Origin of the sequence: Lichenihabitans sp. Uapishka_5 (genome assembly GCF_033947565.1) — a bacterium.
GTDB lineage: Bacteria > Pseudomonadota > Alphaproteobacteria > Rhizobiales > Beijerinckiaceae > Lichenihabitans.
Genome location: NZ_JARPVX010000008.1, coordinates 5,978 through 62,817, shown reverse-complemented (window position 1 = coordinate 62,817; position 56,840 = coordinate 5,978). Strand labels below are relative to the sequence as shown.

Here is a 56,840-nt window from a genome sequence, read left to right as displayed (position 1 = left end):
AAGGCGCCGACCGGGGAAGAGCTCGCCCATGATGTGTTGTGGCGGGTGCATCGTGCGGCCCCGGCGCGCGGTGTCATCGGGGTGTTCAACCGTTCGCATTACGAGGATGTGCTGGTGTCCCGCGTGCATCCCGACCTGTTGGCGCAACAATCTTTATCGCCGTCCGTGGCTGACGATCCTGCCTTCTGGGACGCCCGGTTCGCCGACATCCGCGCCTTCGAGCGCCTGCTGGCCCGGCAGGGTACGCGCATCGTCAAGGTGTTCCTGCATCTCGGTCGGGATGAACAAAAGAAGCGCCTCCAGGCTCGCCTCGACGACCCGGCCAAGTTGTGGAAGGTCTATGTGGGCGACCTCCGCGAGCGGGCGCGGTGGGACGACTACAAGCACGCCTATGCGGCCGCCATAGCGGCGACCAGTCGCGCCGAAGCGCCCTGGTTCGTGGTGCCGGCCGATCAGAAATGGTTTGCCAGGCTGATCGTGGCCGAGATCGTGCTCGACGCCCTCCAGAACCTCGACCTTCGCGCTCCGACGCCGACTGCCGAGCAGACGGCGCAGATCGCAGAAGTGCGGCGGCAACTCGCGTGACGCGCCCCTCGCCGGCGCCCGAGCTCCGCGCATCGGCGGATGGCTCTTCCGTGTCACCCAGCCTTTATGACCTGCCGGCGCCCGAATGTGCCGCCGCGTTGATCGGCGTCGGCTTGTTCGTCGAGGGGGTCGGCGGCACCATCGTCGAAACGGAAGCCTACCGGCCGGACGATCCGGCTTCGCATAGCTTCGCCGGCCGCACGGCCCGCAACGGAGCGATGTTCGGGCCGGTCGGTTGCGCCTACGTATACCGGTCCTATGGCCTGCACTGGTGCTTCAACATCGTTTGCGGCGACCCCGGCAGTGCCGTGTTGATCCGCGCCCTCGCGCCGGAAGCGGGGCTCGAGGCCATGCGGGTGCGGCGTCGCATGGAGGGGCTGAAGGATCTGTGCCGGGGGCCGGGTCGCCTTTGCCAAGCGCTCGGCCTCGAGGCGCGACATGATGGCGCCCACCTGTCCCAACCGCCCTTCCGGCTGGTCGCGTCCAAGACCTGCCCCGACCTCGTCACGGGCCCGAGGATTGGCATCAGCAGGGGCGTCGATACGCCCTGGCGCTTCGGACTGCGCGGCTCCGCTTTCCTTAGTCGCGCATTCCGTCCATGATCGGCCCGGCGCCGCTCAACGCAAACGACAGGCCCTCCCTTGCCGGAAGGGATGCGGCAACCGACATCACCGCTGTGCCCAACCGCGAGGATTTCCTTGTCTGACGACGACGAATGGAGCGTTCCGCCCGAAGCCAGGCCGCGGCCGCGGGATTATGACTTCGACCTCGACGAGGCGCTGACCTCCGTCGTGGCGCTCGAGGCCGAGATCCCGGAGGACGCCTTCACGGCCGGCATGCTCGGGACCGAGCGCGCCGGTAGCGGTGTGCTGATCAAGGACACCGGCATCGTGGTGACGATCGGCTACCTGATCACCGAGGCCCGCGAGGTCACGCTGATGACCGGCAAGGGCCAGATCGTGGCCGGCCATGTGCTGGGCATCGATCAGGCGACCGGGCTCGGCCTCGTCCAGGCCCTCGAGCCGCTCGACATTCCGGCGATCGCGATCGGCGATTCCCGCCATGTCGCGGCAGGCGACAAGGTCGTTGTGGCGGGCGCCAGCGGACGCCGCCGCTCGCTGGCGGCGCAGGTCGTGGCGAGGCAGGAATTCGCCGGCTACTGGGAATACCTCATCGAGGAAGCCATCTTCACGGCGCCGGCCCACCCGAATTGGGGCGGCACCGCGCTGATCGGGCCGGATGGCAAGCTGGTCGGGGTGGGGTCGCTGCAATTGCAGCACCAGTCCCGTGGCGGCGCCGTCCAGCCGCTCAACATGATGGTGCCGACCGAGTTGCTGCTGCCCGCCTATGACGCGCTGCTGACGGGTCGGCCGCCCAAGCCTGCGCGTCCATGGCTTGGCGTCTTCGCCCAGGAGCACGACAACGCCGTGATGATCCTCGACGTCACCGACGGCGGGCCAGCCAAACGGGCCGGGCTGAAGCGGGGCGACCTGATCCGCAAGGCGGGCGATATGGAGCTCACCAATCTGGCCGACTTCTACCGGAGTGTCTGGGCCGTCGGACCGGCCGGCGTGGATGTGGCCTTGACGATCGAGCGCGATGGCGACGCCTTCGACCTCCGGGTGACCTCGGCCAACCGCCAAAGCTTGTTGAAGCGCCCCACGACGCATTGAACCCTTGGCGTCGGGCTGCTGCCCGGCGACGCGCGGTCCACCGCCGTTCGGACGTGCTGGGCATGCGCGCAAGCTCAAAGAGGCCCGACCCTTAGGCTTCCGAGCGCCCTGGTGCCGCTGCGGCGGGATGCTATAAGGCCGCCATCACGAGGCTGCCATGACCGCAACGAACCCAGGCCCCAACGCTACCGTCACGATCGGCTCTGCCGTTTTCGGCAATGCTCTGCCCTTGGCCATCATCGCCGGGCCGTGCCAGATGGAAAGCCGCGACCACGCGCTCGAGGTCGCGCAGGCGCTGAGCGAGATCGCGGCACGGCGCAAGGTGGGGCTCGTCTTCAAGGCGTCCTTCGACAAGGCGAACCGCACCAGTCTGCATGGCGCCCGGGGCCTGGGCGTCGAGGCGGCGCTGCCGGTGTTCGCCGAGATCCGCGAGCGCTTCGGCCTGCCGGTGCTGACCGACGTCCATGAGGCGGCGCAATGCGCCCCCGTGGCGGCCGTGGTGGATGTGCTGCAGATCCCCGCCTTCCTGTGCCGGCAAACGGACCTGCTGATCGCGGCAGCCCGCACCGGTCGGGCCGTCAATGTCAAGAAAGGCCAGTTCCTGGCGCCGTGGGACATGGCCAATGTCGTCGACAAGCTGACCGGCACCGGCAATGCCGACATCCTGGTGACCGAGCGGGGGTCGAGCTTCGGCTACAACGCCCTGGTGGTCGACATGCGGTCGCTGCCCATCATGGCCCGCACGGGCGCGCCGGTGATCTTCGATGCCACCCATGCGGTGCAGGAGCCCGGTGGGCTCGGTGGCACCAGTGGCGGCAAGCGTGAATTCGTGCCCGTCCTGGCCCGCGCCGCGGTGGCGGCCGGCGTGGCGGGCGTCTTCATCGAGACCCATCCCGACCCCGACAAGGCGCCGTCCGACGGGCCTAACATGGTGCCTTTGCATCGCTTCGAGGCCCTGGTGGCCGAGTTGCAGGCCTTCGATGCGGTCGCGAAGGCCCACCGGGCCGCCGAGCTGTCCTGAAGCCATTCCGGCGCACATCCGACACGGAGGTCACGGGTTTGGTTGAAGCGAGTGCCTGGGCCGAGCCGGCGGCGACGGGATCGCCCAAGGCGCAAACCGAAGCCGCGGTGATCAGCGCCCTGCGGGCCCTCGAGGTCGAGCAGCGCGGGCTCAGCACCCTGCGCGATGCCGTCGCCGGGGACCTCGGTCGCGCCCTGGCGGCGGTGGTCGAGATCATCCTCAAGGCCCGCGGTCGCGTGGTCGTGACCGGGATCGGGAAGAGCGGCCACGTGGCCCGCAAGATCGCCGCCACTTTTGCATCCACCGGCACCGCCTCGATGTTCATCCATCCGGCCGAGGCGAGCCACGGCGACCTCGGCATGGTGACCCGGGACGACGTGGTGCTGGCCTTGTCCTGGTCGGGCGAGACGGTCGAACTGCGCGACATCATCCATTACGCCGGCCGCTACGGCATTCCGCTCATCGCCATGACGGCGGCGCCCGCCAGCGCCCTGGCACGTGCCGCCGGGGCATCAATGATCCTGCCCAAGGTGGACGAAGCCTGCCCGCATAATCTGGCACCCACGACCTCGACCCTGATGCAACTGGCGCTCGGCGATGCGCTTGCGGTGGCGCTGCTCGAACGCCGCGGCTTCACGGCGAGCCACTTCCAGCAATTCCATCCGGGCGGCAAGCTTGGGGCCGCCTTGCTGAAGGTCGCGGCCGTGATGCGGGCCGATGACCTGCCCGTCGTGACCCCTGCGGCCGGCATGAAGGACGTCCTGGTGGCCATGTCGGCGGGTCGCCTCGGCTGCGCCCTCGTGGTGCACGACGGCCGGCTCGAAGGCATCATCACGGACGGGGACCTGCGTCGCTACATCGACGACGACCTGCTGCAACGGCGTCCCCGGGAGATCATGACGGCGGCCTTGCGCCACGTCGGCCCCGATGTGCTGGCGAGTGCGGCGCTCGACCTGATGAATGCCGGGCCGCGGCCGGTGTCCGTGATGCCGGTGCTCCACCACGACCGGGTGGTGGGTATCCTACACCTGCACCATCTGGTGGCGGCCGGCCTGTCCTGAGGCTCAGAGCAGGCCGAAGCGCGTCAACCGGCGGGTGTAGAGTTGCGCCTCGGGGCCGTTGTCCCGGCACAGGCCTTCCGGCCGCTGGGCTTCGAACGACTCGATCAGTTGGCCCTGGAGGGTTGCGAGGTCGGATTCCGAGACGCGGCCCGACGTTGTCAGGGCTTCGCGCCGCTGACCCATGATGTCTTCCTGTTCGTCGCTGAGCGGAAAACCGCAGACGGCGTGGTCCGCCTCGATGGCGGCGAGATCATAAGCGTCGTCCCCGCCGCCAGCCGGTTGTGCGCCAGCCAGCGCCGGCCAAGCGAGGCAAGCCGCGATCGCGACCGCAAGGCGCCGGCCCGTCATCGCCGTACCGCCGTGGCGTTTGTCGGCGCGGCTTCGGCCTCGGCCCCGAGCAGGGCGAGCGCCTGATCGCCCAAGGCCGTGACCTCCTGCCGAAGCCGCGCGGCATCGTCCTGGTCCGGCGCTGCCGCAAGCGCGGCCGCAAGATTATCGAAGCGGCTTTGCAGGGCCTGAAGTTTGATATCCTTGTGCTTCATCGCGTCATCCTGTTCGCGCAGCCGGGCTTCGGCGGCCAGCAGGGCCGTGGCGCGCGCGGCGAGCCGCGTTTCGCGCTCGGCCGCACGCTCTTTTTCGGTGGCCAGTTCGGCCTGGGTCGCCGCAAGCTGTTGCAGCGTCGCGCCATGCCGGACGCCCAGCGCCTCGTGCTCGGCCGCCACTGTGGCGCGTGCCTGCGTGACCTGGGCCAAGGCTGCGTCGAGGCGTACCAGCGCGTCCCCTTTGTCTTCGAGCGTCGCCAGAAGGCCGGCGACTCGCGTTTCCAAGGCCGCGATCGAGCCCCTTCGTTCTTCGGCGAGGTCGCCCAACTGGTCCAGTCGCCGCATCTGAGCCGATGCCGCGACAGCGTCGCTTTCGATGCGGCGATCGGCGTCGTGCAAGGCTTTCTCGGTTGCGAAGCGCTGGCCGTCGGCGTCGCGCAAGGCGCGCGCGTGCGTATCGATGTCGCCGATCAGCACCGTCCGCTCTTGGCGCGCCGCTTCCAGCGCCGCCTCGCTCCGCACCAACTGCACGGTCTGCTGGCCCAACGCCACGGCGCGGGCCGCCGCGGTGGCGCGGCTGCGCTCCACCTGCTGTTCGAGCCGACGCGCTTCGACGGCGGCCTGGGCCCGCAGCCCGTCACGCTCGGCGTCGATCTCTCCCTTCGACCAGGGCACCAGCAGGGCGAGGCGCTGCCGCGTCAGTCGCAACGCTCGCGCCCACAGCAACGGCAGGCAGGCGAGGGCCAGAACGACGGCCGCGCAAAAGCCGAGCAGCGCGAAAAGCGCGTCTTCGATCACCGGACGGGTCCGTGGGGCGGTGGTGCTGCGGTCAGAAGGGGTTCCATGTCGAGTGAGGCGTGAATTTCAGATACGACAGCGAAACCCCGAGTCGGGCCCCGACGCCGGCACGAATCGGCACCAGGATGACATTGTCGTCGGTCAGTGCCGTGAAGCCGAAGCCGCCCACCAGATAAGCGGAACCGTCCGCGCCGCCAAAGCGCCGGAAGATGCCCTGAGTCGAGGGCAGGTTATACACCAGCATCATGGTGCGATCGCCGTCGGCACCGGCATCGAAGCCGATCGACGGACCTTGCCAATACACATGGGTGTCGCCCGCGTTGCGGGTGTAGAGCACGCCTTCGCCATAGCGCAGGCCGCCCACGAAGGCGCCCGACGCCTCCTGGCCGAGCACATAGCCGTTCGGCAGGCCCCATCGGCGCACGGCCTCCTGCACCACCTGGGCGAGACCGCGCGACATCGATCCGAAAAATCGGTGGCCGTTGTCGACCAGCTCCTCGGCCCGGAACTGCCGTGGGCGTTCTTCGACGGCAAAGGCCGAGGCGGCCGGCAGCAAAACCGTCGTCGCCACAAACCCGCCAGCCCTGACAAATCCGCGCCGTGTGATCTCAACCATCGAAAAGGCCCCTGACCGAACAGCCGCGCTCATCCGGCAACACTGTGGCGGCGACATGATGAACGCTTTATGAAGCCGGGGTGCGCCCGGGCGCCTCCGACGCGAACCGGCGGGCGTCGCTTTCGCGCCCCCAGGCCAGGAACCCGCCATTGCGGAAATCGTCGTGCTTCTTGCCGTAGCGCAGCGCCGCGCCGTCGAGGCTTAGCACGATGCCTCCGGCGGCGCGCAGCACCGCATCGCCGGCCGCGGTGTCCCATTCCATCGTGGGGCCGAAGCGAGGGTAGAGGTCGGCCTCGCCGGCCGCGATCGCGCAGAATTTCAACGAGGAACCGGCGCTGCGGCGCTCCGCGACGGGCAGCGCCGCCAGATAATCCTCCGTGGCCGCATCGGCATGCGACCGGCTCGCCATGACGACGAGGCCTGCCGGCAGGGCGGCGCGACTATGCAGCTGGTGCCAGCCTTCCGCTTGTTCGAGCGCGGCGCCCGGGGCCACCTGGCAGGTGTGGGCGTCCTCGCCCGCGAACCAGAGCCGCCCCAGCGCCGGTGCATAGACGGCTCCGGCGCGCGCGACGCCATGCTCGATCAGCGCGATGTTGACGGTGAATTCCCCGTTGCGGTTGAGGAACTCCTTGGTGCCGTCGACGGGGTCGACCAGGATGAAGCGCCCGTCGAGCAACGGCCGGTCTCCGCGGGCCGCCGCTTCCTCGGCCAGCACCGGAATGCCGGGCGCCACCCGGCGCAGCGCCGTCAGGATCAACGCTTCCGCGAGTTCATCCGCCTCGCAGACGGGGCTCGCATCCGCTTTGAAGCGAGCCGTCGCGCCAGCCTCGTAGATCCGCATCACGACGGCGCCGGCCTCGACGGCGATGCGGGCGAATTGCAACGCGAGGTCGTTGCGCTCGCCGGCGTGAACCGGCAGGTCGGGGACGTGAACAGGGAGGGTCATGGGGCAGGGGCGCGCCGCGGCGGCCGCTTTCGGGTTCGATGAGGGTGGCTCACTGCAGATAAGGCCTGCAGTTTCCAATTGCTTTGCCGATGGGTTATCAAATTCGCGCGATGCGGCAAACCCACGATTCGGTGCCCGCGATCAACATGCCGGCACCCGGACGGCCAGACCGGCGGCCGGCCCAGGCGATTGGACCCGGCATGGACATCTTCCTCGAACCCCTCGACCTTGCGGCGCTGTTGTGTTCGCGCGTTTGCCACGACGTGATCAGCCCGGTCGGGGCGATCATCAACGGCCTCGAAATTCTCGAGGACGAGAAGGATCCGGAAACGCGCGTCATCGCGATCGAACTGATCAAGAAAAGCGCCACCACGGCGTCGGCCAAGCTGCAGTTCTGCCGTCTCGCCTTCGGAGCGGCGGGCTCGGCCGGTGCCTCGATCGACACCGGCGACGCGGAGAACGTGACGCGCGGCCTTCTGCCCGAAGGGAAGATGACACTGCGCTGGGAAGCGCCGCGGGTGCTGATGCCGAAGAACCAGGTCAAGCTGATCCTCAACATGTGCCTGATCGCCATTGCGTCGATCCCGCGTGGGGGCGTGCTGACCGTGCAGACGGGCCGCGAGGGCGATCCCGTCCTGGTTCACATCGAGGCGACCGGCACCCATATCCGCGTGGCGCACGGGGTCGCCAACCTGTTGAGCGGCCAGGCCGAGGGCGGCGCCCCGGACGCCCATGCGATCCAGCCTTATTTCACCTATCTGGTGGCCGAGGCGGCCGCGCTCGACCTCAGCCTCCGTCAGGACAGCGACAAGGTGGTGATCGAGGCCCGGCACAAGGCGGCGGCCATCGAGCCCGAAAGTCTGTCGCACGAAGCCGAAGAGCCGGACCATGCGGGGCTCGACGCTGAGGCCGGCGGGGTTGCTGCCGAGCCGGTCGAAGAGCCCGCGGCCTCCACTCAAGGGCTCCGCCGGCGCTTCGCTCCCGGCGAGTTCTGACACTGCACGACTGCGGGGATCAGGCCTCGAGGGCTGGCGCACCGGTCATCGACTTGCCGGCGCGGCTCCTGGCCTCCCCGGCGGTCTTGGCCCGATGGGCGGGGCGGTTGACGGCCTGCAGGTTGGGCCAGCCCCAATAGCTGAGCAGTTCCGGCCAGGGGCGGTCGCGCTCCTGCCGCCACACCCGGAATAACGGCACGCGGTGGTCGGCCTCGGCATCGCGAAGCAGTCGCTGGCCGGTGACGGCGCAGCGTCGCGCCTGCAGCCGGCTCAATATCTTGATCTGCGTGTTGGGGGCGAGCCAGAACTTCCAGGCCGCCACGCAGGCGGCGTGCCAACGGGCCCGCGGGTTGGGTCGGCCGGTGGCCCACAGGTCCTCGTGCCAGCCGAAGCGGAACACCGGCTGGCCACAGATGCAGCAGTGTCCCGGGCCTCGTCCGTGACCCGGGTCCCGATAGGGCGCCGGCGGCATGCGGAAGCTGCGGGGCTGGTCGGTATCCGCCTCTGAATCGAGCGTCCAGCGCCAACCGTCGGGCGCCCCGGAGCGGGCCGCGAGAGCCCGCGCCAGACGGTCGGCCCGGGCCGGGTGGCCGCGCCAATAGCTTTCCATCGCGAGGCGGGGCAGGTTTGGCACCCAGGTCTGGCCGCGCGCATGGGCCAGCACGGCACCCGGAAAGAGCGGCGGCAGCGCCGCTTCGAGCCGGGCGCGGGCGACCGCGTTGCGCTCCGTCCGCCCGCTCACCCGCCCGCCTTGGCGGAGGCCTCGGCCGGTCCAGGGTCGGCCGGCTCTGCTGCCTGGGGGGTGCCCTGCGGCGGTACGGCCACGCGGGCGCCCAGCAGACCACGCGGGCGCAGCACCAGCACGATGCACAAAACAACGCCGATCGCCACGCCCTGCAGCGCCGCGGCGCGCGCCTGCATCTCGGCCGGCACCAGCATCGTGAGGGTGGCGCCGGTGCCGCTCCACAGCGCCCAGATCAGCACCGCGCCCAGGATGGCACCGGCGTTGCTGCCGGCGCCGCCGACGATCAGCATGGTCCAGACCTCGAAGGTCAGGGTCGGCAGGTAGTTATCGGGCGCGATGAAGCCGATCGCATGGGCCTGCAACGCGCCGCCAAGCCCGATCAGCGCGCCGCCGAGCGCGAAGGCCTGCAGCCGATAGGCGGCCGAACTCTTGCCGAGCGCTGCCGCGGCGCCCTCATCCTCGCGGATGGCCCGCAGCACCCGCCCCCACGGGCTGCGGGCCAGGCGCTCCAATCCGAGGAACAACAGCGTCGTCAGAACCGTCATGGCGCCGAAGGCCACAAAGGAAAACAGGCTGGGGCGGTCGGCCAGCGCCGCGAAGGGCCGAGGAATGAAGCCGATGCCGAAAGGGCCGCCGGTGACGCTCCGCAGGTTGAGGCAAGCCAGCTGCACCACCGAGCCGAGCCCGAAGGTGGTGATCGCCAGGTAGTCGGAGCGCAGCCGCAGCGTCAGGGCGCCCACAAAGGCCGAGGCGCCGGCCGATGCCACCATGGCGGCCAGGAGACCGACCGCGATCGGCAGGCCGGCGCCGCCCCAATGGCCGGCATCGGCCGGCGTCGTGGCAAGGGCCGTCGCATAGGCCCCGATGGCTGCGAAGCCCGCGACCCCGACGTTGAACAATCCCGTCTGGCCCCATTGCAGGTTGAGGCCGAGGCAGATGACCGCATAGGTCAAGGCCGTGGTGCCGAAGAAGGCCGCGTAGCCGAGGATGTCGAGCATCAGGCCGGGCGTCCGAACAGGCCGGTCGGGCGCAGCAGCAGCACGCCGATCAACACCGCGAAGGCGACGGCGCCGCGCCATTGCGCCCCCGCGAAGGCCACCGCCGCGGCTTCCGCGAACCCCACCGTGAAACCGCCCAGGACGGCGCCGGGCACCGAGCCGATGCCGCCCAGGATGGCGGCCGCGAAGAGCGGCAGCAGCAGGTCGAACCCCATGCCGGGGCGGATCTGCACCAGCAGGCCCACCACCGTGCCGGCGGCGCCGGCCAGCGCCCCGCCGAGCAGCCAGGTAAGCCTGATGGTGCGCCCCACGTCGAGCCCCGCCACCCGGGCCAGCCCTGGGTTCTCGCTGACGGCCCGCATGGCGCGCCCCGTGGCGGTGCGGGTCATCAATCCGTGCAGCAGCACCATCAGCAGAAGCGCGAGGCCGAACAGCGCGAGCTGGTTCGGCGTCGCCTTCAGGCCGAAGCCGATCGGCCGGGCGATCTGAAGCATGCGGGTGAAATAGGCCGGGCGCGACGTGAACACGGCCTCGAACAGGCTGCGCAGCGCCATGGAGGCGCCGAAGCTCGCCATGATGGCCACCACGGCCTCGCCCCGGTCGCGCAGCCGACGGAACAACACGGCATCGAGCGCCAGCGCGAGGGCGCCCGTCACGCCCATGGCCAGCACCGCCGCCACCAGCGTCACGGCCGAGAACGAAAACGGGCCGAGCGGGGGCGACGCGGCGCCGAGCCCGACCCCGATGGCGCCGCCGATCGCCAAGGTCGCATAGGCGCCGGCCGCGATGAACTCGCCATGGGCGAAATTGGCGAAACGCAGGATCGAATAGGTCAGCGTGACTCCTACGGCGCCAAGCCCCGTGACGGCACCCGCCACGGCGCCGTCCACCACGAATTGCAGGCTCATGCGGGGCTTCCCGAGCTGTGCGGCGCGCCGCCGAGGTAGAGCGCCGCTATCGCGGGATCGTCGGCCAGGGTCTTGGCCGGGCCTTCATGTCGGTTGCGGCCTTCCACCAGCACCAGGGCACGGTCGGCGACCTTCAGAGCGGCGCGCACGTTCTGCTCGACCAGCACGATCGCGACGCCCGTATCCCGGATGGTTCGCAGGCGGGCGAAGACGTCGCTGACGAACAAGGGCGACAGGCCGGCCGAGGGCTCGTCGAGCATCAGCACGCGGGGGCTGGCCACCAGGGCCCGGGCCACGGCCAGCATCTGCCGCTGGCCGCCCGACAGGCGCCCGGCCAGCAGCGTGCGGGCGCGGGCGAGGTCGGGGAAAAGGTCGAGCAGTTCCGCCGTGCGGGCACGGCCTCGCGGGCGATCCGGCATCACGTCGCAGGCGATGCGCAGGTTGTCGGCCACGCTCAGGCTGGCGAAGATGTTTTCGGTCTGTGGCACGAAGGCGAGGCCCGCGCGGGGCCTCAGGTGAGCCGGCAGGCCCGTGATGTCGCGGCCGTCGAGCCGCACGGTGCCGCGGCTCACCGGCACCAGGCCCGCAAGCGCCTTCACCAGGGTCGACTTGCCGGCCCCGTTCGGGCCCAGCACGGCCAGGATTTCGCCGGCCGCGACCGCAAGGCTGGCACCGTGTACGATCGGCAGGCCGGGCTCGTAGCCCGCCACCACGGCCTCGGCGGCCAGCAGCGGACGCGCGTCGCTGGTCCCGCTCACGCCGCCCCGGTCCCGAGATAGGCCTCGATGACGCGCGGGTCGCGCACCACGACGGCGGGTGCGCCCTCGCACAGCAGCCGGCCCTCGGCCATGACGAAGACATGGCCGCAGAGGCGGCTGACCAGATCCATGTTGTGCTCGATCAGAAACACCGTGACGCCACGCGCCGCGATGGCGGCGACCTTTTCCATGATGGTTTCGAGCAGGCTCGGATTGACGCCTGCGGCGGGCTCGTCGAGCAGCAGCAAGCGAGGCTGGCCCATCATGACGCGCGCCAGTTCCAGCAGCTTGCGCTGGCCGCCCGACAGCACGCGGGCCGGCGACCCGGCCAGATGGCCAAGCGACACGAAAGCCAGCAACTCGTCCGCGTCGCGGCGCGCCGCCCGTTCGGCTTCGACGACGCGGGCGGGCTGCAGGAAGTTCGGCAGCAATCGCTCACCCGGATGATGTTGCCGGCCCAGCATGACGTTGTCGCGGACCGACAGGGCGCCGAACGGGCGCGGGATCTGAAAGGTGCGGCCGATGCCGAGGGCGGCGCGGCGGTGCGCGGGCCGTCGCTCGATGGATTGGCCTTCGTAGAGGATGCGTCCCTGCGTCGGCGATTGCCGACCGGCCAGCAGGTCGAACAGGGTGGATTTGCCGGCGCCATTCGGGCCGATCAGCCCGGCGATGAGCCCGGGCGGCACGCTCAGCGACAGCTGGTCGACGGCGGCATGGCCGCCGAAGCGCTTGGTCACGGCTTCGACCGCGAGGATCGGGGTGGGGCGCGATGCGGGACGCGGCGCATCGGCGAACAACGTCATGTCTTGACCTTCCTCGGATGGGCGGACCTTATGCGAACTTCCCCGGCAGGCAAGGACATCGCGGCGGATGGAGGACGGTTTCGAGCTGTTCGACCTCAGGGTCGAGGTGATCCTGCCCGACGGAGCGCCGATCTATTGCGGCGCCAGGCCCGGCGATTATTTCGAGCTGAAGGGCGAGATGCTGACGCTGCCGCCGGGGCAGGGGATGTCGATCTATTCGCTCGCGGCCGTGCTGCCGCTCCTGGCCGCCAAGCAGCGCCCGACGCTGCGCGCCGATTGGATGACCAGCGACGCCGAGGTCGCTTGCCCGGACCCCCATTGCGGCAGCCGCCTGCGTATCATCCGCACCGGCACGCGCCGGTTCCGCCATGCCGACACCACCGCCGTGCCGTTGCCGGCCGCCGAGGAGCCTTGATGGACACCACCGACCTGCGCCCCGGCACGACCATCTCCCGGGTGATCCGCGGCAACTGGCAGCTCGCGGGCGGCCATGGCGCCATCGACCGGGCGACCGCGCTCGACGACCTGCTGGCGGCCTTTGATTCGGGTGTCACCACCTTTGATTGCGCCGACATCTACACGGGCGTCGAAGTTTTGCTGGGAGAGTTCCGGCGTCACCTCGCGGCCAAGCGCGGCCGGGAGGCTGCCGATCGCCTGCGGGTGCATACCAAGCTCGTGCCCGACCTCGACCTGCTGCCGCGCCTGAAGCCCGCCGACCTCGAAGCCATCGTCGACCAGTCGCGGCGCCGGCTCGGGGTGGAGCGCCTCGACCTCGTGCAGTTCCATTGGTGGGACATGGCCGTTCCGGGCGCCGTCGAGGCGATGCTGGCGCTCGATGGTTTGCGCCGGGCCGGCAAGCTCAGCCTCGTCGGCGCCACCAACTTCGACACGCCGCAGACCCGGGCCATCCTCGAGGCGGGGGTGCCGCTCGTCAGCATGCAGACCCAATATTCGTTGCTCGACGCCCGGCCCGAGCATGGCCTCGCGGCGCTTTGCCAAAGCCGCGACGTGGCGCTGTTGTGCTACGGCACGGTGGCGGGCGGCTTCCTGAGCGATGCCTGGCTGGGGCGGGCCGAACCCGGCGAGCCGCTCGAGAACCGCTCGCTGACCAAGTACAAGCTGATTATCGAGGATTTCGGGGGCTGGGCCCTGTTCCAGGCGCTGTTGCGCGCCTGCCGAACCATTGCCGACCGGCACGGCAGCGACATCGCCACGGTGGCGAGCCGGGCCGTGCTCGACCGGCCAGGGGTCGCGGCCGTGATCGTGGGCGGCCGCAACGGCGCCCATGTGGCGGCCAATGCGGCGATCGGCGACCTGCGGCTGAGTGCGGAGGATCACGCCGCGCTCGAGGCCGTGCTGGCGCGGCGTACCGGGCCGCTTGGCGACACCTATGCGCTCGAACGCGACCGCACCGGCCGTCACGGCCGCGTCATGAAGTACAATCTCAACAGCGCCGCCTGAAGTGCGTCGGGGTGGAATGCGGCCGTCCGCACGGCGCCTTGCGGCCACATTGCGGCCGTTCTAAACACGCGGCTTCCAGGTTGTCGCACGCGCGATGTGCGACGACGCGTTTCCGGGAACAGCACATGCCCGCCAAGGCCGGACCCTGCGACGCGACGGGTGGACCCGTTCCGTGATCCCGCACGACCCGATCAGGCCAGGCGACCGCCTGCCGCATGCCCGCATCCTGATGTACAGCCACGATACGTTCGGGCTCGGCCATCTGCGGCGCTGTCGTGCCATCGCGCATGCGCTGGTCGAGCGGTTCAAGGGCGTCCACGTTTTGATCGTTTCGGGCTCGTCGATCGCGGGGGCCTTCGAGTTCCGCACTCGTGTCGACTTCCTCAAGGTGCCGAGCATCATCAAGCTGATGAACGGCGAATACACGCCGCTGGCCGACCACACCGACCTGCAGGGGACGCTGGACCTGCGGCGCTCGCTCATTCTCGGAGCGGCCGAATCGTTTCAGCCGGACCTCTTCATCGTCGACAAAGAGCCCCTGGGGCTGCGGGGCGAGCTGGAACCCACCCTGCAGATGCTGCGGGACGCCGGCACGACCCTCGTGCTCGGGCTGCGCGACGTGATGGATTCGCCGCGTTTGCTGGCGGCCGAATGGTCCGGCGCCGATGTGCTGGGCAAGATGGAGGCGCTGTACCATCAGATCTGGGTTTACGGGCCTGAGGATTTCTACGATCCCCTGCAGGGGCTCGACGTATCGGCCGCCCTGCGGGCCCGCCTGCGCTGGACGGGCTTTCTGAAGCGCGAGCTTCCGGCCCCAACGCCCCAGCACGGCATCCTGCCGGCCGATGCCTTGTTGCTGACCACCGGCGGTGGCGGCGACGGCGCCGCGCTGGTGCGCCAAGTGATCGATGCCTACGCGTTGGACGCAAGCCTCACCTGGCCGGTGCTGCTGGTCCTCGGGCCGTTTATGCGGACGGAAGACCGCGAGGAGATCCGCCGCCGCGCCACCAACCTCGCGGCCTTCACGATCATCGATTTCGACAATCGGATGGAAGCCCTGATGGATGCCGCCGCCGGCGTGGTGAGCATGGGCGGCTACAACACCTTCTGCGAGATCCTGTCGTTCGATCGTCGCGCTCTGATCGTGCCGCGCACGCAGCCGCGCGAAGAGCAGCTGCTCCGCGCCCGTCGGGCGGCCGCCCTCGGGCTCGTCGAAATGATCCTGCCCGAGGAAGCCGCCGACCCCGCCAAGATGGCGGCGGCCCTGAAGCGGCTCGCGGTGGCACCGCGACCCTCCGAAACCCGCTACGGCAGTCGCCCGCTCGGCGGCCTGCCGGCCATCTGCGACCTCGTGCAGGATCTGATGGCCGCGCGGCTCGCCGGCCAGCCGGCCGCCGCGCGCTGAACCGCGATGACGGCTCCGATCGTCTTTGTGCTGAAGGGCTATCCGCGCCTGAGCGAAACCTTCATTGCCGAGGAGATCGCCAACCTCGAAGCGGCCGGGATGCCGATCCACATCGTGTCGCTTCGGCACCCGACCGATCGTAAGCGCCACCCCGTACATGCCGCCATCCGGGCGCCCGTCACCTATCTGCCCGAATACCTCCACCATGAACCGCTGCGGGTGTTGCGTGCCGCCTGGCGGCTGCGCGGTGCGCGGACCCTCGGGGCGGTGCTGCGCGGCTTCGGCCGCGATCTCGCCCGTGACCCGACCCGCAACCGGGTGCGGCGGCTCGGCCAGGCGATGGTGCTGGCCGCGGAAGTGCCGGCCCGGCATCTGCACGCGCATTTCATCCATACCCCGGCCAGCGTCGCCGCCTATGCGGCCGCGCTGACGGGCCTGCGCTGGTCGTGCTCGGCCCATGCCAAGGACATCTGGACCACCGCCGAGCGCGAGTTGCGGCACAAGTTGCGGGCCGCGATCTTCACGGTCACCTGCACGGCCGCCGGGCAGGCCCGCCTGCAGGCCTTGGCGCCACCCGGCAAGCCCGTGCGGCTCAGCTACCATGGCCTGAGGCTCGACCGTTTCAGGCCTCTGGCCCTGCCGCGGCCGGATCGGGATGGCACGGATAGCGAAGCGCCCGTGCGGCTGCTCAGCGTCGGCCGCGCCGTCCCGAAGAAAGGCTTCGACCTTCTGCTCGAGGCCCTGGCCCGCCTGCCGCCCGAACGCGCCTGGACCTGGACCCACATCGGCGGCGGGCCCGAGCTCGCGACGCTGCAGCGGCAGGCCGAGACACTCGGCCTCGCGGCACGCCTCCGCTGGCAGGGCCCGCAAGCCCAGGAAGCCGTGCTCGACGCTTATCGGGATGCGGACCTCTTCGTGCTGCCGTGCCGGATCGCGGCCGACGGCGACCGCGATGGCCTGCCGAACGTCCTGGTGGAGGCGCAAAGCCAGGGTCTCGCCTGTGTGTCGACGACCGTGTCGGGCGTGGTCGAGCTGATCGAGGACGATCGCAACGGCCTGCTGGTGCCGCCCGATGCGCCCGAGAGCTTGGCGGTGGCCCTCGCGGCGCTGATCGCCGATCCGCAGCGTCGCAAGCGCCTGGGCCAGGCCGGGCAGCGTCGGGTCGCGGCCGAATTCGATGCTCGATCTGCAACGGCGCGATTGATGGACCTGTTCGCGCCGGTCCTCGGTGATCCGCATGGCTGAGCGGCCGCTGCGGGCGAGCCTTTATGTGCAGCATCTGCTTGGCATCGGCCATCTGGCGCGGACCTTCCGCATCGCGGATGCCCTGGTGGTGGACGGCTGGGACGTCGAGGTGCTGGTCGGCGGCGCTTTGCCGGCCGGTTTTGCGACCGGCCGGGCGCGGATCGTGGCGCTGCCGCCGGTGCGCGCCGCGGCGGGCGGCTTGTCCCGCCTCGTGCATCCCGATGGGCGCCCCTTCGAGGCCGCCGACCAGGCGGCGCGGCGGGATGCATTGCTGGCCCATGTGGTGCGGCATCGGCCGGACGCCTTGCTGATCGAGGCCTTTCCGTTCGGCCGACGGCAGATGCGCTTCGAGCTCATCCCCCTGCTCGAAGCCGTGCGGGCCTGGGCCGTGCCGCCGCGTGTCGCGGCCTCGGTGCGGGACATCCTGCAGGAGAACCACCGGCCCGAGCGGGTGTCCGAAACGGTGGCCACGATCGCGCGCTTCGTTGATTCCGTGCTGGTGCATGGTGATCCGGCCTTGGCGCGGCTCGGCGACAGCTTTCCCGGCGCCGACGCCTTTGCGGACAAGATCGCCTATACGGGCCTCGTGGCGCCGCCGCGGCCTACTCCGGTGCCCATGGCTGACCGCTACGACGTTGTTGTCTCTGTGGGCGGGGGGGCTGTCGGGGCGTCGGTGCTGCGCACCGCGATCGAGGCCCGTGCCCGCAGTGCCGCCGCAGACGCGCGCTGGCTGGTGCTGGCGGGACCGAACGCGTCTTCCGACACCACCGAACTGGCTGGCCCTGGTGTGACAGTGGCCCGCATGGTGCCGGACTTGGCGGCGATGCTGGCAACGGCCCGCCTCTCGATCTCGCAGGCCGGCTACAACACGGTGGCCGACATCCTGGTGGCGGGCTGTCGCGCCGTGCTGGTGCCTTACGCGGAAGATGGCGAAACCGAACAAACCGTCCGGGCGACCATGATGGCGCGGCACGGCCGAGCCATCATGGTGCCGGAGCGGGACCTCGGCGCGGAGACGCTCGCGACCGCCATCGATGCGGCGCTCGAGGCTGCGACTCCGGCATTGAACGCCGACCTCGCGGGCGCCCCAGCCACGGCAAGCCTGCTGCGCCGCATGGTCCGGCCGCAGGGCTGATCGCGACGGCGGCGGCCGTTCCCATCGCGCTCGGCTGCCTATATGGTTCCTCATGCGGCGCTTTGGTGCGCCCAAGAACGGACGCACCATGGAAGCGAGCCTGTTTCGCTACATCTGGCAGCAAACGCGGCGCGAGCAGGCCTGGATCCTGTTCGTCATCCTGGCCTCGATGCCGTTCAACTATCTGATGTTGGACCTGCCCAAATATATCGTGAACGGGCCGATCCAGGCGAAGGGCTTCGAGCGCGCAACCGACACTCAGCATTATTTCCAGGTGCGCGTGCCGGTGCCGCCGGCCATTAACCAGCAGGGTTTCCTCGAACTGCTGCATGGGTTCGACCTGAACCGGATGTCGTCGTTGATCGTGTTGAGCGCGGCCTTCCTGCTGCTCGTCATCGTCAACGGCCTCTTCAAGTTCTACATCAATACCTACAAGGGCCGGCTCGGCGAACGGATGCTGCAGCAGCTGCGCTACGACCTCGTCGACCGGGTGCTGCGCTTTCCGCCGTCCGAGCATCGCCGCATCAAGCCGGCCGAGATCGCCACCATGATCAAGGACGAGGTGGAGCCGCTCGGTGGGTTCATCGGCGACGCCTTCGTGCAGCCCTTCTTCCTGGGCGGCCAGATCATCACGGCGCTGGTGTTCATCCTGACTCAGAACGTCATGCTGGGGCTGATCGCGCTGGGGCTTCTGGCCGTGCAGGGGGTGGTGATCCCGCGCATGCGCCGCAAGCAGCTGGTTCTGGGCCGGCAACGCCAGCTCACGTCGCGGGCCCTCGCCGGTCGCATCGGCGAGATCATCGACGACATGCCGAACATCCTCACCAACGACGTCTCGAACTATCACCGGGCCGATGTCGCGGCCCGGTTGACCACGATCTTCGGCATCCGCTTCGCGCTTTACCAGTGGAAGTTCTTCGTCAAGTTCCTGAACAACCTGCTGGCCCAGATCACACCCTTCCTGTTCTATATGGTGGGTGGCCTGCTGGCGATCGCGGGGCACCTGAACATCGGCCAGCTGGTGGCCGTGATCTCGGCCTATAAGGATCTGCCGTCCCCCGTGAAGGACCTCATCGACTGGGACCAGCAGCGGCTCGACGTCGAGGTGAAATATACCCAGGTGATCGAGCAGTTCTCGGTCGATCCGTCGCTCGACCTGCTGCCGCCGCCCGACTTCGACGGGCCAATTCCGCACCTCGAGGGCGAGGTGGCGTTGTCGGCCGTGACGGTCATCGACACGGCAAGCTCACGCCTGCTCGACAACCTGTCGGTGACGCTGGAGCTCGGGGAGTTCACGGCCATCGACGGCAATGCGACGAGCGGCGGCGAGACGCTGGTCGAAGTGTTGGCCCGGCTGGTGACGCCCGATAGCGGCCGCGTGGCCCTGGCAGGGCGCGACCTGCGCGAATGGCCGTCCGCCATCACGGGGCGTCGCATTTCCGTTGTGGGCGCCGAGCCGTTCTTCCCGCAATCCACCATCACGGATGCGCTGCTCTACGGCTTGCGGCACCGTGTGTTGCGGCCGAGCGGCGACGTGGTCCGCCACAAGATCATCAAATCCGGCACCACGAGCCTCGATTTCGCCGGCGACTGGGTGGATTACGAGGCGGCTGGCGCCACCGGGCCCGAGGATATCAACGACCGACTGCAGGCGGTGCTTACCACGGTAGATCTCGAATCCGATGTCGTCAGCTTCGGGCTCAACCGGTCGCTGGCCGAGCCTTCGGCCGCCGTGCAGCAGGCCTTTGTGGAAGCCCGAACCTCGTTCCGGGCCAAGCTCGACGAGAGCGGAGCCGTGCATCTGGTCGAGCCCTTCGACCCGGACCTTTACAACGCCCAGGCGTCGATCGGCGAGAACCTCGTTTTCGGCATGCCGATCAGCGAGGCCTACGACCTGAAGCGCCTCGGTTCCAACCCGGAGCTGCGCAAGATCCTGGCGGACCTGAAGCTCGACGACTCGCTGTACGGCATGGGTCGAGCCATCGCGTCCACCATCATGGAGCTGTTCCAGGGGCTCGAGCCCGACAACCCGCTGTTCGAACAATTGAGCCTGATGAGTCCGGAAGACTTCCCGGACTATCAGGCGGCGTTGAAGCGCGTCGGCAGCCGCCCGCTCAAGTCGGCGATCGCCGGCGATCAGGCGATCTTCCTCGATCTCGCCTTCAACTACATCGAGCCGCGTGACCGCCTCGGCCTGCTCGACGATGCCTTGATCGAACGGCTGGTGACGGCCCGCAAGGCCTTCCACAAGGCGCTCGGCGAAGATCAGGAGAAGATCGCCTTCTTCCATCCGGACCGCTACATCGCGGCCGGCACCGCGAAGGACAATATCGTGATGGGCCGCGTCGCCTTCGGGATCGCCGAGGCCGAGCATCGGGTGAATGCCCTGCTGCACGACGTGATCGCCGAACGCGGCCTGCGGCCGGAGGTCTTCGAGGCGGGACTCGCCTTCAACATCGGCACGGCCGGCAAGCGGTTGACCGGAAGCCAGCGGCAGAAGCTTGCGATGGGCCGCGCCCTGTTGCGGCGTCCCGATTATCTTCTGGTGCATCGGGGGCTGTCGCAGCTCGATGCGGCCGGGCAGGAGGCCATTCTGGGGCGCGTGCTCGCCCTTGGCCGACCCATGGACGGGCAGGGCTTTGGGGTGCTGTGGAATCTCGAGAACCCGCGGCTCGGGGAGCATTTCGACCGCGTCCTGCATATGGAGGACGGGCGGGTCGGCCGTGAAACGCGGGCGCCGGAACCCGCCACGAGCGAAGAAAGCCAGCACCGCGAAACCCTGAAGATCTCGGCGTGACGCGGGACAGGGCGGCCATGGGGAGGGGCAAGTCGTGAATGCGCTGAAGGAAGACGTCGAAGTGTTGCGGGGCGTACCGATCTTCGCTTCGGTGGATGCGGCCAAACTCAAGCTGTTGGCCTTCGCGTCGCAGCGCTTGGTGTTCGACGAAGGCCAGACCCTGTGCCGCGAGGGGGAGCGGGGTGAACAGGCTTTCGTGATCCTGAACGGGGGCGCCGATGTGTTCGTGCAGGCGGGCGACTGCGACATCCGGGTCGCCAGCGTCGGGCGCAACGATTTCGTGGGAGATATCGCGATCCTCTGCGATACGCCCCGCACCGCCACGGTGCGGGCAAGCTCGCGCTGCGAAACGCTGGCAATCGGCAAGGCACAGCTCATGGGGCTGCTGAAGAGCTTTCCCGAAATGAGTATCGCCATCATGCGGGTGCTGGCCGGGCGGCTCGAACGCACCAACCATGCCTTGGCGGAGGCGCAGCGGCAGGCTCGCGCGGTCTAGCGTTTCTCTGGTTCTGACTAAACCAGACGAACTCAGCATCCCTTCTTGGTGGGCTGCCCGATCGGGCCAAAGGGTTGCCGTTTGGCGCTGACAGCCTCCGGGCTAACCAGCCGCGACGGCGCCGCGGAGCCGGTCGGCCGTTGTCACCGCCACACCTCGGGCGACGCAGCGCTCCAGCATGGCATCGATGAAGGCCCAGGCATCGTCGTCGTGCACGAGGTGGTGGGTCAGGAGGCCGATCGGGCGCCCTGCATCGATCAGGGTGGCGAGCTTGTCGACCAGCTTCGGCAGCCGGTGACAGCGCCGGCCGTTGCGCCAGTCGATGATGTCGAGGCTGCAATTGACGACATCGAGCTTTGGCGTTCCGGCATGTAGGTCCGCAAAGGTCGACAGGCCGCCGAAGCCGAGGTCGGGCAGGTGCGGCACGACCTCCGGCGCGATCCGGTTCCAGGGCGGCACTAGAATGTCGGTATGACGGCCGGCGAACAGGTCGGCCAAGCGGTCGCGCCCCTGCGCAAGGTCGGTCAGGATCGCCTCGAGGGGGCGGTTGCCGCCGAGTTCCGCGGCTCGCTGCAGCAGCCCTGCGTGATTGGTATGAAGAAAGCCGTGCTGGGTCGGCGTCAGCAGCGGCTCGGCCTTCGTGTAGGTGGCGAGATGCCGGTCGGCCGGCGCCGGGATCACGGCCAACAGCACCGGGCAGGCGTGGCGCCGCGCCAGGGCGGTCAGCCGGTCGAGGGCTCGCGTGGTCGTGACGGCGTCGTCGTCGCGCCACCAGAGCGTCACCGTCTTGGACGTGGCTGCCACCCGATCCAAGGCGGCGTCCACCGGTGCCCACACATCATCCATGTCTGCATGCCTTCCCGTGCCGCGCCTCCCGAAGCCCCTTGTCCAGGATGGCGGCGGCCCCGTCCAGCGTACGTTCCGAGGTCACGAAGTGCCGCGCTGCGCCGCCCATGCGGGTTATGGCGTCAGTGTCGTCCAGCAGGCGGCGCACGGCCTGCCCGTAGGCGGCGACCGATGCCTCGGCAATTAGAATGCCGGTGTCGCCGGCCTGGACCACGCTGCCGACGCCCGCCGTATCGAGCGCCACGACCGGCACCCCGGCGGCCTGCGCCTCGAGGTAAGCGAGCCCGAAGGCTTCCCCGAAGCCTGGCCAGACGAAGATGTCGGCTGCGGCAAGCCGAGCCTGCGTGGCATCGCGCCCAAGTTCCCCGTGCCAGGTGATGCGGTCGGCGGAGCAGGCGGCGAAACACGCCTGCACCGCCGCGCGGGCCGGGCCGTCACCCACGACGTCGAGGTGCCAGGCCCGGTCGGTCAGGATGGCGAGGGCTTCGGCCAGGAAGCGGTAGCTGTCGAGCTTATCGCCTGGCCGCATCATCGCGACTGTCACGAGGCGGGCGGGGCCGGGCTGTCGCGGCGTCGATCCTGCCGCCGTGGGGAGGACGTCGATGAACGGTGGCAGCAGCAGCGTGCTGGCGCCCGGCTTCACCAGCGGCAGCAGGCCCAAGCGATCGCGCGGGGTGAAGCAGACATGGAGGTCGGCGGCGCGGCTCGCGGCTTCGGCGGCAGCATGCCAAGCGCCCCAGGTGGCGGCCCGCTTCGGCGCGTGGCTGGCCTCGGCCAGCACATAAGTGCTTCCGAAGTGCTGGGCCAGGGCCGGCCCGATCAGGTCGGGTGCCTTGTAATGGTTGTGGTAGGTGAACCAGAGGTCGGGCGCCTCGCCGGTCCAGGCCGAGGCGACGCGGGCCTGCTCGGCCGTCGCCTCGGCCAGAAGCGCCGCCTGCCCGTCCGGGTCGGGTGTGGGCAGAAAGCTGCGTAGCCCCGACGGTTGCTCCACCACATGGCCGGCTTTGCGCAAGGCTGCGATCAGGGCGCGAGCCATGGTGCGGTCGCCGGAGGGTACGGGATGATCCGGCGCCTTCAGGGGCGCGTAGAAGGCGATCCGCAAGGTAGGCCGGCTGCCCTTAGTGGTAGGGGTCGGCCGCGTCGCGAAGCCCATCCCCCAGGAAGTTGAACGCCAGGATGACCAGGATCACCGGCACCACGGGCAGCATCAGCCAGGGGTAGAGCACCACCACGTTCATGTTCTGCGCCTCGTTCAGCATGACGCCCCAGGAGATCACGGGTGCGCGCAGGCCGAGGCCAAGAAAGCTCAGCGCCGTTTCGCCGAGGATCATGCTCGGGATCGTGATAGTGGCTGAGGCGATCAGATGGCTGATGAAGCCGGGGAGCAGGTGGCGGAACAGCACCCGCGGCGTGCCGGCCCCCATCAACCGTGCGGCCAGCACGTAATCTTCTTCGCGCAACGACAGCAGCTTGGCCCGCACGGCACGCGCCAGCCCCGTCCAGTCCATCAGGCCGAGGATGACCGTGATGCCGAAATAAACCAGCATGGGGCTCCAGGTCACCGGCATCACGGCGCCGAGCGCGAGCCAGAGCGGGATATGCGGGATGGAATGCACGATCTCAATGGCCCGCTGGCTGATCAGGTCGAACCAACCGCCATAATAGCCCGCGAGACCGCCGATCGTGATGCCGAGCAGGAACGAGATCGAGATGCCGATCAAGCCGACCGTCAGCGAGATCCGGGCGCCATAGATCATGCGGGACAGGATGTCGCGACCGAGCCGGTCGCTGCCCAGTAGGAACAATGTGCCGTCCCGTGCGGGGCACATCAGATGCCGATCGGCCGCGATCAGGCCCCAGAAGCGATAGCGATCGCCATGGCAAAAGAAGCGGATGTGCTGAACCTCGGTCCGATCGAGGGCGTAGTCGCGGTTCAGATCCTTCAGATTAAGGGTGAAGTGCTCGCCGTAAACGAATGGCGCAAAGCGACCTTCGTGGAAGAAGTGCATTCGCTGCGGTGGCGACCGAATGAACTCGGTGTTGCGGGTTTGACCGTTATAGGGGGCCAGGAACTCGGAAAACGGAATGGTGCCGTAGAGCACCAGCAGGATAAGCCCGGCCAGCACGGCCAGGCGATGTCGCTTGAACTTCCACCACATCAGGCGCCATTGCGACGCCAGATACACCCGCTCCTGCGCGGGGCTGAGCCGCTGCACCGACTTCACGTCGAAGGGCGCGGTCGAGACGTAATGGGCCAGCGACGAGGGGACGGGCGGCAACGCATTCATCAGCGCGATCCCCCTTGCAGCCGGATGCGCGGATCGAGGAACGCCAGGGCGATGTCCGAGATCAGGACGCCCACGATGGTCAGCGTCGCCAAAAACATCAGGAAGGAGCCTGCGAGATACATGTCCTGGGTCTGCAGGGCGTGCACCAGCAACGGCCCCGTGGTCTGCAAGGACAGAACGATCGCCACCAGCTCGGCACCGGACACCACCGACGGCAGGATGCTGCCGATGTCCGAGATGAAGAAGTTCATCGCCAGCCGGAACGGATATTTCATCAGGGTCCGAAACGGATGCAGACCCTTGGCGCGCGCCGTGGTGACATATTGCTTCTGCAATTCCTCGAGCAGGTTGGCCCGCACGGAGCGGATCATCGCCCCCGTGCCGGCAGTGCCGATGATGATCACCGGGATCCACAGATGGGCCAGGATCGAGCGGAGCTTATCCCAGCTCATCGGCGCGTTGAGGTAGCGCGGGTCCATCAAGCCGCCGATCGACAGACCGAACCAGCTGTTGGCGAAATACATGAACAACAGCGCCAACAGGAAGTGCGGGATCGCGAGGCCCAGCAGACCAAGCGTCGTCAACCCATAGTCGGCCCAGCTATATTGATGGGTGGCCGAATAGATGCCGATCGGAAACGCCACCAGCCACGTGAAGATGATGGTCGAGAACGACACCAGCATGGTCAGGTAGAGACGGTCCCCCACCACGTCGCGCACGGGAAGCTGGTATTCGAACGAATAACCGTAATCGCCATGCAGCAGGCCGGCGACCCACAAGAAGTAGCGCTGCACTGGCGGCTTGTCGAAGCCGTATTCCTTCTTCAGGAAGTCGATGCGGCTCGTATCGGCCTTCTCGCCCTGGGCCTGGATCTCGGCGACATAATTGCTGAAATAATCGCTCGGCGGCAGGTTGATGACCGTGAAGATGATGGCGCTGGTGAAGAACAGCGTCGGGATCATGATCAGGAGGCGACGGGCAAGGTAGCGCAGCACCGGCTCACTCTCCCTTGCGGTCGTACCAGAACGTATCCGGCATATAGAGGCCGAAGAACGAACTGGGCTCGAATGAGAACAAGGCCTTTTCGGGCACGTTGCGCAGATCCTGGTCGACCACCACCGGCTGCTGGGTGCCGTTCAGGATGCCGATCGTGAACACCTGCTGGGCGTTGATGCTCAACATCTGCTCCCAGACGCTTTGCTTCTCGTCGCCATGTTTCGCCATCCGCCATTGCTTCAGCAGGTCAAGCAACTGTTGCGCCTCCGGAATGTCGACCGCCTCGCCCTGTTGGCCGTGCGATTCGAAGTTCAGGCCCCACAAAGGCCATTGAAACTGCGCCTCGGAGGTCGGGGCGAGGGCGTCCGGCTCGAAGACGCGGGTCGGCACGGCATTATCGAGCCCCTGCGCCATCGACATGATCACCTGACCGCTGGTGATGCGCTGACGGAAGGCGTCCCGTGACGAGGGGTGGTTGTAGAGGTGCAGCCCGAGCTTGCTGAAGTCATCGCCCACGAGCTCCAGGATGTCGGTCTCGATCGGATCGCTTCCCGCCGTTTCGACGATGATGTCGGCGCGGCGCCCATCCGGCAGCAGGCGGAAGCCGCTCGTGTCGCGGCGGTCGAGCCCCGCGGCATCGAGCAGCTTGTTGGCTTCGTCGGGATCGTAGTTGGTGTAGGCCTGGGCATATTCGGGCTTGAACAGCGGACTGTCGGGCAGCACCGTATTGCCGCTTTCGCGGGCAAGGCCGAAGAACAGCACGTTGTTGATGTCGTGCCGGTTGATGCCCAGCGACAAGGCGCGACGGAATTGAACATCCCGCAGGATCTTGCGCCACACCAGATCGGCGGCGTTGAGGTTCGGCATCAGCGCGGCCCGCGAGCCATAACCCTGCTGCCAAAGATCCACCCGGTAGTGGTTCACCGTCTCGGCCTGCTTCAGGAAGGTGTAGTCCTCGAAGTTGAGGTAGCGGGCCTGCAGGTCCGCATCGCCGCTCGCCACCTTGGCGGGGATCAGGTTGGTGGTGCCCAGCATCATGGCGATCTTGTCGATATAGGGCAGCTGCCGCCCCGCCTCGTCGACGCGATGGTAGTAGGGATTGCGCTCGAAGACGAAGAAATCGGCCGGCGGTGCGGTGGTGTTACGCCAGGGCTCGAGCGTCGGCAGGTCCGGGTTCTCGGGACGGTATTGACGCGACATGCGCTCGTGCAGCGCGCTCCAATCCTTCACATGCGCGGCCTTCACCTTCTTGGCGAGCTCGTCCTTGTCGGCATAGCGCGGGTTGAACTGCTTCAGGTAATGCGCCGGCATGTAGATATAGAGCGGCTGCGGGCCCGCGAGCGACGGCAGGAAGGCCGGATTCGGCGACGCCCAGGTGTAGCGCACCGTCCAGGGGTCGATGACCTCGAACTTCGGCTTTTCCCCACCGATGGTCAGCCCCATCTCGGGCCCGCTCGGATAAAGCTTGGTGTTGAGCGCCACATCTTCCCAGTAATAGCGGAAGTCCTCGGCCGTGAAGGGCTCGCCGTCGCTCCACCGATGGCCCTTGCGCAGGTGAAAGGTGAAGACCTCGTCGTCCTGAACCTCGAAGCTTTCGAGGATGTCGGCCACGAGCTTCAGTTTCGTGTCGAAGCCCACAAGGCGCGCATAGGAATACAGCGTCACCATGCGCAGGTCGCGCTGGTCGCCCATCAGCATGTGCCAGGTGCCGCCAGGCTTGCCGGGCTCGCGACCCATCGCCTTCAGGTCGACTACGCGGGGATGTTCGGGCAGGCGCGCATCGACCGGCGGCAGCGCGCCGGCGGCGACCTTCGCGGCGAAATAAGGTGTCTCTGTCGCGGCACGGGCCTGAGGCACCAGGAGCATCGCAACCAGAAAGGCGACGAGGCGAACCCTCATGCGACGAGGTCCCGCCGGTCGGCATCGGGGCGGGCCAGCACGAAATGGCCGTCGCCGAGGTTGAGGGGCTGCAGCGATGCGGGGTCGCCGGCATCCTGGAATTGCGGCGCCCAATGGGCCGGGTTCGAGGCTCCGCGCAGGGCCACCGAGGTGAAGTCGAGCGGATGGTCGAGGTCGGGAAACGGCACGGCCTTCAGCAGCGCTTGCGTATAGGGGTGAGCGGGTGCGCGGAACAGCACCTCGCGCGGCGCGATCTCGACGATGCGGCCGTTGGCCAGCACCGCGATGCGTTGCGCGATGTAGTCCACTACCGCGAGGTTGTGGGAGATGAACAGGTAGGTCAGCCCAAGCTCCCGCTGCAGATCCTTCAGCAGGTTGAGCACCTGCGCCTGGACGGACACGTCGAGCGCCGACACCGGCTCGTCGCAGATGATGAGGTCGGGATCGAGCGCCAGGGCCCGGGCGATGCCGATGCGCTGACGCTGGCCGCCCGAAAAGCTGTGCGGGTAACGATTGAGGAAGCGTCGATCGAGCCCGACGGCGCTCATCAGATCGCCGACGCGCTTCAACTGCTCGGAAGGCCGTCCGACATCGTGGATCTCCAGCGGCTCGCGGATGATGTTCAGCACCGTCATGCGGGGTGACAGCGACGAGACGGGATCCTGGAAGATCATCTGGATGGCGGTGCGGAACTTGCGGCCGGCGGCGCCGTGCAGGCCCAGCACGTCGACGGGGCCGCTGCCGTCGTCGAAGCTCACGCTGCCCGAATCGGCCTTGATGGCCCGCATGATCAGCTTGCCGATGCTGGTCTTGCCGCTGCCGCTTTCCCCGACGAGCCCAAGGCACTCGCCGCGTTTGATGTCGAAGGAGATGTCCGCCACCGCCACGGCGCGCTCGGGGCGACGACCCAACAGCCCGGACCGCTTGCCCGGATAGGTCTTGCGCAGGTTGCGGACCGACAACAACGTGGTGCCGAGGCGGGATGTGTCGCCCTTGTCGGAGGCGGCCTTGCGGCGGCTCGCCACCAGCGGCGCCAGGTCGCCACTGGTGTCCCGCAGGGCCACGAGCCGCTCGTTCGGCTTCATGTTGAAATGCGGCAGGGCCGCCAGAAGCGCCTTCAGATAGGGATGCTGCGGACGGCGGAAGATGTCTTCGGCGGTGCCGGCCTCCATGATCTCGCCATGGTAGATCACCACCACCTCGTCGGCCATGTTGGCCACCACGCCGAGGTCGTGGGTGATCAACAGGATCGACATGCCGAGCTCGCGCTGCAGCTGCCGCATCAGGCTCAACACCTGGGCCTGGATGGTGACGTCGAGCGCTGTGGTCGGCTCGTCGGCGATCAAGAGGCCAGGATGGCAGATCAGCGCCATGGCCAGCATGGCGCGCTGACGCAGCCCGCCCGAGAGTTCGAACGGATATTGCTTGTAGCTCCGGTGCGGGTTCTTGAACCCGACCATCTCGAGCATCGCTTCCGTGATGCCGCGGGCCTCGCCGGACTTCACCGGCCGGTGGAGCTGCAGCGCTTCCTCGATCTGGTTGCCGATGGTGTGCACCGGCGATAACGACGACATCGGCTCCTGGAAGATCATGCCGATGCGGCCGCCCCTGAGGTGGCGCATCTCCCGGCCGTCGCGCGGCAGGGTCGCGATGTCGGTTGCCCCGCCGCCGGGCACCGCGGGATCGCAGAACAGGATCTGGCCGCCGGATACGCGGCCCGCCTTGGGCAGCAACCCCATCACGGCCTGGGAGATGACGGTCTTGCCAGAGCCGGATTCCCCCACCAGCGCGACCGTCTTGCCGCGCGGCACCCGGAACGAGACGCCTCGGACCACATCGAGCGCGCCGCGTTGCAGCTGGAAGGTGATCTTCAGGTCGTTGACGCGCAGGATGTCCGCGGTGTCGGTCATGGGGGGCGTCACCTCTCCTGGCCGGCGACTGATGCGCACGTTGAGTGCGCCACCATGCCATGCTTCAAGGCGCGGCACCAGCCAGCGCGACGGCGTCGGGCGGTCGCGTCGCAGAGAGAGGCGCGGCCGCCAAACGGTTGGCTTTCAACTGCCGCGCCGCCATCGTGTAGCCCCCCTCGGCGCCGTCGATGAAATGCACGTGCCCCGGATGGCTCGGCGAAGGGACCACGCAGGTCATCAGGGCGGCGCTCTGCCGGTGCGTGCCGCAATGGGCGACGCCGTCGCGCTCGGCCTCCGTCAGCCGCGCCTCGATGAGCGACGCCTGGTCGGTCGTGCAATCCACCGTCATCATCAGGCCGTCGCCGAACTTGCGGAAATCGGTGTTGTCGAGGATCTCGGCCCGGTAGCGGGCCGGCCGAAAATTCCCGAGCGGCAGGCCGAATCTGACCACGACCGCGGCCACGAGCGTCCGAAGGCCGACAACGATCCTATCGATCATCAAGGGCCGTCCCGGAACGCTCCTGAGGCGCGCCTCAAGCTCCAGCCCCGCCGGCGGCCAGCCCCAGTGCGGCCCTCCCGGCGGCACCGGATTGCCTTGCTGCGTCATCCGCAGCACGTCCTCGACGAGCGTGCGGAACGCTTCGTCGGGCGAGGGGCGCGCCGGTGCGGCGATCAGCGACAGGATCACGCCTTTCCGGCTCGGCATCGCTTCGAAGCGGCACGACAGGCCCGCCAGGTCCGGGCGACCGCCGCGCCGGCGCAACGGCGGCAGCCGGCCGGCCTTCAGCTCGGTCTCGGCCCAGGCGACGCCGCCGCCCGAAAACATCGCATAGGCCATGCTGGCATTGGGCGTGAACCGGGCGATGCGAACGTCCTGACCGGCGGCGCGGATCTGCTCGACCGAGATGACGGCGCCTCGCAGGCTGAGGCCGAGCGCGCTCCCGACCCACTCGACCGCGGTCGAAAGCGTATCCTCGAGCAGCGCCCGTTCGTTTGGCGGCACCGCGCAGGCCATTCCGTCGCCGGTGAATACGTAAGGAAAGTCGAGCGATCCCTTGGCGTTGGCCAGCGATGAGATCACCGCGGCCCCGGCCAGGTTGACGGCCTTGTAGCGGCCTTCGGCGACCGCGGCCGTGGAGGACACAACATCCGCAAGCCCGACCACCCAATCATCGGGCAGCGACCGGTAGGACTGCCGATCGGTGATGCGTTCGAACTCGCGCAACGTCGGCAGGGACGTGTAGAAGGTGTCCATCCTGGATCCGAAGGTGTGGCGTTCTACGGTGCGTTCGCGTCCCATCAAGCCGCGAACGCCGCCCTGAGGCAAGCGGGGCAGGGGAAAACCGCCCAGACTCGGTCGAGAACGCGGTCTGCATGGCTTGCCAAGCCACCATGCTGGCACGAAGTTTGTTTGCCATGTCTCGTTCGAGCGTGAAGGAGTGCCCCCGCAGTGTCATCGTCAGGTCGGTTCTTCGACGAGATGTCGGACGGCGCGGGCAACCCCCGGCACGTCTACAGGCGATTGGCGCAATGGCTGCGCGACGTGCCGCCCGATCTTCTGGCGTCCCGACGCGCCCAGGCCGACCTCCTGTTCCGGCGCATCGGCATCACCTTTGCGGTGTATGGCGACAAGGACGCGACCGAGCGGTTGATCCCCTTCGATCTCGTACCGCGGCTGTTGTCGCGCGCCGAATGGGGCAAGCTTGAGGTGGGGCTGGTGCAGCGCGTGCGTGCGCTGAACCTGTTCCTGGCCGACCTTTACGGCCCGCGCGAGATCATCAAGGCCGGCGTGGTGCCGGCCGATCTGATCTACCGGAACCCCGCCTTCCGGCCCGAGATGGTCAACCTGAAGGTGCCGCACGACGTTTACGTCCACATCGCCGGCATCGACATCGTCCGGGTCGACGATGCCGACTTCTATGTGCTCGAGGACAATGCCCGCACGCCATCGGGTGTGTCCTATATGCTTGAGAACCGCGAAGTGATGATGCGGCTGTTTCCCGAGCTGTTCGGGGCCCATCGCGTCGCCCCGGTCGAGAATTACCCCGACCTGCTGCTGAACTCGCTGCGCAGCGTGGCGCCGCGCCCGGCGGGGCGCGATCCGACCGTCGTGCTGCTGACACCCGGCATGTTCAACTCGGCCTATTACGAGCACTCGTTCCTGGCCGACAAGCTCGGGGTGGAGCTTGTCGAGGGGCGGGACCTGTTCGTCGACAACGATGTGGTGTTCATGCGCACCACGGAAGGCCCGAAGCGGGTCGATGTTATCTATCGCCGCCTCGACGACGACTTTCTCGACCCCTTGGCGTTCCGGTCGGACAGTGCGCTTGGGGTTGCGGGGCTGATGAGCGCCTACCGGGCCGGCAACGTGACGCTCGCCAATGCGGTCGGCACCGGCGTGGCCGACGACAAGGCGATCTACACCTATATGCCGGAGATCATCCGGTTCTACCTTGGTGAGGACGCCATCCTGAAGAATGTGCCCACCCATCGCTGCCGTGAGCCCGAGGCGCTCAGCTATGTGCTGGATCACCTCGACGAACTGGTGGTCAAGGAGGTGAACGGCTCCGGCGGCTACGGCATGCTGGTGGGCCCGCATGCCACCAAGGCGCAGATCGCTGAATTCGCCGCCAAGCTGCGCCAGAACCCGGCGAATTTCATCGCTCAGCCGACGCTGAATCTCAGCACCTGCCCGACCGCCGATGGCCAAACCTCCGGGCCGCGCCATGTCGACCTGCGTCCCTTCGTGCTCACCGGCGCCAGCGGCGTGCGGGTGGTGCCGGGCGGGCTGACGCGCGTCGCCATGCAGGAAGGCTCGCTGGTGGTGAATTCCAGCCAGGGCGGGGGCACCAAGGACACATGGGTGGTTGACGACGTGGAGTTGCCCCGATGACCCTCCAGATCACCGAGACCCCCGAGCTGGCGCTGCAGCGCCCGGCCCGCAAATATACGCTGCTGTCGCGCACGGCCGACAGCCTGTTCTGGCTGGCCCGCTACATGGAGCGGTCGGATTTCCTCGCCCGTACGGTCGAGGCGACGCAGCGGCTCGCGGCCCTGCCGCAGGCCTATAACGAGACCGGCAGCGAATGGGAGGGCGCGCTCGAATCGTCCGGCGCCGTCGATGCCTATCACGCCAAATATCCTGAAACGGAACCCGACCGGGTGGTGGATTTCCTCACCTTCGATCCCGACAACCCGTCCTCGATCCGCAATTGCCTCGAGGCGGCCCGCACCAACGCCCGCTCGATCCGCACGGCGCTGACGGCCGAAATGTGGGATGCCATCAACGGCGCCTATCTGGAGATGAAGCGCTTCGAGCGCGATGCGCCCGCCAAGGGCGAGGAACGCGAGCGCCTCAGCCGCTTTCTCGAATTCGTCAAGCAAACGTCGCTGCATTTCGATGGCGCGGTCATCCGCACCATGTTGCGTGACCCGTCCTTCTGGTTCTGCCGTATCGGCCTGCACATCGAGCGCGCCGACAACACGGCCCGTATCCTCGACGTGAAATACCACGTGCTGCTGCCGGAACATGAGAAGGTCGGCGGCTCGCTTGACTATTTCCAGTGGACCGCGATCCTGCGGGCCGTGTCGGCCGTGACGGCCTATCACTGGGTGTACCGCGCCAACATCAAGCCGTGGCTGGTGGCCGATCTGCTGATCCTGCGCCCCGAAATGCCGCGCTCGCTGATCTCCTGCTACGACAACATCGTGCGTTCGCTCGATTCGATCGCCCAGGCCTATGGCCGCCAGGGCGCGGCTCAGCGCTTGTCGCACAAGACGATGGCGCAGCTCGAGAACGCCTCCATCGAGACGGTCTTCCAGGGTGGCCTGCACGAGTTCATCACCACCTTTCTCGACGACAACAACCAGCTCGGCAGCGCCATCGTGGAGCAGTACCTTGTGTGAGACGGCTTGAAGCGATGCGGCTCCGTCTTCGTCACCAGTTGCGGCTGCGTTTCCCCGAGCCCGTCCGCAATCTCATCGCCGTATTGCGCATGGCCCCGCGCAGCCACGAGGGCCAGCGCGTCACCAACTGGCGCATCGACGTCGACCCCGATTGCCTGCTGAAGGCCGGGGAGGACCATTTCGGCAATCTCGTCCACACCTTGACGCTGCCCGGCACGGTGTCGGAGCTGTCGATCATCGCGCAGGGCGAGCTGACCGCCTTCGACGCCGCCGGCATCGTCCGCGGCTCGGCCGAGCGGTTGCCGGTCGACCTGTACCGGCGCGACACCACCCTGACGGCGCCCGACGAGACCGTGCGGCGCTTTGCCAGCGAGGCCGTGCAGGGGGCCGACAGCCCGATCGGACGCTTGCATCACCTGATGGGCGCCATCCATGAACGGATTGAGGCGACGAGCGAGACGGGCGCGATCCTGCCTGCGGCGCGCAGCTTAGAGGCCGGCCGGGGCACGGCGCGCGAACATGCGCAGCTTTTCGCGACCTGTGCCCGCAGCCTCGGGTTTCCGGCCCGCTGTTCCGCCGGCTATTACCTCGACGACGGCACGGCCTCACGCCGCCACAGCTGGGCCGAGGCTTATGTCGAGGGGCTCGGCTGGGTCGGCTTCGACACCGTTCACGACATCTGCCCGCAGGACCACCATGTGCGGGTCGCGGTGGGGCTCGACGCCGTCGAGGCCGGCACGCTACGCAGCGCCTATGGGGTGGTGCCCGAGGAATCCGTCGAGGTGCGCTGGTTGCTGGGACGCGACCCGGGTCCCTTGGCCGCCACGCCGTCCTGAGGCGCGAACGGGCGGCGGCATTGGGGCTGGCGATGTCGCCTCCGCGCGAGCGGCCGCCGTCGATTAGGCTTTGCTGGGTGTCCCGCCGCTCCCAACATACCGCGGCGTAACCCCTAGGAGATCGCATGAGCGGCACCGTGATCGTCGGAACCGGCCAGGCCGGATTCCAGATCGCCGCATCGCTGCGCCAGGGCGGCTACGCTTCGCCCATCACCATGGTGGGCGACGAGGAGGCGCTGCCCTATGGCCGCCCAGCCTTGTCGAAAGCCTATCTCTTAGGCAAGACGGACGCCGTCGGCCTGGAACTTCGCCCGGCTGCCTTTTTTGCCGACAATGCCGTGACGCTGCGACGCGGCGAGCGGGTTATGGAAATCCGTCCGGACCGGCGTGAAACGCGGCTGAGCTCAGGCGCGACCCTGCCTTACGATCATCTCGTGCTGGCCACGGGTTCGCGGAACCGGCCTCTGCCGGTGCCGGGCGCCGACCTCGCGGGTGTTCATCAGTTGCGTACCCTCGCCGATGCCGACGTGCTGAAGCTGGCGATCAGCCAGATCCGCCGCGTGGTGGTGGTCGGGGCCGGATTCATCGGCTTGGAATTCGCTGCCGTCTGCGCCGCCCGGGGTCTCGCCGTGACGGTGCTCGAAGGCGCGCCCCGGGCGCTCGCGCGGTCGGTGTCGCCCGTAATGGCCGAGGCTCTCGAAGCCACCCACAGGGCGGCCGGCGTGGTGTTCGCGTTCGGTGCCGCGGTACGGGCGATCGTCGGGGAGGGCGGTCGGGTGACGGCGGTCGAAACCGCCGACGGCCAATCCCATCCGGCGGATCTGGTCCTGGTCGGCATTGGCGTCCTGCCCAATCAGGAGCTCGCGGCCGAGGCCGGATTGCCGGTGTCGAACGGCATCGATGTGGATGCAACGCTGGTGACCGCCGATCCGGCCATTTCGGCGGTCGGCGATTGCGCCCGTCACCCGTCGCCGCACGCCCATGAGGGGCGGGTGCGGATCGAGTCGGTGCAGGGGGCCGTCGATGGGGCCCGTTGTGTCGCAGCCCGCCTCAACGGCCAGCCGGTGGCGCATGGCACGGTACCCTGGTTCTGGAGCGACCAGGGGGCCTATAAGCTGCAGATCGCCGGCCTTGCAGCCCCCTTCGATCGCGCCGTCATCCGGGGCGATGCGGCTTCGGGCGCCTTTTCGGTGTTCTGCTTCCGCGACGGGCGCCTCGTCGGGGTCGAGTCGCTCAATCGTCCGGGCGATCACATGGTGGCGCGCCGCCTGCTCGACGGGCCGGCGTCGCTCACGCCGGACCAGGCCGGAGATCCCGGTGTCGACCTCAAGGCCCTGGCCGGATCGCCGCGCAGCCGTGCTTGAGCCCAAGGCCTGAGGTCTTTTCTTCCGTCATTGCGAGGCGACGCAGTCGCCGCGGCAATCCAGCCCGGCGCCGCGACTCTGGATTGCTTCGCGATCGCTCGCAATAACGGGTGCGAGGGCGTCACGAGGCCTGGATGCTGCCCCTCGTCGCCTGAGTTCCAAGCCCGTTGACCCGCATGCGAACCAGGCGCACTCTCGGCCTCATGGCGGCTTCCGGCGATGGGGCCGGCCGACCCAACATGACGCCGAACGGCGCATCCGTCAGGGAGGACGAGCCATGTTTCAGCAGGCATTGGATCAGGTTTCCAAACAGGTCCTGATCCGCGACAGATACGAGAATTTCATCGGCGGGAAATGGGTGGCGCCGTCGGACGGGCGCTACTTCGACAACCCGAGCCCCGTGACCGGCGCCAAGCTGTGCGCGGTACCGCGCTCCGGCGCGGCCGACATCGAACTCGCGCTCGATGCCGCCCACAAGGCCAAGGAAGCCTGGGGCCGCACCGCGCCGGCCGAGCGCGCCCGGATGTTGCATAAGATCGCCGACAAGATGGAGGCGAACCTCGACCTGCTGGCCATGGTGGAGACGCTCGATAACGGCAAGCCGATCCGCGAAACCACGGCGGCCGACATGCCGCTCGCCATCGATCATTGGCGCTATTTCGCGGGTGTGCTGCGAGCCCAGGAAGGCGGCATCTCGGAGATCGACCACGACACGGTCGCCTATCATTTTCACGAGCCGCTCGGGGTGGTGGGTCAGATCATCCCCTGGAACTTCCCCATCCTGATGGCGGTGTGGAAGCTGGCGCCGGCGCTCGCCGCCGGCAATTGCGTGGTGCTGAAGCCGGCCGAACAAACGCCGCTGTCCATCCTGGTGCTGATGGAGCTGATCGCCGACATCCTGCCGGCCGGCGTACTGAACGTCGTCAACGGCTTCGGCATCGAGGCCGGCAAGCCGCTGGCGCAAAGCCGACGCATCGCCAAGATCGCCTTCACGGGCGAGACAACGACGGGGCGCATGATCATGCAATATGCCTCGGACAACCTCATCCCGGTGACGCTGGAACTCGGCGGCAAGTCGCCGAACATCTTCTTTGCCGATGTGCTCGAAGAGGATGATGCTTTCTTCGACAAGGCGCTCGAAGGATTCGCCATGTTCGCCCTCAACCAGGGCGAGGTCTGTACCTGCCCGAGCCGGGCACTGATCCAGGAATCCGTCTACGACCGCTTCATGGAACGGGCGGTAACGCGGGTGAAGGCCATCAAGCAGGGCCATCCGCTCGACATGACGACGATGCTCGGCGCTCAGGCCTCGAACGACCAGCTCGAGAAGATCCTGAGCTATTTCGACATCGGCCGGCAGGAAGGCGCCAAGGTGCTGACGGGCGGCAAGCGGGCGCAGCTCGAAGGCGAACTCAGCCAAGGCTATTACGTCGAGCCGACGATCTTCGAGGGCCACAACAAGATGCGGATCTTCCAGGAGGAGATCTTCGGGCCCGTGGTGTCGGTGACGACCTTCAAGGACGAGGAGGAGGCGCTGGCGCTCGCCAACGACACGCTCTACGGCCTCGGGGCCGGCGTCTGGACCCGCAACGGCACACGCGCCTACCGGTTCGGCCGCGCCATCCAGGCCGGTCGTGTCTGGACCAACTGCTACCATGCTTACCCGGCCCACGCGGCCTTCGGCGGCTACAAGCAATCCGGCATCGGGCGTGAAAACCACAAGATCATGCTCGACCACTACCAGCAGACCAAGAACATGCTGGTCAGCTACTCGCCAAAGGCGCTCGGGTTCTTCTGAGGCAGGCGTCTCCCACCCTGCCGCGTCAATGCGGCAGGGTGGGCCACTGGAGGGTAGGCGATGGTATCCCGCGTCGAGATTACCCCGGCGGCCGCGACCGTCGTGGCGCGCCTGAAGCTGCAGCATGGCGACCTGATGTTTCATCAATCGGGCGGCTGCTGCGACGGTTCTGCGCCCATGTGCTATCCCGTGGGCGATTTCCGGGTCGGCCCGCAGGACGTGTTTCTGGGGGAGGTCGCGGGATGTCGCTTCTTCATCGGGGCGGCGCAGTTCGCTTATTGGGCCCACACCCAGCTTGTTGTCGATGTCGTGCCCGGGCGCGGCTCGGGCTTCTCGGCCGAGGCGCCGGAAGGCGTACGCTTCCTGACCCGCAGCCGCGTCTTCACCGATGACGAAGTCGCCGCGCTCGAAGCCGATGGTCCTCCGGCCCGTGCGGCATAGGGTCCAGAGCGAGAAAATATGAGAGATGCCGGCGGTTTCGCCGTAACCCATGCCGTATCCCGTCGTAGCTCATCAATTGATGGGACCGCGTGACCGACGCGGGGGAGGATGGCCATGACGACGCGACGTTCATTCCTGGGGGTGTTGGCCGGTTCGACGCTGGCTTCCGGCATGACGGCCTGGATCGGCGGGGCGCGAGCCGAGACCTTTCCCCTCACACGCACCGACGCCGAATGGCGCAAGCGCCTGACGTCCGATCAATTCGCGGTGTTGCGTCAGGAAGGCACCGAGCGGCCTTTCACGAGCAAGTTGCTCGACGAACACCGGCACGGCACCTTCACCTGCGCGGGCTGCGATCAGGCCGCCTTTTCGTCCGACACCAAGTTCGACAGCGGCACCGGCTGGCCAAGCTTCTGGAAGCCGCTCGACCATGGCGTCGGCGAAACGCACGATTCCACCTTCGGCATGCAGCGCACGGCCATTCATTGCGCCAATTGCGGCGGCCATCTCGGCCATGTGTTCAACGACGGGCCGAACCCGACCGGGTTGCGCTATTGCATGAATGGCGTCGCGCTCGGCTTCAAGCTCGCCACGGCCTGAGGGCAGCCGAGGCGTCGTTTTTCAGGCATCACACATCCGATCTATCCTATCGACCCGGGCGCCCAGACCTTCATGGTCACGTTCGGCTAACGGCGGAGTTTCGAGACTATGCGCGTCACACCCTTGATCCGGCATGGCCGGCCCGTTCTCCTCGGTGCCGGCATTCTGGCGGCCTGCGCCGCCTTCATGCTGTCGCCGCGCTCCTTTGCCCAGGAAGCGCGTCCGGTGCCGGCCCCCGTCATGGATGAGCCCGCGCACGGCGGCAGTGAGACGGCGATTTTAGCGGGCGGCTGCTTCTGGGGCGTGCAGGGCGTTTATCAGCACCTCAAGGGCGTCAGCAGCGCCGTCTCGGGCTATACAGGTGGCGAGGCCGACACGGCCCATTACGAAGATGTGAGCACCGGCACCACCGGCCACGCGGAATCGGTGAAGATCACTTTCGATCCGCATGTGATCAGCTATGGCCAGATCCTGCAGGTGTATTTCTCGGCCGCCCATGATCCGACCGAGCTGAACTACCAGGGTCCCGATCACGGCACGCAATATCGTTCGGCCGTCTTCCCGACCAGCGACGCGCAGGCCAAGGTGGCGGCTGCCTATGTGGCCCAACTCGACGGCGCCCATACCTTTGGAGCCCCGGTTGTGACCCGGATCGAGTCGGGCCATACCTTCTACCCGGCCGAAGCCCACCACCAGGACTTCCTGAGCCGCAACCCGACTTATCCCTATATCGCCATCAACGACATGCCGAAGGTCGCGGCCGTCAAGACGATGTACCCGGGCCTTTATCGCAGCACTCCGGTGTTGGTGGCCGGCGCCGCCGCGGCCGACTGAGGCTAAACGAAGCGTTCTCCGCGTGGGAACGCCTTGGCGTCTTGCCCAGGTTGATGCGCGTCGTTACACCACTTCGAGCGCCATCGTGCCCGTGACGGTGTCGCCATATTCGGTCACGGCCCGCACCACTACGCGGTGGGTGCCGGCCGGCAGCGTCGCGGGCAGCCGGGCGACCCAGACGTGGCTCGAGGGCTCGGCCTTGATCCACGGCTTCTTGACCGCCTCGTTGCGCTCGAACACGTCTTCCACGAAGGGATCGGGCCGTCGCTTGCGACTCATCGGCAGAGGCTCCGCCTTTCCGATCTGCATCGTCACCACGGTTTTGGGGCCGCCGTCGAACACATTGGCCACCAGGGTCGCGGCCGGCACGGCCGGGAGGCGAATCGGCGGTTGGATCAGCTGGCCGGGTCGGAAATCGCGCATGACCTCCTTGGCGTCGCCATGTTTGTGGCTCTCGATCGACACCCGGATCTGCCGCCGCTCGGGCTCCTTGGCCGGGACGAAACGCGTTTTGTAGCCACTGCCATCGATAAGTAGCATGTGGAAGCCGTTCGGCGTCCCGTCGCGACTGTCCGCACGGCGACCCCGCGGTGGTCGTAGGGACCGCTCCACCACGAGCCCGACACGGCCGTCATTACATGGTGGTGGTGCGGCACCGGCGAGGGCCACCCCTCGGTCTCCCCGAAATAATGGTGCTCCGTCGTGTGGGTATGGCCCGACAGGCTCAGCGTGTAGCGCCGTCCCTCGAACAAGCGGAACAAGTCCGCCCGGTTGGTGAGGGTGTTCTCCTCTACAGGCTTCAGTTCATCCGCTGGATGCCGCGACCATCGATGTGGGAAGGCCGGGAGCCATTCGGGATGCCGTAGCCGCTGTTGGGGTGGCCAATCGGGCCGGTGTTGAGCGGAATGTAAGGCCGCAGCGGACCGGTGGCATCGACATTGGTGGACAACAACCCTCCGGTGGGCCGCCCCACCGTCGCATAGGACGAGGCCGGCCCATAACCGTTGCCCCCTGTCTGGAGCGCAGTGCCGTTGTAGACGCCCTGCTGGTTGTAGCCGCCGAAGCCGCCCGTTGTGCCAAGTTGATCGCGCGTCGTCGGTACCCCTCCGAGTGGCTGCAGGTTGGTGGTCGCCGTGCTGCCCTGTGGCGGCAGGGTGCTGCCCGAGCCTGACCGGCCGAGGCTGTCCCGGCCCGTCCCGATCCCCGCGCCGCCATAGGCCGACCCGGGTGGGGTTTCATAAGCATTGGCAGTACCGTTGATGGGCCCCCCGATCGGCATCGGCATCCCCGATGGCGACAGGTTGCCCTGCAACGAGCCGGGGTCTCGTGTCGTGCCGCCATAGATCGGCGCGGCGCCTGTCTGCAGGCCCCCCGTGCCGATGCCTGTCGATGGGGCAGGGCCCCCGGCCCCATAGGGCTGGGCGAGGCTCGGCAGCGCGCCGGCGTTGTTGCGCGTTGTTCCGCCCAGAACGGACGGGGGCGGTGCGGGTGCCGCCGGCAGCGCGGTCGGGCCAGGCGGCTTCGGCGGGACTGAGCCCGAAAGGCTGACGCCAGCGGCGTTCGGGCTCAGGCCGGGGCTCGCCGCGCCGCTGCTGTCCGGAACCGCTGGCGCGGTCGGGTCCGTCGTCGCCTGGGCCATCTGCATGAGCAGCGGGGAGGTCCCAAGCAGGCGAGCCGGAGCCGCCTCGGCGGCCGTGCCGCACAGGAGCAGGGCCGCGAACATTGGTCGCGTCCGGAGCTGGATCGTCATTGAACCAATCCTTTCATCATCACCCCTATGGTTCACCGGGCCGATTGGTTCCGGCCGGCGGGCGGCACAGGGCCGCAGCCGGTCCGGGCACCAAAATCGCGACTGGCGACGTTGCCAGTCGTCGGACGGGCGTCGAGGCGCCGTCGGGTTCGGGAGTGTCGCGTGGACGAATCTGTATCCTTGTTGGCGGTGCGGCTGCTGCAGTCCGTCGAGGCCGAAGGCGGCGTGCTCGTCGTGGTGGAATGCGAGCAGAAAGCCGAGTCGTTGGCTCGCTTGGTGTCGCAGCTCGCGCCCGACCATGCTGGTTGTTACCTGCCGGCCTGGGACTGCCTCCCCTATGACCGAGCCCCACCGTCGGCCGATCTCATGGGGCTACGCATGCGGGTTCTGGCCGATGCTGCGGTCCGCTCGCCCGCCTATGTGATCACCACCCCCGAAGCGGCCGTTCAGCGTCTGCCGCCGTGCGGGGCCCTGCCGAAGCCGCTCGTGCTGAAGGTCGGTGCGACGGTGGATCTCGTGGCCTTCGCGCGGGCTTGCACCGCGATCGGCTTCCATCATTCCGACCGTGTGGACGACCCCGGCCAGTTCGCCATCCGGGGCGAGGTGGTCGACATCTTCGCCGCGGTAGCGCGGCCCTATCGCATCGGCATCGAGGCCGGCCGCATCGGGGCGATCCACCGCTATGACCCAGCAACGCAGCGCAGCGTCAGCGAGGTGAGCGCGATCCGCATCGACGCGATGTCGGAGGTGGTGCTGCCCGACACAGACCCGACGCGAGCCGAGGGAATCGAACATCGCTGGCCGGAATACTACGACGGCAGCGAAACGATCTTCGACCTCGTGCCCGATGCCGCGATGCTGATCGAGCCTCAGGCCGCCCGCCGCCTCGACCGCTTGTTCGGGGAGATCGACGACGCGTATCGCGACCGCAAGGCGACCGATGCGGCCTCCGGAAGCGCTGTGACACACATTCTGCCCCCGCAACGCCTTTACCTGGATCGGCAGGCGTGGGACGCCGCCACCAACGCGAGAGCGCGGCCGTTTCCGGACACCGACGGGGGCGACGTTCCCCGGTTCTGCCTGGATGACAAGCCGGGCCAAGCCTTCTCGGCCTATCTGGCCGATGCGATGGCGCAAGGCCAGCGCGTGGTGCTCGGGGCCGCGCGCGAGCGTGAGCTCGTCACCATGGCCAAACAGGCCGAGCGCGCCACCTGCGCCGTGCCGCAGCGGATCGATCGCTGGGCCGACCTCGCCGGCATGGAGGGCGGCTCGGTGGCGCTCATCCGCATCTCGGCCGACCATGGCTTTGTCGACGAGCCGGGCGCGGCCGTGCTGGTGACGGCGGCTGATCTGTTGGGCCATCACGCGCGGGCTCTATCCACCCGGGCAGCCCCGGTGCCGTGGCACCTCGGTGATGGCGACTTCATGGCGGGTGACGTCGTGATCCACCTCGATCACGGCATGGGCATGCTGAAGGACCTCGAGACCGTTCAGGGCGGCGGCGGCCACTACGATGCGGTTCGCCTCCGCTTCGCCGACGATGCCGACCTTCTGGTGCCGGTGGACCAGCTCGACCGCCTTTGGCGTTACGGCGGCGCCGGGGCCTCGGTGACGCTCGATAAGCTCGGCGGCCATGCCTGGCCGAAGCGCCAAGCCCAATTGGCACGCGACATCCAGGCCAGCGCCACAGCCCTCGTGGCGGCCTCGCAAGCGCGTCGCAAGGTGACGGCCCCCAAGATCGTGCCGCCGCGGCGCGACTACGAGCGCTTCGTCGCCGGGTTTGCCTTCGCGCCCACGGCCGACCAGATGCACGCCATCGACGATTGCCTCCGCGACCTCGCCGGCACGCGTCCGATGGATCGTTTGATCGTCGGCGACGTCGGCTTCGGCAAGACCGAGGTGGCGCTCCGTGCCGCCGCCGCGGCCGTGTTGGCCGGGCATCAGGTGGCCATCGTGGCGCCCACGACCGTGCTGGCCCGCCAGCACATGCAATGTTTCCAGCATCGCTTCGCGGCGCTCGGGATCGAGGTGGCGCAGCTGTCGCGCCTCGTGGCCCCGGCGGAGGTGAAGCGCGTCAAGGCGGGCTTGGCCGATGGAACGATCCGCCTCGTCATCGGCACGCAGGCTTTGTGCGATCCGGGCATGGTGTTCAAAGACCTCGGTCTGCTGATCATCGACGAGGAACAGCGTTTCGGGGCGGACGACAAGGCCCAGGTGCGGGTGCTGGGCAGGGGCGTGCACGTGCTGGTGATGACCGCCACGCCGATCCCGCGCACCCTGCAATCGGCATTGGCCGGCCTGCAGGATTTGAGCGTCATCGCCACGCCGCCAGCCCGCCGCCGTCCGATCCGCACGTTGCTGGAACCGTTCGATACGGCGGTGCTGCGCGCGGCCTTGCTGAAGGAAAAAGGGCGCAGCGGCCAAAGCTTCGTCGTTGTGCCGCGGATCGAGGACCTGCTGCCGCTGAGTCGTAGCCTGCAGGGTCTCGTTCCCGAGTTGAGCCTGAAGGTCGCGCATGGTGAGATGCCGGTGGCCGAGATCGACGACACGATGACGGCCTTTGCGGCCGGCGACGGCGACGTGCTGCTGGCCACGAGCATCATCGAAAGCGGGCTCGACGTGCCGCGTGCCAACACGATGGTGATCTGCCGGGCCGACCGCTTCGGCTTGGCGGAGCTGCACCAGATGCGGGGCCGCGTCGGTCGCGGTCGCCACCAGGGCGTCTGCTACCTGATGACGGAACCCGGGCACGATCTGGCTCCAGCCACCGCGCGTCGCCTGGCCACCCTGGCGCGGCTTGACCGCCTCGGCAGCGGCATGGCCATCAGCGCCCAGGATCTCGATGCCCGTGGCGCCGGCGACCTGATCGGCGAGCATCAGGCCGGTCATGGCCATTTGATCGGCCTTGGCCTCTACCAGCACCTGCTGCAGCGCGCCCTGCAGGCGCTCGGCTCGGGGCAAGAAGACGATTGGGTGCCCGAACTCCACCTTGGCGACGCCGGCGCGCTGACCGAAGCCTATATCCCCGAGCCGGAGCTGCGGCTGAACCTTTATGCGCGTCTGGCGCGCGCCAGCGACGCGCATGACCTCGACCTGCTGGTGGAGGAGATCGAGGACCGCTTCGGCCCATTGCCGCCCGAGGCGGCGGCCCTGCTGGCACGGGCGCGGCTACGCTGCCTGTGCCGCAGCCATCGCATCGCCCGGGTCGATGTGGGCCCGAAGGCCATCGCTTTCACGCCCTGCCGCGGCACCCGCCCGGAAGATCTGATCGGGGGCGCGGCGGCACCGCCGAAGGCCCGCATCAGCAAGGGCCGCCTGTTGTTTGATGTGGTTCCGTCCGCCGAAGTGGCGGAACGCCTCGAAATGTCGAGCCACCTGCTGCAGGGCCTCGGCTGATGAGCGACCCTGGAGACGTCGGCGCGGGGCCTGATCCGCATGGCCTCGAGCGCTTCGTCGCTGCGCAAGCCCTGGTGATCGACGAGGTTCTGGACGAGTTGCGGCGTGGTCGGAAGGCGAGCCACTGGATGTGGTTCGTGTTCCCGCAGATTGCGGGACTCGGCCACAGCGCGATGGCCCAGCGCTATGCCATCGCGTCCGCCGCCGAGGCTCGGGCCTATCTGGCGCACCCGGTGCTCGGCCGGCGCCTCTTCGATGCGACCGCGCTGGTGAATGGTCATGCGGGCCGAAGCGCCTCGGCCATCTTCGGTGCGCCCGACGACATCAAGTTCCGATCGAGCATGACCTTGTTCGCGGCCGTGGCGCCGGATCGCGCGCCATTTCAGCGTGCGCTCAGGACCTTCTTCGACGCCCGGCCCGACCCGCAGACGTTGGCGCGTCTTGCCTCGGCTTAAGGTGCACAGCGCATGGCGCATTCGTGTTGAACCGCGGTGCCGATACCGGTGCTGCGGCGTCCGATGGCCCAACATCAATAAACCCGACAGAAATTCTCATCGCCGCCATTGAGTCACCCGCAGCGTGCCCTTATAGGTTGGCTCCACCGCGATGGGGCGTCGCCAAGCGGTAAGGCAGCGGATTTTGATTCCGCCATTCGGAGGTTCGAGTCCTCCCGCCCCAGCGATTTAGCCTGACTCCCGTGTTGCCGCTCACACCAGCGCGGCGTCGAAGCCGTCCGGCACCAGGCCACGTGGGCGGGCGTCGCGTGGCAGATCGGCCGGCAGGAAGCGTCCGGCGCCAAGCGTCGCCGTGACGGTGCCGTCGCGCATGACGACCTGCCCGCGCGCGAGCGTCAGCGTGGGCCAGCCGGTGACTTCGTGGCCCTCGTAGGGCGTGTAGTCGATCGCGTGCTGCATCAGGGCGTTGGTAAGCGTCACCCGCCGTGTGGGGTCCCATAGCACCAGGTCGGCGTCGCTGCCCGGCGCGATCGTGCCCTTACGCGGGTAAAGGCCGAAGCGTTTAGCCGGCGTCGTGGCGGTTAGCCGCACGAAGTCGGTGACCTCGATGCGGCCGCTGGCGACGCCTTCGCTGAACACCAGCGGCAGCCGCGCCGCGAGGCCCGGGATGCCGTTCGGGATGCGGGTGAAGTCGCTGTCGGCGCCGTTCAGCCACTTGCCCGCCTGGCCGCCGAAGCTGAAGCCGCAATGGTCGGACGAGATCACGTCGAGCGTGCCGGCCCGGATCGCGGCCCACAAGCCTTCGGCGTCGCCGGCCTCGCGCGGGCTCGGGCTGCACATGAATTTGGCGCCCTCGCGGCCGGGCCGCGCCATGTCGGCCGCGGTTAGCACGAGATACTGCGGGCAGGTCTCGCCCGTCACTTTCACGCCGCGTGCCCGGGCGCGGGCGATTTCCTCCGCCACCTCGGCGCAGGACACGTGGAAGATGTGGATCGGCTGGTCGACGAGCTCCGCCAGCGCGATGGCCCGGTAGGTCGCCTCGCGCTCGACCAGCTTCGGCCGCGACACCGCATGCGAAGCGGGCTCGGGCCGTCCGGCGCGCAGCAGCGCTTCCGCGCGCCAACGGATCGCCTCGTAGTTCTCGCAATGGACGCACACCGTGGCCCCGACCCGCTTGGCGGCCGCCAGCACGGCGAGGAACTGCCGATCGTCGATGTGCAGCGGATCGTAGGTCAGGAACACTTTCAGGCTACGCACGCCCGCGCCGACGAGCGCCGGCACCTCGCGGTCGAGCACATCCGGGGTGGGGTCGGTAATGATCTGGTGCAGCGCGTAGTCGATGGGCGAGCGTGCCGCGCGGGCTCGATAATCGTCGGCGTGGGCCGCGATGGGCTCGCCCTTGAACTGCGGCGCGAAGGGGATGACGGTCGTTGTGCCGCCCGCAAAGGCCGAGCGCGCGGCGCTCTCGAAACTTTCCTCGTGCACCGAGCCGTCGGCCTCGAGTTGCTCGATATGGCAATGGCTGTCGACGCCGCCCGGCAGCACGAGGCGCCCGGTGGCGTCTATCGCTTCCCGCCCGTCGAGGCCCGTGCCGAGCGTGACGATGCGGCCGTCCACGATGCCGATGTCGGCCACGAAGGTGTCGGAGGCGGTGACGACCGTGCCGCCGCGGATCACGAGGTCGTGGATGTTCATGCGCTTGCTCCTTGGTGGTCGCGCCCCTGCAAGCGGGCCGCCAGTTCGTGCGAGGCCGCTCAGGCGACCTCGATGCCATAGCGCCGCGCCGCAGCCCGGATATGCCGGATCATCGCGGCTTCGGCAGCCGCCGCATCGCCGGCCGTGATGGCGGCGCACACGTCCTCGTGCTCCCGCAACGTGTCGCCGAGCCGGATGCGCAGCGTCATAGGCAGCCGCTGGGTTTCGACCGCGAGGTCGCGCACGGGCTTATACATGCCGGCCAGCACCGGATTGGCGGCCAGCGCGAAGACGAGATCGTGAAAGGCGGCATCGGCCGCCGCCATGCCGGCGATATCGTCCATTGCCAGCGCGCCCCGCATGGCTCCGGTCGCGTCGTCGAGCCGGCTCCCGTCGAGGTCGGAGGCGCGCTGCGCCGCCAGCCGTGCGGCGTAGCCTTCGAGCCCGAGGCGCGCCTCGTAAACGTCGCGCGGGCTGCACCGGTCGGCGAAGCGCCACAACGGCGCCCGGGCGGATCGCGGCGCCACATAGACGCCCGACCCGACCCGCACCCTGACGAGCCCCAGGGCTTCCAGCACCGAGATGGCTTCCCGGAGCGACGGGCGGCTGACGCCGAGCCGTTCCGCAAGGTCGCGTTGCGACGGCAGCCGGTCGCCTGGCTGCAGGCCCCCCTGCAGGATCAGCGCCTGCAGGTGGTCCGATACGGTGCGCGGCACGGGAGCACGTTCACCTGGGGAGGCCGCCGCAACAGGCGGGATAGCGCCGTCACGCATCGCGCCGGACAGACTGCGCCGCTGCCTTATCGGTGCTCATCGTGCCTAACATTTCCCATCGGCGTGGCGATTGTGTCCTGTCGGACCAACAAAGTCAGATTGACGCTACCACGGAATCCAATCACTTTCTATTGGTCAAACCGGTCTTACCAATTGCAGCGATCAGGAGCGATTTCGATGACGATGCTTTCCAAGCGGCACCTGCTCGGCGCGGCGGTGCTGGCGTTCGGGTTCGGGGTGACGGCGCAAGCCCATGCGGCCGACATGAAGGTTGGTGCCAACATCGGCAACGTGCCCTGGGAGTTCCAGGACGCCAAGGGAGAGACCGTCGGCTTCGAGGTCGACCTGATGAAGGAGGTCGGCAAGCGGCTCGGCATGGATGTCAGCTTCGTCAACATCCCGTTCACGGGCTTGTTCGCCGCCGTGCAATCCGGCCAGATCGACGCCGCCGTGTCGTCCATCACCATCACGCCGAAGCGGCTCGCCAGCGTGTCCTTCGCCCAGCCCTATTACGACAGCGACCAATCGCTCACCGTCAAGGCCGATGCCGGTATCACGGACCTGAAGGGCATGAGCGGCAAGCCGGTCGGCGTCGACACCGGCTCGACCGGCGACATGTGGGCCGAGAAGCACAAGGACGAGGCAAAGTTCGCCGACATCCGCCGCTACGAGGGCCTTGCGCCCGCGATGCTCGACCTCGCGGCCGGCCGCATCGACGGCTACGTCAGCGACATTCCGGCGCTGCAATATTACGTCAAGGACAAGCCGGCCTATAAGGTCGTCGAGCGCATTCCGACCGGCGAGAAATATTCGGTGATGTTCGCCAAGAACAGCCCTCTCGCCAACAAGGTGGATGACGTCATCACCACGCTGAAGGGCGAGGGATTCATCGCCGGCCTGCATGAAAAGTGGTTCGGCACCAAGGCGGAGCCGACGACCTCCACGGTGGCCAAGGCCGACATGCCGAAGCTGTGAGGCATCGAGGCCGCGCCGTTTTCTGACGCGACGCGGCCCTCGACGCTTCGATCCCCCATGTCTGTCTTCGACACTTTTCTGAACTGGCCCGTCTTCATCGAGGCCCTGCCGATGCTGCTGCGCGGCCTCGGTATCACGCTTGGCCTCGGGCTCACCGCGATCGGGCTCGGCCTCGCGGGCGGCCTCGTGCTGGTGCTGCTGCGGCTTTACGGCGGTCGGCTGCTCGGCCCGCTGGCGGTCGCCTATATCGATGTGTTCCGCTCCGTGCCGGTGCTGGTGCTGTTGATCGTCATTTATTATGCGCTGCCCTTCGTGGGCCTGCGCTTGTCGCCCTTCTGGGCCGCCACAAGCGCGCTGAGCCTGGTCTCGGCGGCGTATTCGGCCGAGATCCTGCGGGCCGGCATCGAGGGCGTGCCGCGCGGGCAGTTCGAGGCCGCCCGCGCGCTCGGCCTGAACGCCGTGCGTCAAATGACCGACATCATCCTGCCGCAAGCCATCAAGCTGGTCATTCCGCCGCTCACCTCCAACGCCATCAACGTGATGAAGGATACGGCGCTGGCGTCCGTGGTAGCGATGCCGGACCTCCTCAAGCAGGCCACCCAGGCGCAGGCGCTCGCCGCCAATCCGACGCCGCTCATTGGCGCCGCCGTGATCTATGTACTCATGCTGTTGCCTTTCGTGCGCGGGGTCGGCCTGCTCGAGGCCCGGCTCAACCGGCGGGGGCGCTGATGCCGACCATCGTCAGCCTGCGCGGCGTCACCAAGCGCTTCGGCCGCTTTACGGCCCTCGACGACGTCACCTTCGACGTCCAGTCGGGCGAGACCCTGGTGGTGATCGGACCCTCGGGCTCGGGCAAGTCGACGTTGATCCGCTGCATCAACCGGCTGGAGGCCCATGATGCCGGCGCCATCGTGGTGGACGGCTTCACGGTCGGCGACACGCGCCAACTCACCCGCATCCGGGCCGAAACCGGCATGGTGTTCCAGAACTTCAATCTGTTCCCCCATTTGAGCGTGCTGCGCAACGTGGCGCTGGCGCCCGTGCGGGTGCGCGGTCTGTCGTGGCGCGATGCGGAAGATCGCGCACGTAAACTGCTCGAGCGCGTCGGCCTCGCGGCCCATGTAACCAAATATCCGGCGCAGCTCTCCGGCGGACAGCAGCAGCGCGTCGGCATCGCCCGCGCGCTCGCCATGGAGCCCAAGCTGTTGTTGTTCGACGAGCCCACCTCGGCGCTCGACCCCGAGATGGTGGGCGAGGTGCTGGACGTGATGCAGGCCCTGGCCCGCACGGGCGTCACGATGATCGTGGTGACCCATGAAATGGGCTTCGCGCGCCGGGTCGCCGACCGGGTGGTGTTCATGGATCATGGCCGCCTCGTCGAGGAGGGCCCGCCTTCGACGCTGTTCGACGCGCCGCGCGATCCGCGGCTGCGCGGCTTTCTGCAAGCCGTGCTGCCCCATTGAGCGTCCTCGCGCTGCGGCCCGAGCCGCTGGAGCCCGACGCTTTTGCGCCGTTCGGCAGCGTGATCCGCTTCGACGCCGGTCTGGCACGGCCGGTCAACGAGGGCACGGCGCTGCGCGCCGACACGGCGGCGCTGTTCGACACCCGGCCCGGCACCCGACCGCGCCTCGCGCTTTATCGCACCGACGCGCAGGCATGGCCTTTGCGCGTGTCGCTGTTCGAGCGGCATCCCGAGGCGGCGCAAAGCTTCGTGTCGCTCGACGTGGCGCTCTTCCTCGTCGTTGTGGCGCCCCCGGGACACGACGGCAAGCCTGATCGCTTGCGGGCACGCGCCTTCCTGGGCCGCGCCGGCATGGGAATGAGCTACCGCGTCGATCAATGGCACACCCCCATCCTGGCGCTCGGCACGGGCGGCGACCTGCTGATGCTGATGGCCGAGCATGGCGACGCCCGCGATTGCATCGAGCACCGCCTCGACGCCCCCCTCCTGATTCTCGAACCCTGACAGACACACCATGGCCCTCGACCTCGCCTTTGTGCGCAGCCAGTTTCCTGCCCTCGCGGACGGCTTCGCTTATTTCGACAATGCCGGTGGCTCCCTCGTGCTCGGCAACGTGGCCGACCGGGTGCGCGACTACCTGCTCACCACCAGCGTGCAGACGGGCGCCAGCTACCCGCAGTCGCGGCGCGCCGTCGAACGGCTAAGCGAGGCTCGCGCCCGCATCGCCTTGATGCTGAACGCGGCCCGGCCCGAGGAGATCGTTCTCGGTCCCTCGACGACGGTGCTGTTCCAGTGGCTCGCCCACGCCATGGAGGGACAGCTCCAGCCTGGCGACGAGATCGTGGTCACCGATTTCGACCATGAATCGAACATCGGCCCGTGGCGCGCGCTGGAAAAGCGCGGCATCGTCATCAAAACCTGGAGCCTCGATCCCGACACCCTGACGGTCGACCTCGACGCACTCGACCGGCTGATGGGGCCGCGCACGCGGCTCGTCGCCGTGACCCACACCTCGAACATCCTCGGCACGATCAATCCGGTCGCCGAGATCGCCAAGCGGGTTCACGCCCGCGGTGCCGCAATCGCGGTGGATGCCGTCGCCTATGCGCCGCATCGCGCCGTCGACGTGCAGGCCTGGGACGTCGATTACTACGTGTTCAGCTTCTACAAGACCTACGGGCCGCATTTCGCCGTGATGTACGGCAAGCATGATCGGCTGCTCGAGCTCGACGGCCTCTACCATTACTTCTACGGCCGCGACAAAGTGCCTGCGAAGCTCGAGCCCGGCAATGCCAATTACGAGCTCGCCTGGGGCGCTGCCGGCATCGTCGATTACCTCGACGCGCTCGGGGGCGGCACCGGCGACCGGGCCGCGATCACGCGGGCCTTCGATGCCATTGCGGTTCAAGAGGAAAGCCTGTCCGAGCGCCTGCTCGGCTATCTGAACGGGCGGAACGACGTCCGCATCGTCGGCCATCGTGCCGGTGACGCGGCACTGCGGGTGCCGACGATCGCCTTCAAGCTCGATGGCCGACACTCCGACGCGATCGTGCGGGACGTCGACGCCGCGGCGGTTGGCATTCGCTTCGGCGATTTCCATTCCCGCCGCCTCGTCGAACATCTCGGCCTCGCGGCCGACGGCGGCGTCGTGCGGGTGTCGATGGTGCATTACAACACGCTTGAGGAGGTCGACCGTCTCGTCGCGGCCCTCGATCGGGCGCTTCATTGATTGCCGGTCGCGGTTGATGCTGCGAGCGCGGCCCTGCGCGGCGGCTCACAGGGGTTGCTGCTCGCAGACTGTGCAACCTTTGTCGACCCGCCAATCATAACGGCGCTGATGCTTTCCGTTTAGGCAGAGCTCTTGTTGACTCGCCTTTGTGACCTGCCATTCTCAGGCGGCGAGGGGCTTCGTGCCCCTCACATTCTTCGGCCGCAAAGGCCACCGGGCAATCGCGCCCCATGATGCCGCCTCCCAAGCGAGGCTGTGCGTCATGGGGCGTTTTCGTTGGAGCCGCACCCTGAGTGTTCTTCGCCTTGGCATCCTGTTCTCGACCGCCGGCGATACGGCCGCGCTTGGGCGCGACTGCCGCGACGGGGCGCTGCTGGCGCTGGACGAACTCCGGGCCGAGCAGGGATCAGCGCTGGCGATCGAACCCGTGATCGGTGATCCGGGCGGGGTGGGCGACCGCTACATCGCCCTGGCGCGCCGGATGCTGACCGAGGATGGGTGCCGGCACATCGTCGGCACCGTCACGTCGCAATCCCGCAAGGACGTGATCCCGGTGGTCGAGAAGCACGATGCCACGCTGTGGTACGTGTGTCCTTACGAGGGCTTCGAAGCCAATCCGAACGTCGTCTACACCGGAGGCTGTCCCAACCAGCACCTCGTGCCGCTCTTCGCCCACATGCTCCCGGCCTATGGCCGGCGCGTGTTCCTGGCGGGGGCCAACTACGTCTGGGGCTGGGAGATGAACCGGCTCGCCCGCGAGATCGTCACCGAAGCTGGCGGATCAATCGTGGGCGAGCGTTGCTTGCCGATCGCCGAAACCGACGTCGCCGGGCTGGTGGCGGCCGTCGAGGCGCGGCGCCCGGATTTTGTCCTGTCGAACATGCTCGGGCCCGCGAACCACGCTTTTCTCCGGGCCATGCGGGACCTCGGGCGGCGCGACCCGGCGTTTCGGCCGAAGCGCTGCCCCGTGGTAAGCTGCGACCTCACCGAGGCGGAACTGCCCGAGATCGGCGCCGGGGTGGCGGATGGCCAGCTCGCGGCCGCGGCCTTCTTCGAATGCCTCGACACGTCGCAGGCCCGACGCCTCAAGGCGCGGGCGGCGGCACGCTTCGGCGCGACGCGGCGGGTGTCGAGCTACTTCGCCACCGGCTACGCGACCGTGCGGCTGCTGGGCGAGGCGGCGTTGCGTTGCGGCACCGACGATCCCACGCGCCTGCGGGCCGCGCTCGATGGGCCGGAAACCGAGGGTCCCCTCGGCCCGCTCCGCATCGACCCGGCCACCAACCACGCCGCCTTGCCGTTCTGGCTGGGGCGGATTGCCGGCGACGGCTTCGAGGTGATCGGCAGCGGGCCGCGTCGCGCCGCCGACCCCTACCTGACGGGGCCGCGCCCGCTCGTGCCCGAGGCAGGCCGTCCACGCCTGCGGGTCGTGTCATGAGCGGCACCCCGAACTTTCGCGGCCAGCGCGCTGTCGTGCTGCATCGTCCGAGCGAAACCACGGAGCGGCTCGCGCGTCAGTTGACGCTGCTCGGCCTCACTGTGGCGGTGCGCTGGCGACCGCTCGACCACGCCACCGAGGCCGACATCGTGCTGGTCGATGCCGACGAGGGCTGGACCGGTCTGCTGCCGTGGCGGGAGCGCGACAACAAGCCGGTGCCGCTCGTCGCTCTGCTGGCGTCCGAGGCGCCGGGCCGCGTCGCCTGGGCGCTCGACCAGGGCGCCGATGCCCTGCTGGCCAAGCCCGTCACGCCTTCGGCCGTGTATCCTGCGCTCGTCATGGCGACGCGACGGCATGACGAAGCGTGTGCCGCCGCCGCCGTCCTCGGCGAATTGCGCGAACGCCTTCGGCTGCGGCCCCTCGTGTTCGGTGCGGTGGAGGGGCTGCGTGCGGAGCAGGGCTGGACCGAGGAGGAGGCCTATCGGCACCTTCGCGGCGAAGCGATGCGGCATCGGCTGACGCTCGAACAATGCGCCGCCGCGCTGCTGGCGGCCGGCCAGGGTCGGCGCGCATGAGACGCCTCGCGTCGGGCTTGGCCGAGCGGCCCGCCACCCTTCTTGGCCTCGCCATCATCGCGCTCGTGGTGCTGGCGGCGCTGCTGGCACCGTGGCTCGCCCCCTTTGCGCCGGCCGACCAGCCCTTCGACGGCCTCAGCCTCGACGGTGCGCCGCTGGCACCGGGCCCGAAATACTGGCTCGGCACCGACACGCTGGGCCGCGACCTGCTGTCCCGGCTGCTGTTCGGCGCCCGAACCTCGTTGTTGATCGGGCTGGTGGCCAATGGCGTCGCGGTGGCGATCGGCATGCTTGTCGGCATCGTGGCCGGCTATGTCGGCGGCCTCACCGGGGCCGTGTTGATGCGCTTCACCGATCTGATGATGGCCTTCCCGGCGCTGTTGCTCGCCATCGTGCTGGCGGCGCTGCTGCACCCGAGCCTATGGATCGTGGCGCTCGTCATCGCGCTGGTGAACTGGGTGCAGGTCGCCCGCATCGTCTATACGGAAACGCGGGGGCTCGCCGAACGCGACTTCATCCTGGCCGAGCGGTCGCTCGGGGCCGGCAACGTCCGCATCCTGGTCCACCACATCGCGCCGCACCTCATGCCCACCGCGATCGTCTGGGGCACGCTCGGCATCGCCACCACGGTGCTGCTCGAGGCGACGCTGAGCTTCCTCGGTGTCGGCGTGCAGCCGCCGCAGCCCTCCTGGGGCAACATCATCTTCGAGTCTCAAAGCTACTTTCAGGCGGCGCCCTGGCTCGTCTTCATCCCGGGCGCCATCATCCTGGCCACGGCGCTCTCCTTCAACCTCGTCGGCGACGCCCTGCGCGACCTGCTCGATCCGACTCAGCGGGGGCGCGGCTGATGGCGGCCCTGCTGGCCCGCCGGCTCGCCCAGGCGCTCGCGATCCTGTTCGGCGTCGCGCTCGTCACCTTTCTGCTGCTCCACTTCCTACCGGCCGACCCGGCCGCGCTGGTGGCGGGCCGCAGCGCCAATGCGCAGATGATCAGCAACGTGCGCCATCAGCTCGGCCTCGACCTGCCGCTGCCGGTCCAGTTCTGGCACTACCTGTCGGGGCTGCTGCAGGGCGATCTCGGCCGGTCCTATATTCAGCGCAGCCCTGTCGCGACGCTCATCGTTTCACGGATGCCCGCGACGCTGGTGCTGATGGCCGCCGGCATCACGGTCGAGGTGGGGCTCGGGGTGGCGCTCGGCACACTGGCGGCGGTGCGCCGCAACGGTTTTGCCGACCGCCTCGTGATGACGCTCGCCTTTGTGGGCGTGTCATCGCCGCAATTCGTGGTGGCGCTGCTGCTGCTCTACGTCTTCGCGGCTCAACTCGGCTGGTTTCCGATGAGCGGCTTTGGCACCGCACGCCACGTCGTGCTGCCGGCCCTGACGCTCGGGCTGCTGGGCGCCGGCTGGTATGCCCGCATGGTGCGCTCCGCCATGATCGACGTGCTCGCCCAGGATTACGTGCGCACGGCCCGCGCCAAGGGCCTCTCCTGGCGTCGCGTCATCCTGCGTCACGCCCTGCCCAATGCCCTGCTGCCCATCGTGGCGATGATCGGCATCGACATCGGCCAGTTCATGGGGGGCGTCGTGGTGGTCGAGGCGGTCTACGGCTGGCCCGGCATCGGCCAGCTTGCCTGGCAGGCCATCCAGCAGGCCGATGTGCCGATCATCATGGGCGTCACGCTGGTGTCCTCGCTGTTCATTGTCGGCGGCAACCTGCTGGCCGACGCCGCCGCCCCCATCCTCGATCCCCGCATCCGCGGCCGATAATTTCGCTCAAGGGAGTCACAGCAATGCGCAAGAGTTGGTTGACCGCCTCCACCGCCGCCCTGGCGCTGACGGCTGCGCTCGGGGCTTCGCCCGGGATGGCGCAGGACAAGCCCGCCCAGGGCGGCACCATCGTGGTGACCTACAAGGACGATATGGCGACGCTCGACCCGGCCATCGGCTATGATTGGCAGAACTGGTCGATGATCAACGGCCTGTTTTCGCGCCTTGTCGACTACCGCTTCGGCACCACGGAGATCATCCCCTCCTTGGCGAAGTCGTGGACGATCTCGCCCGACGGGCTCACCTATGTCTTCACGCTCGACCCGAAGGCGACGTTCACCAATGGCCGCAAGCTCGTGGCCGCCGACGTCAAATATTCCATCGAGCGGGCCGTGAACCCGAAGACCCAGGGACCGGGCGGCGGCTTCTTCCATTCGGTCGTCGGTCAGGACAAGATGGCCGACGGCTCGGCCACGACGATCTCGGGCATCGAGGCGCCCGACGACGCGACGGTGAAATTCACCTTGTCGCAGCCCGACGCCACCTTTCTCAACGTGCTGGCGCTGAACTTCGCTTCCGTGGTGCCCAAGGAGGCCGCCGACGCTGCTGGCGCCGATTTCGGCAAGCACCCGGTGGGCTCCGGTGCCTTCAAGCTCGATGAATGGGTGCCGGGCCAGCGGCTCGTGTTCAGCCGCAACGCCGCCTATTTCCGCGACCGCCCCCAGATCGACGGTTTTCGGGTCGAGATCGGCCAGGAGCCGCTCGTCGCCATCCTGCGTTTGCAGAAGGGCGAGGTCGATATTGCGGGGGACGGCATCCCGCCCGCCAAATATCTCGAGATCAAGAATTCGCCCGAGGGCAAGGACCAGATCGTCGACCGGGCGCAGTTCGAGACGAGCTACATCACCATCAACACCACGGTGAAGCCGTTCGACGATGTGCGGGTGCGCCAGGCCCTCAACATGGCGATCAACAAGGATCGCATCGTCCGCATCATCAACGGCCGCGCCACGCCGGCCAGCCAGTTGCTGCCGCCGCTGATGCCGGGCTATGACGACGCCTACAAGGGCTATGCCTATGACGTCGCGGGCGCCAAGAAACTCCTGGCCGACGCAGGCCATGCCGATGGCTTCGCCACCACGCTCTTCGCCATGAACACCGACCCAAACCCCCGCATCGCGCAGGCCATCCAGCAGGACCTCGCGGCGGTGGGCATCAAGGCCGAGATCAAGGCCCTGGCGCAGCCCGAGGTGATCGCGGCCGGCGGCAACAAGGAGCAGTCGCCGCTGATCTGGTCGGGCGGCATGGGCTGGATCGCCGACTTCCCCGATCCGTCCGACTTCTACGGGCCGATCCTCGGCTGCGGCGGCGCCGTGACAGGCGGCTGGAACTGGAGCTGGTTCTGCGACAAGGGTTTTGAAGATCGCGCCACCAAGGCCGACGCCATGTCGAAGCCTGAAGACAAGCAGGCGCGCTATAACACCTGGAAGGCGATCTTCACCGACATCCAGGCCAAGCAGGCCCCCTGGGTGCCGGTGTTCAACGAGCGCCGCGTTGTCGCGAAATCGACCCGCATGGGCGGGCCGGACGAGATCTACATCGATCCGACGCGGGTGATCGACTACGAGGCCATCTATGTGAAGCCGTAAGTCTTGCCGTCATCCCGGGGCGGTGCAGCCGAACCCGGAACCGGGAGCCTCATACGGCAGATGCCGAAGCTCCCGGTTCCGGATCTCCGCTTCGTGTCGTCCGGAATGACGGGATCATCCGGTCGACCTGTGCCCTTCATCCCCAACGGCGTCGCCTGCTTGCCCTAAACGACCACGAGGCCATCAATTTGAAACCCTAACCCTCCCCGTCATTCCGGGGCGGCGCAGCCGAACCCGGAACCGGGAGCCTCATACGGCAGATGCCGAGGCTCCCGGTTCCGGATCTCCGCTTCGCTTCGTCCGGAATGACGGGATCACACCGGTCGACCTGTGCTTCCCACCCCTAAGATTTCGCCCGCTCGCCCGGGACCGACCACGAGGCCACCTATGTGGAGCCGTAACCCTCCCCGTTATTCCGGGGCGGCGCAGCCGAACCCGGAACCGGGAGCCCCATGCCTCAGGTGCCAAG

53 protein-coding genes and 1 tRNA gene (1 of these 54 cut by a window edge) are annotated in these 56,840 nt (G+C 68.1%); 34 read left to right on the top strand and 20 right to left on the bottom strand.

Going from position 1 to position 56,840, the window contains the following annotated elements:
• The 5 genes from P7D22_RS05565 to P7D22_RS05545 all read left to right on the top strand — a co-directional run.
• Positions 1–585 carry the 3' portion of a PPK2 family polyphosphate kinase gene (locus tag P7D22_RS05565; RefSeq protein WP_319933223.1) on the top strand. It extends 306 nt beyond the left edge of the window, so the window shows 585 of its 891 coding nt (coding positions 307–891); the start codon falls outside the window, past its left edge; its stop codon occupies positions 583–585.
• A gap of 50 nt (positions 586–635) precedes the next feature.
• Entirely contained in the window at positions 636–1,187 is a 552-nt protein-coding gene (locus tag P7D22_RS05560; protein ID WP_319933222.1) for a DNA-3-methyladenine glycosylase, read from the top strand.
• A 96-nt stretch (positions 1,188–1,283) separates the two neighbouring features.
• A complete protein-coding gene (locus P7D22_RS05555) occupies positions 1,284–2,258 on the top strand; it encodes a S1C family serine protease (protein WP_319933221.1) in 975 nt (324 codons plus the stop codon).
• A 157-nt stretch (positions 2,259–2,415) separates the two neighbouring features.
• Positions 2,416–3,279, top strand: coding sequence for a 3-deoxy-8-phosphooctulonate synthase (gene kdsA, locus P7D22_RS05550; protein ID WP_319933220.1), 864 nt, complete (start codon positions 2,416–2,418; stop codon positions 3,277–3,279).
• Between the two features lie 38 nt (positions 3,280–3,317).
• Positions 3,318–4,340 carry a KpsF/GutQ family sugar-phosphate isomerase gene (locus P7D22_RS05545; protein ID WP_319933219.1) on the top strand — a complete coding sequence of 341 codons (1,023 nt, stop codon included), beginning with the start codon at positions 3,318–3,320 and terminating at the stop codon, positions 4,338–4,340.
• Between the two features lie 3 nt (positions 4,341–4,343).
• Here P7D22_RS05545 and P7D22_RS05540 read toward each other — a convergent pair whose 3' ends face one another.
• The 4 genes from P7D22_RS05540 to cysQ all read right to left on the bottom strand — a co-directional run bounded on the left by P7D22_RS05540 (position 4,344) and on the right by cysQ (position 7,242).
• On the bottom strand, positions 4,344–4,688 hold the full coding sequence (locus tag P7D22_RS05540) for a hypothetical protein (RefSeq protein ID WP_319933218.1): 345 nt from the start codon (positions 4,686–4,688) through the stop codon (positions 4,344–4,346).
• Positions 4,685–5,680, bottom strand: a complete 996-nt coding sequence (locus tag P7D22_RS05535) for a hypothetical protein (RefSeq protein ID WP_319933217.1) — start codon at positions 5,678–5,680, stop codon at positions 4,685–4,687. Before P7D22_RS05535 ends, P7D22_RS05540 begins: the two co-directional genes overlap by 4 nt.
• 31 nt (positions 5,681–5,711) lie before the next feature.
• The gene (locus P7D22_RS05530) at positions 5,712–6,296 is read right to left on the bottom strand and encodes a DUF1134 domain-containing protein (RefSeq protein WP_442916031.1); all 585 of its coding nucleotides are present in this window, start codon (positions 6,294–6,296) and stop codon (positions 5,712–5,714) included.
• A gap of 67 nt (positions 6,297–6,363) precedes the next feature.
• Positions 6,364–7,242: a 3'(2'),5'-bisphosphate nucleotidase CysQ gene (gene cysQ / locus P7D22_RS05525; RefSeq protein WP_319933215.1), complete on the bottom strand. Its 879-nt coding sequence runs from the start codon at positions 7,240–7,242 to the stop codon at positions 6,364–6,366.
• A gap of 200 nt (positions 7,243–7,442) precedes the next feature.
• Here cysQ and chpT point away from each other — a divergent pair, with 200 nt between their 5' ends.
• Positions 7,443–8,237, top strand: coding sequence for a histidine phosphotransferase ChpT (chpT, locus tag P7D22_RS05520; protein WP_319933214.1), 795 nt, complete (start codon positions 7,443–7,445; stop codon positions 8,235–8,237).
• A 19-nt stretch (positions 8,238–8,256) separates the two neighbouring features.
• Here the strand turns inward: chpT and P7D22_RS05515 are convergent, their stop codons facing one another.
• The 5 genes from P7D22_RS05515 to P7D22_RS05495 are packed head-to-tail and all read right to left on the bottom strand — an operon-like array spanning position 8,257 to position 12,449.
• Positions 8,257–8,979: a hypothetical protein gene (locus P7D22_RS05515; RefSeq protein WP_319933213.1), complete on the bottom strand. Its 723-nt coding sequence runs from the start codon at positions 8,977–8,979 to the stop codon at positions 8,257–8,259.
• The gene (locus P7D22_RS05510; protein WP_319933212.1) at positions 8,976–9,980 is read right to left on the bottom strand and encodes a branched-chain amino acid ABC transporter permease; all 1,005 of its coding nucleotides are present in this window, start codon (positions 9,978–9,980) and stop codon (positions 8,976–8,978) included. Before P7D22_RS05510 ends, P7D22_RS05515 begins: the two co-directional genes overlap by 4 nt.
• On the bottom strand, positions 9,980–10,888 hold the full coding sequence (locus tag P7D22_RS05505) for a branched-chain amino acid ABC transporter permease (protein ID WP_319933211.1): 909 nt from the start codon (positions 10,886–10,888) through the stop codon (positions 9,980–9,982). Before P7D22_RS05505 ends, P7D22_RS05510 begins: the two co-directional genes overlap by 1 nt.
• Complete coding sequence (locus P7D22_RS05500; protein WP_319933210.1) at positions 10,885–11,646, bottom strand: ABC transporter ATP-binding protein; 762 nt, start codon at positions 11,644–11,646, stop codon at positions 10,885–10,887. Before P7D22_RS05500 ends, P7D22_RS05505 begins: the two co-directional genes overlap by 4 nt.
• Positions 11,643–12,449, bottom strand: coding sequence for an ABC transporter ATP-binding protein (locus tag P7D22_RS05495; RefSeq protein WP_319933209.1), 807 nt, complete (start codon positions 12,447–12,449; stop codon positions 11,643–11,645). Before P7D22_RS05495 ends, P7D22_RS05500 begins: the two co-directional genes overlap by 4 nt.
• A 67-nt stretch (positions 12,450–12,516) precedes the next feature.
• On the opposite strand from P7D22_RS05495, the gene P7D22_RS05490 reads away from it, so the two are divergent.
• The 7 genes from P7D22_RS05490 (at position 12,517) to P7D22_RS05460 (ending at position 20,988) form a co-directional block, all read left to right on the top strand.
• A complete protein-coding gene (locus P7D22_RS05490) occupies positions 12,517–12,864 on the top strand; it encodes a TIGR04076 family protein (RefSeq protein WP_319933208.1) in 348 nt (115 codons plus the stop codon).
• Entirely contained in the window at positions 12,864–13,910 is a 1,047-nt protein-coding gene (locus P7D22_RS05485; protein ID WP_319933207.1) for an aldo/keto reductase, read from the top strand. Before P7D22_RS05490 ends, P7D22_RS05485 begins: the two co-directional genes overlap by 1 nt.
• Positions 13,911–14,139: 229 nt before the next feature.
• Positions 14,140–15,315: a glycosyltransferase family protein gene (locus tag P7D22_RS05480; protein ID WP_319933264.1), complete on the top strand. Its 1,176-nt coding sequence runs from the start codon at positions 14,140–14,142 to the stop codon at positions 15,313–15,315.
• 6 nt (positions 15,316–15,321) lie between these two features.
• Entirely contained in the window at positions 15,322–16,560 is a 1,239-nt protein-coding gene (locus P7D22_RS05475) for a glycosyltransferase family 4 protein (protein ID WP_319933206.1), read from the top strand.
• Positions 16,553–17,695 (top strand): glycosyltransferase family protein, encoded by a 1,143-nt coding sequence (locus P7D22_RS05470; protein ID WP_319933205.1) that lies wholly within the window; start codon positions 16,553–16,555, stop codon positions 17,693–17,695. The genes P7D22_RS05475 and P7D22_RS05470 overlap by 8 nt, the downstream gene beginning before the upstream one ends.
• A 52-nt stretch (positions 17,696–17,747) precedes the next feature.
• On the top strand, positions 17,748–20,492 hold the full coding sequence (locus tag P7D22_RS05465; protein WP_319933204.1) for an ABC transporter transmembrane domain-containing protein: 2,745 nt from the start codon (positions 17,748–17,750) through the stop codon (positions 20,490–20,492).
• Positions 20,493–20,526: 34 nt separating this feature from the next.
• The gene (locus P7D22_RS05460) at positions 20,527–20,988 is read left to right on the top strand and encodes a cyclic nucleotide-binding domain-containing protein (RefSeq protein WP_319933203.1); all 462 of its coding nucleotides are present in this window, start codon (positions 20,527–20,529) and stop codon (positions 20,986–20,988) included.
• Between the two features lie 102 nt (positions 20,989–21,090).
• Here P7D22_RS05460 and P7D22_RS05455 read toward each other — a convergent pair whose 3' ends face one another.
• The 7 genes from P7D22_RS05455 to P7D22_RS05425 form a co-directional block, all read right to left on the bottom strand.
• Complete coding sequence (locus tag P7D22_RS05455) at positions 21,091–21,834, bottom strand: polysaccharide deacetylase family protein (protein ID WP_319933202.1); 744 nt, start codon at positions 21,832–21,834, stop codon at positions 21,091–21,093.
• Positions 21,827–22,936, bottom strand: a complete 1,110-nt coding sequence (locus tag P7D22_RS05450) for a glycosyltransferase family 4 protein (RefSeq protein WP_319933201.1) — start codon at positions 22,934–22,936, stop codon at positions 21,827–21,829. The genes P7D22_RS05455 and P7D22_RS05450 overlap by 8 nt, the downstream gene beginning before the upstream one ends.
• Before the next feature lie 16 nt (positions 22,937–22,952).
• Entirely contained in the window at positions 22,953–24,122 is a 1,170-nt protein-coding gene (locus P7D22_RS05445) for an ABC transporter permease (RefSeq protein ID WP_319933200.1), read from the bottom strand.
• Positions 24,122–25,117, bottom strand: coding sequence for an ABC transporter permease (locus P7D22_RS05440; RefSeq protein WP_319933199.1), 996 nt, complete (start codon positions 25,115–25,117; stop codon positions 24,122–24,124). Before P7D22_RS05440 ends, P7D22_RS05445 begins: the two co-directional genes overlap by 1 nt.
• 4 nt (positions 25,118–25,121) lie before the next feature.
• Positions 25,122–27,017, bottom strand: a complete 1,896-nt coding sequence (locus P7D22_RS05435; protein ID WP_319933198.1) for an ABC transporter substrate-binding protein — start codon at positions 27,015–27,017, stop codon at positions 25,122–25,124.
• Complete coding sequence (locus tag P7D22_RS05430) at positions 27,014–28,927, bottom strand: ABC transporter ATP-binding protein (protein ID WP_319933197.1); 1,914 nt, start codon at positions 28,925–28,927, stop codon at positions 27,014–27,016. Before P7D22_RS05430 ends, P7D22_RS05435 begins: the two co-directional genes overlap by 4 nt.
• Before the next feature lie 64 nt (positions 28,928–28,991).
• Complete coding sequence (locus P7D22_RS05425) at positions 28,992–30,182, bottom strand: DUF3095 domain-containing protein (RefSeq protein ID WP_319933196.1); 1,191 nt, start codon at positions 30,180–30,182, stop codon at positions 28,992–28,994.
• A gap of 225 nt (positions 30,183–30,407) precedes the next feature.
• Here P7D22_RS05425 and P7D22_RS05420 point away from each other — a divergent pair, with 225 nt between their 5' ends.
• The 8 genes from P7D22_RS05420 to msrA all read left to right on the top strand — a co-directional run bounded on the left by P7D22_RS05420 (position 30,408) and on the right by msrA (position 38,706).
• Positions 30,408–31,820 carry a circularly permuted type 2 ATP-grasp protein gene (locus P7D22_RS05420; protein ID WP_319933263.1) on the top strand — a complete coding sequence of 471 codons (1,413 nt, stop codon included), beginning with the start codon at positions 30,408–30,410 and terminating at the stop codon, positions 31,818–31,820.
• Positions 31,821–31,879: 59 nt separating this feature from the next.
• Positions 31,880–32,833, top strand: coding sequence for an alpha-E domain-containing protein (locus P7D22_RS05415; RefSeq protein WP_319933262.1), 954 nt, complete (start codon positions 31,880–31,882; stop codon positions 32,831–32,833).
• Positions 32,834–32,847: 14 nt separating this feature from the next.
• Positions 32,848–33,669, top strand: a complete 822-nt coding sequence (locus P7D22_RS05410) for a transglutaminase family protein (protein ID WP_319933195.1) — start codon at positions 32,848–32,850, stop codon at positions 33,667–33,669.
• A gap of 125 nt (positions 33,670–33,794) precedes the next feature.
• The gene (locus tag P7D22_RS05405; protein ID WP_319933194.1) at positions 33,795–35,033 is read left to right on the top strand and encodes an NAD(P)/FAD-dependent oxidoreductase; all 1,239 of its coding nucleotides are present in this window, start codon (positions 33,795–33,797) and stop codon (positions 35,031–35,033) included.
• A 277-nt stretch (positions 35,034–35,310) separates the two neighbouring features.
• Complete coding sequence (adh, locus tag P7D22_RS05400) at positions 35,311–36,831, top strand: aldehyde dehydrogenase (RefSeq protein WP_319933193.1); 1,521 nt, start codon at positions 35,311–35,313, stop codon at positions 36,829–36,831.
• A gap of 60 nt (positions 36,832–36,891) precedes the next feature.
• Positions 36,892–37,272, top strand: coding sequence for a DUF779 domain-containing protein (locus P7D22_RS05395; RefSeq protein WP_319933192.1), 381 nt, complete (start codon positions 36,892–36,894; stop codon positions 37,270–37,272).
• A gap of 114 nt (positions 37,273–37,386) precedes the next feature.
• The gene (gene msrB, locus P7D22_RS05390) at positions 37,387–37,872 is read left to right on the top strand and encodes a peptide-methionine (R)-S-oxide reductase MsrB (protein WP_442916030.1); all 486 of its coding nucleotides are present in this window, start codon (positions 37,387–37,389) and stop codon (positions 37,870–37,872) included.
• Positions 37,873–37,980: 108 nt separating this feature from the next.
• Entirely contained in the window at positions 37,981–38,706 is a 726-nt protein-coding gene (gene msrA / locus P7D22_RS05385) for a peptide-methionine (S)-S-oxide reductase MsrA (protein WP_319933191.1), read from the top strand.
• Positions 38,707–38,769: 63 nt separating this feature from the next.
• On the opposite strand, the gene P7D22_RS05380 is transcribed toward msrA, so the two are convergent.
• Entirely contained in the window at positions 38,770–39,318 is a 549-nt protein-coding gene (locus P7D22_RS05380; protein ID WP_319933260.1) for a calcineurin-like phosphoesterase C-terminal domain-containing protein, read from the bottom strand.
• Positions 39,319–39,505: 187 nt separating this feature from the next.
• Positions 39,506–40,456, bottom strand: a complete 951-nt coding sequence (locus tag P7D22_RS05375; protein WP_319933190.1) for a hypothetical protein — start codon at positions 40,454–40,456, stop codon at positions 39,506–39,508.
• Positions 40,457–40,618: 162 nt separating this feature from the next.
• Between P7D22_RS05375 and P7D22_RS05370 the strand changes: the two genes are divergently transcribed.
• From P7D22_RS05370 to P7D22_RS05360, 3 genes are all read left to right on the top strand, one after another.
• On the top strand, positions 40,619–43,852 hold the full coding sequence (locus P7D22_RS05370) for a DEAD/DEAH box helicase (protein WP_319933189.1): 3,234 nt from the start codon (positions 40,619–40,621) through the stop codon (positions 43,850–43,852).
• Complete coding sequence (locus P7D22_RS05365; RefSeq protein WP_319933188.1) at positions 43,852–44,307, top strand: DUF1810 domain-containing protein; 456 nt, start codon at positions 43,852–43,854, stop codon at positions 44,305–44,307. The genes P7D22_RS05370 and P7D22_RS05365 overlap by 1 nt, the downstream gene beginning before the upstream one ends.
• Before the next feature lie 152 nt (positions 44,308–44,459).
• Positions 44,460–44,531, top strand: a tRNA-Gln gene (locus tag P7D22_RS05360).
• Positions 44,532–44,559: 28 nt separating this feature from the next.
• On the opposite strand, the gene hydA is transcribed toward P7D22_RS05360, so the two are convergent.
• Together hydA and P7D22_RS05350 are read right to left on the bottom strand one after the other, a co-directional pair.
• The gene (hydA, locus tag P7D22_RS05355) at positions 44,560–46,002 is read right to left on the bottom strand and encodes a dihydropyrimidinase (RefSeq protein ID WP_319933187.1); all 1,443 of its coding nucleotides are present in this window, start codon (positions 46,000–46,002) and stop codon (positions 44,560–44,562) included.
• Between the two features lie 59 nt (positions 46,003–46,061).
• Positions 46,062–46,718 carry a FadR/GntR family transcriptional regulator gene (locus P7D22_RS05350; protein ID WP_319933186.1) on the bottom strand — a complete coding sequence of 219 codons (657 nt, stop codon included), beginning with the start codon at positions 46,716–46,718 and terminating at the stop codon, positions 46,062–46,064.
• 234 nt (positions 46,719–46,952) lie between these two features.
• Between P7D22_RS05350 and P7D22_RS05345 the strand changes: the two genes are divergently transcribed.
• The 10 genes from P7D22_RS05345 (at position 46,953) to P7D22_RS05300 (ending at position 56,371) form a co-directional block, all read left to right on the top strand.
• Complete coding sequence (locus tag P7D22_RS05345) at positions 46,953–47,750, top strand: transporter substrate-binding domain-containing protein (protein WP_319933185.1); 798 nt, start codon at positions 46,953–46,955, stop codon at positions 47,748–47,750.
• A gap of 57 nt (positions 47,751–47,807) precedes the next feature.
• Positions 47,808–48,479 carry an amino acid ABC transporter permease gene (locus P7D22_RS05340; RefSeq protein WP_319933184.1) on the top strand — a complete coding sequence of 224 codons (672 nt, stop codon included), beginning with the start codon at positions 47,808–47,810 and terminating at the stop codon, positions 48,477–48,479.
• Positions 48,479–49,213: an amino acid ABC transporter ATP-binding protein gene (locus P7D22_RS05335; protein ID WP_319933183.1), complete on the top strand. Its 735-nt coding sequence runs from the start codon at positions 48,479–48,481 to the stop codon at positions 49,211–49,213. The genes P7D22_RS05340 and P7D22_RS05335 overlap by 1 nt, the downstream gene beginning before the upstream one ends.
• Positions 49,210–49,716 carry an ureidoglycolate lyase gene (locus P7D22_RS05330; RefSeq protein WP_319933182.1) on the top strand — a complete coding sequence of 169 codons (507 nt, stop codon included), beginning with the start codon at positions 49,210–49,212 and terminating at the stop codon, positions 49,714–49,716. The genes P7D22_RS05335 and P7D22_RS05330 overlap by 4 nt, the downstream gene beginning before the upstream one ends.
• A gap of 10 nt (positions 49,717–49,726) precedes the next feature.
• Positions 49,727–50,941 (top strand): cysteine desulfurase-like protein, encoded by a 1,215-nt coding sequence (locus P7D22_RS05325; RefSeq protein WP_319933181.1) that lies wholly within the window; start codon positions 49,727–49,729, stop codon positions 50,939–50,941.
• Between the two features lie 262 nt (positions 50,942–51,203).
• On the top strand, positions 51,204–52,379 hold the full coding sequence (locus tag P7D22_RS05320; RefSeq protein WP_319933180.1) for a transporter substrate-binding protein: 1,176 nt from the start codon (positions 51,204–51,206) through the stop codon (positions 52,377–52,379).
• Positions 52,376–52,954, top strand: coding sequence for an ANTAR domain-containing response regulator (locus P7D22_RS05315; protein ID WP_319933179.1), 579 nt, complete (start codon positions 52,376–52,378; stop codon positions 52,952–52,954). Before P7D22_RS05320 ends, P7D22_RS05315 begins: the two co-directional genes overlap by 4 nt.
• Positions 52,951–53,802, top strand: a complete 852-nt coding sequence (locus P7D22_RS05310) for an ABC transporter permease (RefSeq protein WP_319933178.1) — start codon at positions 52,951–52,953, stop codon at positions 53,800–53,802. Before P7D22_RS05315 ends, P7D22_RS05310 begins: the two co-directional genes overlap by 4 nt.
• Positions 53,802–54,722 carry an ABC transporter permease gene (locus P7D22_RS05305; RefSeq protein ID WP_319933177.1) on the top strand — a complete coding sequence of 307 codons (921 nt, stop codon included), beginning with the start codon at positions 53,802–53,804 and terminating at the stop codon, positions 54,720–54,722. The genes P7D22_RS05310 and P7D22_RS05305 overlap by 1 nt, the downstream gene beginning before the upstream one ends.
• 23 nt (positions 54,723–54,745) lie before the next feature.
• Positions 54,746–56,371 (top strand): ABC transporter substrate-binding protein, encoded by a 1,626-nt coding sequence (locus tag P7D22_RS05300; RefSeq protein ID WP_319933176.1) that lies wholly within the window; start codon positions 54,746–54,748, stop codon positions 56,369–56,371.
• Positions 56,372–56,840: the final 469 nt, after the last annotated feature.

Bases quoted from the DNA above. Each gene is read 5' to 3' on its own strand.
- kdsA (WP_319933220.1), top strand. From the start codon at position 2,416: ATGACCGCAACGAACCCAGGCCCCAACGCTACCGTCACGATCGGCTCT.
- P7D22_RS05540 (WP_319933218.1), bottom strand. From the start codon at position 4,688: ATGACGGGCCGGCGCCTTGCGGTCGCGATCGCGGCTTGCCTCGCTTGG.
- P7D22_RS05530 (WP_442916031.1), bottom strand. From the start codon at position 6,296: ATGGTTGAGATCACACGGCGCGGATTTGTCAGGGCTGGCGGGTTTGTG.
- cysQ (WP_319933215.1), bottom strand. From the start codon at position 7,242: ATGACCCTCCCTGTTCACGTCCCCGACCTGCCGGTTCACGCCGGCGAG.
- chpT (WP_319933214.1), top strand. From the start codon at position 7,443: ATGGACATCTTCCTCGAACCCCTCGACCTTGCGGCGCTGTTGTGTTCG.
- P7D22_RS05510 (WP_319933212.1), bottom strand. From the start codon at position 9,980: ATGCTCGACATCCTCGGCTACGCGGCCTTCTTCGGCACCACGGCCTTG.
- P7D22_RS05505 (WP_319933211.1), bottom strand. From the start codon at position 10,888: ATGAGCCTGCAATTCGTGGTGGACGGCGCCGTGGCGGGTGCCGTCACG.
- P7D22_RS05495 (WP_319933209.1), bottom strand. From the start codon at position 12,449: ATGACGTTGTTCGCCGATGCGCCGCGTCCCGCATCGCGCCCCACCCCG.
- P7D22_RS05490 (WP_319933208.1), top strand. From the start codon at position 12,517: ATGGAGGACGGTTTCGAGCTGTTCGACCTCAGGGTCGAGGTGATCCTG.
- P7D22_RS05485 (WP_319933207.1), top strand. From the start codon at position 12,864: ATGGACACCACCGACCTGCGCCCCGGCACGACCATCTCCCGGGTGATC.
- P7D22_RS05480 (WP_319933264.1), top strand. From the start codon at position 14,140: ATGTACAGCCACGATACGTTCGGGCTCGGCCATCTGCGGCGCTGTCGT.
- P7D22_RS05475 (WP_319933206.1), top strand. From the start codon at position 15,322: ATGACGGCTCCGATCGTCTTTGTGCTGAAGGGCTATCCGCGCCTGAGC.
- P7D22_RS05470 (WP_319933205.1), top strand. From the start codon at position 16,553: ATGGCTGAGCGGCCGCTGCGGGCGAGCCTTTATGTGCAGCATCTGCTT.
- P7D22_RS05465 (WP_319933204.1), top strand. From the start codon at position 17,748: ATGCGGCGCTTTGGTGCGCCCAAGAACGGACGCACCATGGAAGCGAGC.
- P7D22_RS05455 (WP_319933202.1), bottom strand. From the start codon at position 21,834: ATGGATGATGTGTGGGCACCGGTGGACGCCGCCTTGGATCGGGTGGCA.
- P7D22_RS05445 (WP_319933200.1), bottom strand. From the start codon at position 24,122: ATGAATGCGTTGCCGCCCGTCCCCTCGTCGCTGGCCCATTACGTCTCG.
- P7D22_RS05435 (WP_319933198.1), bottom strand. From the start codon at position 27,017: ATGAGGGTTCGCCTCGTCGCCTTTCTGGTTGCGATGCTCCTGGTGCCT.
- P7D22_RS05430 (WP_319933197.1), bottom strand. From the start codon at position 28,927: ATGACCGACACCGCGGACATCCTGCGCGTCAACGACCTGAAGATCACC.
- P7D22_RS05425 (WP_319933196.1), bottom strand. From the start codon at position 30,182: ATGGACACCTTCTACACGTCCCTGCCGACGTTGCGCGAGTTCGAACGC.
- P7D22_RS05420 (WP_319933263.1), top strand. From the start codon at position 30,408: ATGTCGGACGGCGCGGGCAACCCCCGGCACGTCTACAGGCGATTGGCG.
- P7D22_RS05410 (WP_319933195.1), top strand. From the start codon at position 32,848: ATGCGGCTCCGTCTTCGTCACCAGTTGCGGCTGCGTTTCCCCGAGCCC.
- P7D22_RS05405 (WP_319933194.1), top strand. From the start codon at position 33,795: ATGAGCGGCACCGTGATCGTCGGAACCGGCCAGGCCGGATTCCAGATC.
- adh (WP_319933193.1), top strand. From the start codon at position 35,311: ATGTTTCAGCAGGCATTGGATCAGGTTTCCAAACAGGTCCTGATCCGC.
- P7D22_RS05395 (WP_319933192.1), top strand. From the start codon at position 36,892: ATGGTATCCCGCGTCGAGATTACCCCGGCGGCCGCGACCGTCGTGGCG.
- msrB (WP_442916030.1), top strand. From the start codon at position 37,387: ATGACGACGCGACGTTCATTCCTGGGGGTGTTGGCCGGTTCGACGCTG.
- msrA (WP_319933191.1), top strand. From the start codon at position 37,981: ATGCGCGTCACACCCTTGATCCGGCATGGCCGGCCCGTTCTCCTCGGT.
- P7D22_RS05375 (WP_319933190.1), bottom strand. From the start codon at position 40,456: ATGACGATCCAGCTCCGGACGCGACCAATGTTCGCGGCCCTGCTCCTG.
- P7D22_RS05365 (WP_319933188.1), top strand. From the start codon at position 43,852: ATGAGCGACCCTGGAGACGTCGGCGCGGGGCCTGATCCGCATGGCCTC.
- hydA (WP_319933187.1), bottom strand. From the start codon at position 46,002: ATGAACATCCACGACCTCGTGATCCGCGGCGGCACGGTCGTCACCGCC.
- P7D22_RS05345 (WP_319933185.1), top strand. From the start codon at position 46,953: ATGACGATGCTTTCCAAGCGGCACCTGCTCGGCGCGGCGGTGCTGGCG.
- P7D22_RS05340 (WP_319933184.1), top strand. From the start codon at position 47,808: ATGTCTGTCTTCGACACTTTTCTGAACTGGCCCGTCTTCATCGAGGCC.
- P7D22_RS05335 (WP_319933183.1), top strand. From the start codon at position 48,479: ATGCCGACCATCGTCAGCCTGCGCGGCGTCACCAAGCGCTTCGGCCGC.
- P7D22_RS05325 (WP_319933181.1), top strand. From the start codon at position 49,727: ATGGCCCTCGACCTCGCCTTTGTGCGCAGCCAGTTTCCTGCCCTCGCG.
- P7D22_RS05320 (WP_319933180.1), top strand. From the start codon at position 51,204: ATGGGGCGTTTTCGTTGGAGCCGCACCCTGAGTGTTCTTCGCCTTGGC.
- P7D22_RS05315 (WP_319933179.1), top strand. From the start codon at position 52,376: ATGAGCGGCACCCCGAACTTTCGCGGCCAGCGCGCTGTCGTGCTGCAT.
- P7D22_RS05310 (WP_319933178.1), top strand. From the start codon at position 52,951: ATGAGACGCCTCGCGTCGGGCTTGGCCGAGCGGCCCGCCACCCTTCTT.
- P7D22_RS05305 (WP_319933177.1), top strand. From the start codon at position 53,802: ATGGCGGCCCTGCTGGCCCGCCGGCTCGCCCAGGCGCTCGCGATCCTG.
- P7D22_RS05300 (WP_319933176.1), top strand. From the start codon at position 54,746: ATGCGCAAGAGTTGGTTGACCGCCTCCACCGCCGCCCTGGCGCTGACG.